This is a genomic window from Nitrobacter sp. Nb-311A (genome assembly GCF_000152905.1).
GTDB lineage: Bacteria > Pseudomonadota > Alphaproteobacteria > Rhizobiales > Xanthobacteraceae > Nitrobacter.
On sequence record NZ_AAMY01000005.1, the window covers coordinates 115,343 to 160,264 of the forward strand.

At 60.5% G+C, this 44,922-nt stretch carries 48 protein-coding genes and 1 tRNA gene (1 of these 49 running past the window's edge); 28 read left to right on the forward strand and 21 right to left on the reverse strand.

What is annotated here, in order from left to right:
- The 3 genes from NB311A_RS03210 to NB311A_RS03220 all read right to left on the reverse strand — a co-directional run.
- Positions 1 to 175, reverse strand: the 5' end (the start) of a protein-coding gene (locus NB311A_RS03210) for a xanthine dehydrogenase family protein molybdopterin-binding subunit (RefSeq protein ID WP_040673862.1). The gene continues 2,033 nt to the left of window position 1, outside the view; the window shows 175 of its 2,208 coding nt (coding positions 1-175); its start codon is at positions 173 to 175; its stop codon lies off the left edge, out of view.
- A 160-nt stretch (positions 176 to 335) separates the two neighbouring features.
- The gene (locus NB311A_RS03215) at positions 336 to 1,352 is read right to left on the reverse strand and encodes a xanthine dehydrogenase family protein subunit M (protein ID WP_009797019.1); all 1,017 of its coding nucleotides are present in this window, start codon (positions 1,350 to 1,352) and stop codon (positions 336 to 338) included.
- The gene (locus tag NB311A_RS03220; RefSeq protein WP_009797020.1) at positions 1,349 to 1,855 is read right to left on the reverse strand and encodes a (2Fe-2S)-binding protein; all 507 of its coding nucleotides are present in this window, start codon (positions 1,853 to 1,855) and stop codon (positions 1,349 to 1,351) included. The genes NB311A_RS03215 and NB311A_RS03220 overlap by 4 nt, the downstream gene beginning before the upstream one ends.
- A gap of 1,705 nt (positions 1,856 to 3,560) precedes the next feature.
- On the opposite strand from NB311A_RS03220, the gene nirB reads away from it, so the two are divergent.
- The 3 genes from nirB to NB311A_RS03240 all read left to right on the forward strand — a co-directional run bounded on the left by nirB (position 3,561) and on the right by NB311A_RS03240 (position 7,123).
- Positions 3,561 to 6,023: a nitrite reductase large subunit NirB gene (gene nirB, locus NB311A_RS03230; protein ID WP_009797023.1), complete on the forward strand. Its 2,463-nt coding sequence runs from the start codon at positions 3,561 to 3,563 to the stop codon at positions 6,021 to 6,023.
- A complete protein-coding gene (gene nirD / locus NB311A_RS03235; protein WP_009797024.1) occupies positions 6,020 to 6,349 on the forward strand; it encodes a nitrite reductase small subunit NirD in 330 nt (109 codons plus the stop codon). Before nirB ends, nirD begins: the two co-directional genes overlap by 4 nt.
- A 300-nt stretch (positions 6,350 to 6,649) precedes the next feature.
- Complete coding sequence (locus tag NB311A_RS03240) at positions 6,650 to 7,123, forward strand: VOC family protein (RefSeq protein ID WP_086008672.1); 474 nt, start codon at positions 6,650 to 6,652, stop codon at positions 7,121 to 7,123.
- Positions 7,124 to 7,307: 184 nt separating this feature from the next.
- Here the strand turns inward: NB311A_RS03240 and NB311A_RS03245 are convergent, their stop codons facing one another.
- Together NB311A_RS03245 and NB311A_RS03250 are read right to left on the reverse strand one after the other, a co-directional pair.
- Positions 7,308 to 7,628: a hypothetical protein gene (locus NB311A_RS03245; RefSeq protein ID WP_116394706.1), complete on the reverse strand. Its 321-nt coding sequence runs from the start codon at positions 7,626 to 7,628 to the stop codon at positions 7,308 to 7,310.
- A 302-nt stretch (positions 7,629 to 7,930) separates the two neighbouring features.
- Entirely contained in the window at positions 7,931 to 8,164 is a 234-nt protein-coding gene (locus NB311A_RS03250) for a hypothetical protein (protein ID WP_009797028.1), read from the reverse strand.
- A 245-nt stretch (positions 8,165 to 8,409) separates the two neighbouring features.
- Here NB311A_RS03250 and NB311A_RS21760 point away from each other — a divergent pair, with 245 nt between their 5' ends.
- Positions 8,410 to 8,559, forward strand: a complete 150-nt coding sequence (locus NB311A_RS21760; RefSeq protein WP_009797029.1) for a hypothetical protein — start codon at positions 8,410 to 8,412, stop codon at positions 8,557 to 8,559.
- Positions 8,560 to 8,982: 423 nt separating this feature from the next.
- Here NB311A_RS21760 and NB311A_RS03255 read toward each other — a convergent pair.
- Positions 8,983 to 9,067 (reverse strand) — tRNA-Leu (locus NB311A_RS03255).
- Between the two features lie 329 nt (positions 9,068 to 9,396).
- On the opposite strand from NB311A_RS03255, the gene NB311A_RS03260 reads away from it, so the two are divergent.
- Positions 9,397 to 9,939, forward strand: a complete 543-nt coding sequence (locus NB311A_RS03260) for a disulfide bond formation protein B (RefSeq protein ID WP_009797031.1) — start codon at positions 9,397 to 9,399, stop codon at positions 9,937 to 9,939.
- Positions 9,940 to 10,139: 200 nt separating this feature from the next.
- Here the strand turns inward: NB311A_RS03260 and NB311A_RS03265 are convergent, their stop codons facing one another.
- Positions 10,140 to 10,394, reverse strand: a complete 255-nt coding sequence (locus NB311A_RS03265; RefSeq protein ID WP_009797032.1) for a PsiF family protein — start codon at positions 10,392 to 10,394, stop codon at positions 10,140 to 10,142.
- Between the two features lie 181 nt (positions 10,395 to 10,575).
- Between NB311A_RS03265 and NB311A_RS03270 the strand changes: the two genes are divergently transcribed.
- Complete coding sequence (locus NB311A_RS03270; protein ID WP_009797033.1) at positions 10,576 to 11,016, forward strand: hypothetical protein; 441 nt, start codon at positions 10,576 to 10,578, stop codon at positions 11,014 to 11,016.
- A 33-nt stretch (positions 11,017 to 11,049) separates the two neighbouring features.
- Positions 11,050 to 11,691 carry a DsbA family protein gene (locus NB311A_RS03275; protein ID WP_009797034.1) on the forward strand — a complete coding sequence of 214 codons (642 nt, stop codon included), beginning with the start codon at positions 11,050 to 11,052 and terminating at the stop codon, positions 11,689 to 11,691.
- A gap of 125 nt (positions 11,692 to 11,816) precedes the next feature.
- On the opposite strand, the gene NB311A_RS03280 is transcribed toward NB311A_RS03275, so the two are convergent.
- Positions 11,817 to 12,230: a group III truncated hemoglobin gene (locus NB311A_RS03280; protein ID WP_245256913.1), complete on the reverse strand. Its 414-nt coding sequence runs from the start codon at positions 12,228 to 12,230 to the stop codon at positions 11,817 to 11,819.
- A 291-nt stretch (positions 12,231 to 12,521) separates the two neighbouring features.
- On the opposite strand from NB311A_RS03280, the gene NB311A_RS03290 reads away from it, so the two are divergent.
- Positions 12,522 to 12,974 (forward strand): Rrf2 family transcriptional regulator, encoded by a 453-nt coding sequence (locus NB311A_RS03290; RefSeq protein WP_009797037.1) that lies wholly within the window; start codon positions 12,522 to 12,524, stop codon positions 12,972 to 12,974.
- A gap of 14 nt (positions 12,975 to 12,988) precedes the next feature.
- On the opposite strand, the gene NB311A_RS03295 is transcribed toward NB311A_RS03290, so the two are convergent.
- The 4 genes from NB311A_RS03295 to NB311A_RS03310 form a co-directional block, all read right to left on the reverse strand.
- Positions 12,989 to 13,960, reverse strand: coding sequence for a S1C family serine protease (locus NB311A_RS03295; RefSeq protein ID WP_009797038.1), 972 nt, complete (start codon positions 13,958 to 13,960; stop codon positions 12,989 to 12,991).
- A gap of 129 nt (positions 13,961 to 14,089) precedes the next feature.
- Entirely contained in the window at positions 14,090 to 14,647 is a 558-nt protein-coding gene (locus NB311A_RS03300) for an HNH endonuclease (protein ID WP_040673863.1), read from the reverse strand.
- A gap of 304 nt (positions 14,648 to 14,951) precedes the next feature.
- A complete protein-coding gene (locus NB311A_RS03305; RefSeq protein WP_040673864.1) occupies positions 14,952 to 16,466 on the reverse strand; it encodes an ATP-binding protein in 1,515 nt (504 codons plus the stop codon).
- 124 nt (positions 16,467 to 16,590) lie between these two features.
- Positions 16,591 to 17,244, reverse strand: coding sequence for a DNA-3-methyladenine glycosylase (locus NB311A_RS03310; RefSeq protein ID WP_009797041.1), 654 nt, complete (start codon positions 17,242 to 17,244; stop codon positions 16,591 to 16,593).
- A gap of 45 nt (positions 17,245 to 17,289) precedes the next feature.
- Here NB311A_RS03310 and gluQRS point away from each other — a divergent pair, with 45 nt between their 5' ends.
- Both gluQRS and NB311A_RS03320 read left to right on the forward strand, forming a co-directional pair.
- Positions 17,290 to 18,162 carry a tRNA glutamyl-Q(34) synthetase GluQRS gene (gluQRS, locus tag NB311A_RS03315; protein WP_009797042.1) on the forward strand — a complete coding sequence of 291 codons (873 nt, stop codon included), beginning with the start codon at positions 17,290 to 17,292 and terminating at the stop codon, positions 18,160 to 18,162.
- A 119-nt stretch (positions 18,163 to 18,281) separates the two neighbouring features.
- A complete protein-coding gene (locus NB311A_RS03320) occupies positions 18,282 to 19,538 on the forward strand; it encodes an ATP-binding protein (protein WP_040673865.1) in 1,257 nt (418 codons plus the stop codon).
- Here NB311A_RS03320 and NB311A_RS03325 read toward each other — a convergent pair.
- Positions 19,465 to 20,358, reverse strand: coding sequence for a YihY/virulence factor BrkB family protein (locus NB311A_RS03325; protein WP_040673835.1), 894 nt, complete (start codon positions 20,356 to 20,358; stop codon positions 19,465 to 19,467). The two genes, NB311A_RS03320 and NB311A_RS03325, sit on opposite strands and share 74 nt — an antisense overlap.
- A 144-nt stretch (positions 20,359 to 20,502) precedes the next feature.
- On the opposite strand from NB311A_RS03325, the gene NB311A_RS03330 reads away from it, so the two are divergent.
- From NB311A_RS03330 to NB311A_RS03355, 6 genes are all read left to right on the forward strand, one after another.
- Entirely contained in the window at positions 20,503 to 20,697 is a 195-nt protein-coding gene (locus NB311A_RS03330; protein WP_040673866.1) for a twin transmembrane helix small protein, read from the forward strand.
- A 29-nt stretch (positions 20,698 to 20,726) separates the two neighbouring features.
- Positions 20,727 to 21,299 carry a cob(I)yrinic acid a,c-diamide adenosyltransferase gene (locus NB311A_RS03335; RefSeq protein ID WP_009797046.1) on the forward strand — a complete coding sequence of 191 codons (573 nt, stop codon included), beginning with the start codon at positions 20,727 to 20,729 and terminating at the stop codon, positions 21,297 to 21,299.
- A gap of 153 nt (positions 21,300 to 21,452) precedes the next feature.
- Positions 21,453 to 22,202: an electron transfer flavoprotein subunit beta/FixA family protein gene (locus tag NB311A_RS03340; RefSeq protein WP_009797047.1), complete on the forward strand. Its 750-nt coding sequence runs from the start codon at positions 21,453 to 21,455 to the stop codon at positions 22,200 to 22,202.
- Complete coding sequence (locus NB311A_RS03345) at positions 22,202 to 23,146, forward strand: electron transfer flavoprotein subunit alpha/FixB family protein (protein WP_009797048.1); 945 nt, start codon at positions 22,202 to 22,204, stop codon at positions 23,144 to 23,146. Before NB311A_RS03340 ends, NB311A_RS03345 begins: the two co-directional genes overlap by 1 nt.
- Before the next feature lie 105 nt (positions 23,147 to 23,251).
- The gene (locus tag NB311A_RS03350) at positions 23,252 to 24,133 is read left to right on the forward strand and encodes a 3-hydroxybutyryl-CoA dehydrogenase (protein WP_009797049.1); all 882 of its coding nucleotides are present in this window, start codon (positions 23,252 to 23,254) and stop codon (positions 24,131 to 24,133) included.
- Positions 24,134 to 24,202: 69 nt separating this feature from the next.
- Positions 24,203 to 24,394, forward strand: coding sequence for a putative motility protein (locus NB311A_RS03355; RefSeq protein ID WP_009797050.1), 192 nt, complete (start codon positions 24,203 to 24,205; stop codon positions 24,392 to 24,394).
- Here the strand turns inward: NB311A_RS03355 and NB311A_RS03360 are convergent.
- The 3 genes from NB311A_RS03360 to NB311A_RS03370 all read right to left on the reverse strand — a co-directional run bounded on the left by NB311A_RS03360 (position 24,391) and on the right by NB311A_RS03370 (position 25,965).
- The gene (locus NB311A_RS03360; RefSeq protein WP_009797051.1) at positions 24,391 to 24,789 is read right to left on the reverse strand and encodes a VOC family protein; all 399 of its coding nucleotides are present in this window, start codon (positions 24,787 to 24,789) and stop codon (positions 24,391 to 24,393) included. The genes NB311A_RS03355 and NB311A_RS03360 overlap by 4 nt on opposite strands.
- Positions 24,790 to 24,831: 42 nt before the next feature.
- Positions 24,832 to 25,191 (reverse strand): DUF1428 domain-containing protein, encoded by a 360-nt coding sequence (locus tag NB311A_RS03365; protein WP_009797052.1) that lies wholly within the window; start codon positions 25,189 to 25,191, stop codon positions 24,832 to 24,834.
- 102 nt (positions 25,192 to 25,293) lie between these two features.
- The gene (locus NB311A_RS03370) at positions 25,294 to 25,965 is read right to left on the reverse strand and encodes a TlpA disulfide reductase family protein (RefSeq protein WP_040673867.1); all 672 of its coding nucleotides are present in this window, start codon (positions 25,963 to 25,965) and stop codon (positions 25,294 to 25,296) included.
- Positions 25,966 to 26,090: 125 nt separating this feature from the next.
- Here NB311A_RS03370 and argH point away from each other — a divergent pair, with 125 nt between their 5' ends.
- The 4 genes from argH (at position 26,091) to NB311A_RS03390 (ending at position 30,265) form a co-directional block, all read left to right on the forward strand.
- On the forward strand, positions 26,091 to 27,482 hold the full coding sequence (gene argH, locus NB311A_RS03375) for an argininosuccinate lyase (RefSeq protein WP_009797054.1): 1,392 nt from the start codon (positions 26,091 to 26,093) through the stop codon (positions 27,480 to 27,482).
- Between the two features lie 92 nt (positions 27,483 to 27,574).
- Entirely contained in the window at positions 27,575 to 27,853 is a 279-nt protein-coding gene (locus tag NB311A_RS03380; RefSeq protein ID WP_116394707.1) for a lipoprotein, read from the forward strand.
- A 266-nt stretch (positions 27,854 to 28,119) separates the two neighbouring features.
- Positions 28,120 to 29,385 (forward strand): diaminopimelate decarboxylase, encoded by a 1,266-nt coding sequence (lysA, locus tag NB311A_RS03385; RefSeq protein WP_009797056.1) that lies wholly within the window; start codon positions 28,120 to 28,122, stop codon positions 29,383 to 29,385.
- Positions 29,386 to 29,704: 319 nt separating this feature from the next.
- Positions 29,705 to 30,265, forward strand: coding sequence for a cytochrome c family protein (locus NB311A_RS03390; protein ID WP_050752055.1), 561 nt, complete (start codon positions 29,705 to 29,707; stop codon positions 30,263 to 30,265).
- 634 nt (positions 30,266 to 30,899) lie between these two features.
- Here NB311A_RS03390 and NB311A_RS03400 read toward each other — a convergent pair.
- A complete protein-coding gene (locus tag NB311A_RS03400; protein WP_009797059.1) occupies positions 30,900 to 31,307 on the reverse strand; it encodes a DUF59 domain-containing protein in 408 nt (135 codons plus the stop codon).
- A gap of 725 nt (positions 31,308 to 32,032) precedes the next feature.
- On the opposite strand from NB311A_RS03400, the gene NB311A_RS03405 reads away from it, so the two are divergent.
- The gene (locus NB311A_RS03405; protein ID WP_009797060.1) at positions 32,033 to 32,779 is read left to right on the forward strand and encodes a hypothetical protein; all 747 of its coding nucleotides are present in this window, start codon (positions 32,033 to 32,035) and stop codon (positions 32,777 to 32,779) included.
- A 1,747-nt stretch (positions 32,780 to 34,526) separates the two neighbouring features.
- Here NB311A_RS03405 and NB311A_RS03420 read toward each other — a convergent pair.
- From NB311A_RS03420 to NB311A_RS21765, 3 genes are all read right to left on the reverse strand, one after another.
- Entirely contained in the window at positions 34,527 to 35,570 is a 1,044-nt protein-coding gene (locus NB311A_RS03420; RefSeq protein ID WP_009797063.1) for a GTP-binding protein, read from the reverse strand.
- Between the two features lie 231 nt (positions 35,571 to 35,801).
- On the reverse strand, positions 35,802 to 36,074 hold the full coding sequence (locus tag NB311A_RS03425; RefSeq protein WP_009797064.1) for a hypothetical protein: 273 nt from the start codon (positions 36,072 to 36,074) through the stop codon (positions 35,802 to 35,804).
- 461 nt (positions 36,075 to 36,535) lie between these two features.
- Entirely contained in the window at positions 36,536 to 36,733 is a 198-nt protein-coding gene (locus tag NB311A_RS21765; RefSeq protein WP_165475218.1) for a hypothetical protein, read from the reverse strand.
- 285 nt (positions 36,734 to 37,018) lie between these two features.
- Between NB311A_RS21765 and NB311A_RS03435 the strand changes: the two genes are divergently transcribed.
- Positions 37,019 to 38,287, forward strand: coding sequence for a hypothetical protein (locus tag NB311A_RS03435; RefSeq protein ID WP_009797066.1), 1,269 nt, complete (start codon positions 37,019 to 37,021; stop codon positions 38,285 to 38,287).
- 69 nt (positions 38,288 to 38,356) lie between these two features.
- Here the strand turns inward: NB311A_RS03435 and tsaA are convergent, their stop codons facing one another.
- Positions 38,357 to 38,797, reverse strand: a complete 441-nt coding sequence (gene tsaA / locus NB311A_RS03440) for a tRNA (N6-threonylcarbamoyladenosine(37)-N6)-methyltransferase TrmO (protein ID WP_245256914.1) — start codon at positions 38,795 to 38,797, stop codon at positions 38,357 to 38,359.
- Between the two features lie 583 nt (positions 38,798 to 39,380).
- Here tsaA and coxB point away from each other — a divergent pair.
- The 6 genes from coxB to NB311A_RS03470 all read left to right on the forward strand — a co-directional run bounded on the left by coxB (position 39,381) and on the right by NB311A_RS03470 (position 44,759).
- Positions 39,381 to 40,235, forward strand: coding sequence for a cytochrome c oxidase subunit II (gene coxB / locus NB311A_RS03445; protein WP_009797068.1), 855 nt, complete (start codon positions 39,381 to 39,383; stop codon positions 40,233 to 40,235).
- 116 nt (positions 40,236 to 40,351) lie between these two features.
- Positions 40,352 to 41,968 (forward strand): cytochrome c oxidase subunit I, encoded by a 1,617-nt coding sequence (gene ctaD, locus NB311A_RS03450; protein ID WP_009796675.1) that lies wholly within the window; start codon positions 40,352 to 40,354, stop codon positions 41,966 to 41,968.
- A 60-nt stretch (positions 41,969 to 42,028) separates the two neighbouring features.
- Positions 42,029 to 42,967, forward strand: coding sequence for a heme o synthase (locus tag NB311A_RS03455; protein ID WP_040673752.1), 939 nt, complete (start codon positions 42,029 to 42,031; stop codon positions 42,965 to 42,967).
- Positions 42,968 to 42,982: 15 nt separating this feature from the next.
- Positions 42,983 to 43,153, forward strand: a complete 171-nt coding sequence (locus NB311A_RS03460) for a hypothetical protein (protein WP_009796677.1) — start codon at positions 42,983 to 42,985, stop codon at positions 43,151 to 43,153.
- 6 nt (positions 43,154 to 43,159) lie between these two features.
- The gene (locus NB311A_RS03465) at positions 43,160 to 43,810 is read left to right on the forward strand and encodes a cytochrome c oxidase assembly protein (RefSeq protein WP_009796678.1); all 651 of its coding nucleotides are present in this window, start codon (positions 43,160 to 43,162) and stop codon (positions 43,808 to 43,810) included.
- Between the two features lie 94 nt (positions 43,811 to 43,904).
- Positions 43,905 to 44,759, forward strand: coding sequence for a cytochrome c oxidase subunit 3 (locus NB311A_RS03470; protein ID WP_009796679.1), 855 nt, complete (start codon positions 43,905 to 43,907; stop codon positions 44,757 to 44,759).
- Positions 44,760 to 44,922 lie beyond the last annotated feature (163 nt).

The following is a 44,922-nucleotide window of genomic DNA, read 5'->3' on the forward strand; positions in this document are numbered from 1 at the left end:
CCTTCATGGCCTCGCCCGCATCAATCCGCCTGATGCGGCCTTTGGCGATGGTTGAATTGACCACGCTGCCATGCGCAAGGTCGGGTGCTCCATACTCGCCGGCGTAACGCGCGGCGCCGGTGACTTTGTCGCGCCCATCGACGCGGGACGTCGCTGTACCGATATAGGTCGTCATGGCTCTGCTCGGTTGACGGACGTGGGGCACAGGTGATGCCGCACCTTGGTGTGTCGCATATCGGATGGCGCCGATCGTGACGGCACCTTGCAGGACGCTCCGGCGGCTGATGCCAATGATGTCGTCATGACCGGATCGGGTGAAGCGCGCCACGGCCGGCTCATGCGATCTTCTTGCTGGACTGCGATTGCGGCGTACCGTTCATGGCCTGCGTCAACGCCCGGATGATGGTGCGACGCGCAAGGTCTATCTTGAAGGTATTGCGGCCGAAGCCCTTGGCCTCATGCAGCACGATATCGGCGGCGCGGGCGAAGGTGTCGGTGTTGGCGGCCTGTCCGTTCAGCGCTGCTTCGGCCTCCGGATTTCGCCACGGTTTGTGAGCAACGCCACCGAGCGCCAGCCGCGCGTCGCGAGTCGTGCCGTTATCCATCCTGAGCGCCGCCGCAACCGAAACGAGCGCGAAGGCGTAGGACAGACGATCCCGGATCTTGAGATAGGTGTAGTGCTTGCTGAAACCTTGCGGCGGGAGTTCGATGGCCGTGATGATTTCTTTCGGATCGAGATTGGTGTCACGCTGCGGCGTATCGCCGGGCAGGCGATGGAAATCCACCAGTGCAATGGTGCGCTCGCCATTGGGACCGGCGACATGCACCTCGGCATCAAGCGCCGCCAGCGCGACGCACATATCGGAGGGGTGTGTGGCGATGCAGGCATCGCTGGTGCCGAGGATGGCGTTGATCCGGTTGATTCCCTCTTTCGCCGGGCAGCCCGAACCGGGCTCGCGCTTGTTGCATGGTGTGGCGACATCATAGAAATAGAGGCATCTGGTCCGCTGCAACAGGTTGCCGCCGGTTGACGCCATGTTGCGCAGTTGGGCCGAGGCGCCGGCGAGGAGGGCGCTCGACAGCAAGGGATAACGTTCCGTCACCAGTGGATGCCAGGCGAGGTCGGAATTTGGCACCAGCGCACCGATACGCAGGCCGCCGGCGGTCGTTTCCTCGATTTTGGTGAGGGGAAGGTGAGAGATGTCGATCAGCCGGCTGGGATGCTCGACGTCGTATTTCATCAGATCGACGAGATTGGTGCCGCCGGCAATGAACTTTGCCGAGGCATCGGACGCAATCTGGCTCAGGGCGTCGGCAACATCCGTTGCCCGCGAGTACTGGAAATTATTCATGACGCATCCATGGCCTGCTGAATAGCGGCGACGATGTTCGGATAAGCCGCGCAGCGGCAGATGTTTCCGCTCATCAGTTCGCGAATGTCATCGGGTGTCTTCGCCTTGCCTTCGGCGATCAGGCCGATCGCCGAGCAAATCTGTCCCGGCGTGCAGTAACCGCACTGGAATGCGTCATGATCGATGAAGGCCTGCTGCACGGGATGAAGGACCCCATCGGTTGCAAGACCCTCGACGGTGATTACCTCGGCGCCGTCTTTCATCACCGCCAGCGTCAGGCAGGAATTGACTCGTCGGCCGTCAACCAGCACCGTACAGGCGCCGCATTGGCCATGGTCGCAGCCTTTCTTGGTGCCCATGAGGCCCATACGATCTCGCAATGCATCGAGCAACGTTGTCCAAGGAGCAATATCGAGCTTTACCTTGGCGCCGTTGACCGTCAGTTCAATGCTGATCAAGCCGGGAAATAAAGCGGCTGCCGGAGCGGTGTGTGACCGGGCCATGCCGATACTCCCCTCTATGGCGCTTTCGGGCGAAGTGGATGCCGGTTCGCGTGAAGAAAACGCGTCAAATCCGAACACCAGAATCGTTCACCGTTTCCGTGAACGGTGAAAGACTCTGGTTAAGAAGGCTGGGCGATAACGCGATCCCGGCGCGCATGTTCCATGCGGGGCACCCCCTTGCTCGGGATCCCTTTCGTGCCCCGGATTGGCAACTCCGGCACATGTCGCGATGCTGGCTGGTCGCCAACACGAACGAGCACGACGGGCGTGCTGATGTCGCTCGCGTCGTTATCGCAACGGCATCGGCGGCCGGGGAGCGCTGTCGTCGCCGGGCTGCGGCGGAAGCCGGGCGGGTGCGGGCGCTTGCGACGGAATGTAGGCGTCGCGTTGCGGGTGGATCTGCCTTTCGGTCGCCTGTGGCGGCGACCGGGACGGGAGAGGAGGATTGGAGGTTGCTGCTTGAGGCGAGGGTCGTTGCGGCCTCGGCGGAACAGGCTTCGCCCGGTGCTGCACAGGCTTGGGGTGAGCTTCGCGCTCTGCGGCCGTTGCGATCTCCCGGCGCAGTTGCTCTTGGCCGGTTTTCAAATCCTCGACAGTGCTTTTCAGCGCGGCGATCTCACTTGCCATTGCCTCAAGCGACTGTGCAATTTCGGCCGGAAGCGCAGCTTGAGTTGATGGAGCCTGCGTCGGCGTGACGGCATCCGTCGACGCTGTTGGCGGCTGGGATGTGGCCGCAGGCTCTTGCGCGGGTTCCGCTTCGGCAGCGGGTTGAGGTGCGGCCGCCTGGGTCGCCGTATCCTGCCCTTCAACTGCGTTTACATTTTGCGTGGAAGCGGGAGCCCAAATGGTAAGTTGCGGTATAAGATCGGAAAGCCTCTGTTTGGCCTCTTCACCATAGGAACGCCAGGCCGTGCTTGCGGCGACGCCGGCGCAGATGGCCAACACCACGGTTAAGATACCGCGACGAGATCGTGACCGGCGGCTTGGATCGCGGAGCGCAGCGGCGTTGTCGTTCGACGGCGCAGGGTGAAACAACGGTTCGCCTGTCGGCAGTAATGGTACCGTCGATGGGGACGTCTCTTCAACCTGTGACGGCTCATGATTGCCTTCGATCTGAGGCTCATGCTTGATTCTCGGCGCGAGGTCGCGAAGCTGCGCGACTATAGCGTCGTGCGGATCGGCTTGAGGACCAGCAGGCTGGGATCTGAATAGCATTTGATTTCCAGGTTACATGTTGCGCGGCCAGTTTCCCATGTGGACCGGCTGGTCCGTATGTCGAGAAGGAAGCCTTGCGTTTGACCTCAGCAAGGCGGCAAAATGAAAAGTGTAAGGCAGGGAAACCAGGAACGGACACGACCCGTTCCCGGATACGCCTTGGAGCGAGCGAATTTGTATAATAAGCGAAATCCGTTCATACCCGCTCATCTCCATGGATTTATTCGAAAATTCCTGTTTTCTGAAGACGCGGTTGAGGGTGGAAGATGCCGTTTCCTCCCATGCCAGGCCGCCGCCGCTGTTGCGCTGCACAAATTTTCAGCATCGTTTTGCCCCCATAACGAGCGATCCCGCTCCGTCGTCCTTACAAGCGGTCGATTCCGGTAGCGGTTTTGATAGCGGCGTGTTTGCATTTTCGGGATTGGCATGGGTCTTGCGTTATTGATCCGCGACGGCTCTCTCTATCTGAGGACGACGGAGCAAGATCGAAATGAACAAAAAAGAGAGGCTCGTCATCGTCGGCGCAGGCATGGCCTCCGGACGCATGCTCGAGCATCTGTTCGAAACTGACCCTGAACGTTTCGACATTACCCTTTTTGGAGCGGAGCCGCGCGGGAACTACAACCGCATCATGCTGTCGCCGGTGTTGGCAGGCGAGAAGTCGTTCGATCAGATCGTCACGCATGATGCGGCCTGGTATGATGCCCATCAGGTCGAATGCCGCTTCGGCGAGACGATTACGCGCATCGATCGCGCGGCGAAGATGGTGTGCTCGGCAAGCAGCGAAACTCCTTACGACAAGCTTGTGATCGCGACCGGATCCGCTCCCTTCATGATCCCCGTCGCCGGGCGGGACTTGCCGGGCGTCATGGCATTTCGCGACTATGACGACGTCCAGGCGATGGTGGCCGCAGCCAGAAAAAAGGGCGCCAAGGCTGTCGTCATCGGCGGCGGCCTGCTCGGACTGGAGGCTGCGGCGGCGCTCAGGCTGTATGGCATGGAGGTGGTGGTCCTGCATCTGATGGGCCACCTGATGGAGCGTCAGCTGGACGCGGCGGCGGGCTATCTCTTGCAGAAGGAACTGGAGAGCCGCGGCATCAAGGTTCATTGCAAGGCGCAGACCAGCGCGATCGTAGGACATGGGCGCACCGAAGCGGTGTTGCTGGATGACGGCACCCTTTATCCGGCCGATATCGTTGTGATGGCGGTCGGCATTCGTCCCGAAGCCCGGATCGCGACCGATGCGGGCCTCCATGTCGAGCGTGGCATCGTCGTGGACGACCGGATGCTGACATCCGATCCGGACATTCTCGCCATCGGCGAGTGCTGCGAGCATGGCGGCATCTGCTATGGCCTCGTCGCGCCGCTCTACGACATGGCCAAGGTCGCGGCGAAGACTTTGACAGGAGTTGAAGCGGCGTTCCGCAGCATCGAAACAGCGACTCAGTTGAAGGTGACCGGCGTGAGCCTTTATTCGGCAGGCGACTTCGCCGACGCGCCTGATCGGGAAGATATCGTGCTGCGGAATTCGGGCGCGGGAATCTACAAGCGGCTCGTGCTGAAGGACAATCGCATTGTCGGCGCGGTGCTTTACGGCGAAACCACGGACGGCGCCTGGTACTTCGATATGCTGCGCAAGGGGACGGATGTCTCGGAGGTGCGCGAGACGCTGATCTTCGGCCAATCCCGTCAGGGAGGCGCATCCCTCGACCCGATGGCGGCAGTCGCAGCCTTGCCGGATGATGCGGAGATTTGCGGCTGCAACGGCGTCTGCAAGGGCAAGATCGTATCGGCCATCATCGCCAAGGATCTGACGTCGCTCGACGACGTGCGCGCCCACACCAAAGCGTCCGCCTCCTGCGGCTCCTGCACCGGTCTCGTCGAGCAGCTCATGACACTGACGCTCGGGGATAAGTACAATCCCGGCGCCGTACAGCCGATATGCGGTTGCACCACGCTTGGCCATGGCGATGTCCGCCGGCTGATCAAGGCCAAGAGTCTGAAGACCATTCCCGCCGTGATGCAGGAACTGGAATGGAAGACCTCATGCGGCTGCGCGAAGTGCCGGCCGGCGCTCAACTACTATCTCGTCTGCGACTGGCCGGACGAATATGCCGATGACTACCAGTCGCGTTTCGTCAACGAGCGTGTTCATGCCAACATTCAGAAGGATGGCACCTATTCGGTTGTGCCGCGCATGTGGGGCGGCGTCACCAGCGCCAAGGAACTGCGCGCCATCGCTGACGTGGTCGATAAATTTCACATTCCCACCGTGAAGGTCACGGGCGGCCAGCGCATCGACATGTTGGGCGTCAGGAAGGAGGACCTGCCTGGGGTGTGGGCCGATCTCGGCAGAGCCGGCTTTATCTCGGGTCATGCCTATGCCAAGGGCCTGCGCACGGTCAAAACCTGCGTCGGGTCGGACTGGTGCCGCTTCGGCACGCAGGATTCGACCGGGCTTGGCATCCGCATCGAGAAATTCATGTGGGGCTCGTGGACTCCGGCCAAGGTCAAGATGGCCGTCTCAGGCTGTCCGCGTAACTGCGCCGAGGCAACGTGCAAGGACGTCGGCGTGATCTGCGTCGACTCCGGCTATGAGATCCATTTCGCCGGCGCGGCGGGTCTCGATATCAAGGGCACCGAGGTTCTGGGGGTCGTAAAGACCGAGGACGACGCGCTGGAGCATATCGTGGCGCTCGTCCAGATGTACCGCGAGCAGGCCCACTATCTGGAGCGCATCTATAAATGGGCGAAGCGCGTCGGCCTCGACGAGATCCGCCGCCAGATTCTGGAGGATCCCCAGAAGCGCAAGGCTTATTTCGATCGCTTCGCCTTCAGCCGGAAGTTCGCCCAGGTCGATCCGTGGTCTGAACGCGTATCCGGCAAGGACAAGCACGAATTCCGGCCGATGGCGGCGATCGGCTTTCCGGTTGTAGCAGAGGGAGCACTATGAGCTGGATTGCGATTGGCGTGACGGCGGATATCCCGCTTCGCGGCGCGCGCTGCGTCACGACGCCTCAAGGGCCGATTGCGGTGTTCCGCACTGTCGAGAATCGCTTCTTCGCTATCGAGGACCGCTGTCCACACAAGGGAGGACCGCTGAGCCAGGGTATCGTTCATGGCGCCCAGGTCACCTGTCCGCTGCACAACTGGGTGATCTCGCTTGAGACGGGGATGGCGCTGGGCGCCGATGAGGGTTCTGTCCGCACCTTCGCGCTGAAGGTGGAGGGCGAAAAGCTCCTGATATCGTCGGAAGCGCTCGCCAGAAGAACCGCATGACCGGAAGCGATTTGCCGATCAGCGTCAGATGCTCGGTTCGATCAGCAGTGCGTGCGCGACCTCTATCACGCTACTTATAGCGTTTTCGAGCGAAGTGAAGTCCCGGTTCGCGTGGAGAAAACCCGCCAAATCAAAAGCTGCGGTCATAATGGTCGAGGGCCGTTGTAGATTGCGGAGGAGGAACTTCCTGTGCCGGGAGTGTATTCTGCATCACCGTGTGCCGCTGAGGCTGACTGTGAATCGATCGCTGCGCCAATGAGCAGGAGTCGGTTTTCAAAAGCAGAGGGACAAGCAATGACAATCGCCAAGAACACGATCTGTCTATGGTACGACAAGGACGCCGAGGCCGCGGCCCGGTTCTATGCCGAAACTTTTCCTGACAGCTCGGTGAGCGCGGTTCACCGCGCTCCCAGCGATTACCCGTCCGGCAAGGCCGGCGATGTGCTGACAGTCGAATTCACAGTGGCGGGTATCCCCTGTCTCGGCCTCAATGGCGGGCCTGCGTTCAAGCATAACGAGGCCTTCTCATTCCAGATCGCCACGGAGGATCAGCAAGAGACCGACCGCTACTGGAACGCCATCGTCGGCAATGGCGGTCAGGAAAGCGCTTGCGGTTGGTGCAAGGACAAATGGGGCATCTCCTGGCAAATCACGCCGCGCGTGTTGACCGAGGCGCTCGCCGTCGGCGGCGATGAAGCAAAGCGCGCGTTTGAGGCGATGATGGATATGAAGAAAATCGATGTCGACGCGATCAAGGCGGCTCGGCGCGGTTGAGGGGGCCTGCCCGGACCCTGCGTCGGGTCTTTGATCGGCTGTCCGGATTGTCTCATTCCAGCCGCCATTCATTGGACGTGGCCATGTCCTCAATGAGGTGCCAGCGCCTGATCCGCTCCGGTGTCGGGGACGCATAGAACCGCTGCCACGCCGCCCTGAACGCGTCTTTTGCAGCAGCGTTGCGTCATATATCCCGCTCAAACTCCATGACGGCGTCGAGATTCTCTGGAGCGAGCTTTTCTTCCGCAACCCAGACATCTCCTTCGCGTTTAAGATCACCGGGGCAAACACGTCTGGCGTTGAGAGGTTCAAAGTCCGCCGGAAGTGTTCCTACACGGCGACCGCGGTGCATGACCGGGACACGTTCGATCCCCAGCCACTGGATGAGATTGCCAGCCCCAAATTGCGCCACGGCGTTTTCATCGAGCGTCACATAACGGCCGTCGTCTAACTGATACGTAACGGTCCCGCGCCTTTGGCCTTCTTTTCGTTCTATCTTTCTCATCTCTCCATCCTGCTTGGGGTGCATCAGGACTAAGCCGCAAAGACGGTGGAAAGTTCTCGACTTTATTAGCTTTTCACATCGGCCTCATTCCTTCTCGGACCCGTGTCGTCCATGAAGACAGAGATGAAAAAGGCGCCATGGATCTGATTTGAAAGGAGTTGATGAAAATCCCGGAACCCCGGGTTGGGCCATCCCGAGTCTGGCAGGAATCGAGGGGGGCTCGAGACGGTCCGGTTCGTTGACTCAACGTCGCCGCGGCGTGTCGGTGAGTTGACTGACGGCGTGGCCGTCCGCACTTCTCCCTATCTCGATCCGATCGCCTCAATCTCTTCGTCGACAAGTTTTTTAAGCAGGTAGAGCGCTGTTTCTTCGTACGATAAATCCGGCAGTTTCTTGATCGCGGGGACTGCAGCCGTGAAGTTTTCTGGAAACAGACGGACCAAATCGTCGCTCTTATCGGCTTCATAGTCCGCGGTGTATAGCCGTCTTCTTCCCCGGTATTTGATGAGGCCAGTGATCTGGTCTTCGTTGCTCATGGTCGTACCTTCCGTTCGGCTTGTCTCGGATCAATGATAACCTCCCTCGCTTGATGATCTCAATGGCGTTTGCTCAATTGACCATCACTGACGGTTCGATGCCGTGGAAATGTTGGCCGGGCCGACTCCGTGGAGACTCTACGCGCGCGCTCTTCTTCCCGATTTCTTCGCTTGCGCTATCCCGAACGGAATCGGTTCGCTCATACTCTGTTTCGGCATCAGCCAAGTAACCGAACGAGTACCGAATGGGTGACGAGCAACCGGCCGCGCGCTCCAATGCGCGCGACCAGCTGAGCGATGTCAATGACTCGCGCCTATCTCGTGTTTCTCTTCCTTCGCTGTTTCGAAAAATGATGGTTCATATGGTGGTCTTTGTAGGCATCCGTTCTCCCTGATCTGCTGACTCCCCTGGCGGTATTCGCCCCCTGCTCGCTGACAGTGGGCACGCCGCTATGCGGATGAGCACCACCGTCGACGTTGTCAGCGAATGAGGCGGAAGCCGAACCAAAAGCCAGCCCGACAGCAAGGGCGGCTACTGCAATTGCGTTTTTCATCGTTCTCTCCAATGTTGGTCTCGCAGGGCAATATATAACTCCGACGCGCAGCGTTCCAGATTAGGTGCAAGTTTAGGCTAACGGCAGGTAGGGTTAAGGCGCGTGGGCGCTGGAGCTGCCCGGATTGGCCGATACCGATGGGCTTGGGACAGAATTTGATCTGGTGGGGGAAGCTCCCGCAATCGTGGACTTGCAGCACGGCCATGCGGGACGTTTTCGTGTGCCTGTTGATCGGAGGTAGGGGGAGCGCAGCCGAGAAGTTTCTGGTGCCCCTGGCCGGAATCGAACCAGCACTCCTTGCGGAACTCGATTTTGAGTCGAGCGCGTCTACCAGTTCCGCCACAGGGGCATTCGCGAGTCCCATGCCGATGCGGCGGTGGTCTTGCGAAGCGGGGCGGACTATAGCTGCCGATCCCGGTCGGTCAACCCGGCGCGACAGGCGCACCGCTACAAGGGGGGCATTGGCCCTCGAAACACTCCTGTCAAAGGCCGCAGGTTAAGGGATGCAGGCTCGACAGCGGCGAGCCTCGCAGGCTATAGCCTCTTCGAGCGAAGCGTATCCTCGGGCTTGACCCAGGATTGACACCGGTTCGCATGAAGAAAACGTGTCAGAACAAAATCATAGTGCTTCGTTTCTGATTTTCTCAGGCGCGAAAAAGCGTTTCGCCGGAGGAAGCCGTGGCCCTTGATGCTGTCGTGAAATCCACCTCCGGACCCGGTAACCGAAAAATCGCCTTCGCGGCGGCGCTGGCCGTGGCCTTCATCGCTACGGCGACAATTGCAGGCGCATGGTTTTTTCAGCTCGTGCTGGAGATCCTGCCGTGTCCGCTCTGTCTGGAGCAGCGCTATGCCTATTATTTCGCGGTGCCATTTGGCCTGCTCGTGGCATTTGCCATCGCGAAGGGCGCGCCACGTTGTCTCATCATACCCCCACTCGCCGTTCTCGTGCTGGTGGCGCTGGGCAACGCGGGGCTCGGCGCCTATCATGCCGGGGTGGAATGGGGCTTCTGGCTGGGGCCGATCGAGTGCAGCGGAACGGTGCTCGATCTGGGCAAGGGAAGCCTGCTTGAGAATCTCGACAGGGTGAAGGTCGTGCGTTGCGACGAGGTGCAGTGGCGGTTCCTCGGCCTGTCGCTCGCTGGCTATAACGCGCTGATTTCGCTGCTGATGGCGGCAATCGCCGGATGGGGGATCGCGGCGTTGGCAGGCAAGGTCAGGTAAACTCTGGGCAGATGGTCTTGGCTGGCGGGATGAGGTTGTAGCGGCTTTTCGCCGGCATCCTCTCATCTCATCGCGCCTTAGCGGACCAGCCACCAGCATACGCCGCTTCGCCTGCGTTCGATCGTTCTATCAGGTCTCGGATGGCAAGCCCGATAGTGTCGCAGCTTGGTTGACCAGGCGACACTATCGGACGAGCGGGATCAGTTCGGCTTGGCCGCGTTCGCCTTGCACTCGGCGAGGAATTTCTTGCGTTCCTTGCCGTGCAGGCTCTTGGCGTTGGCCTCTTTCGAGCATTCCAGCGAAGCTGCGGTGCGCGGCTTCTGGGCCTTCTTGGCGGCGGGCGCCATCTTCGAAGCCGGCGCGGGCGTCTCTGGCGCGGGGGCTTGGGCGAAAGCCGTTCCGCCAAGGAGCAGTGATGCCGCGACGACCGCTATGACGCGGGGAAACATGGTCATGGGAATCCCTCAGGTTGATGACGGCCGCACCATCGCGGAGGCGAGCTGAACAATGGCTGAACGGCATCGGGCCGATCTGAACATGAGGCTTTTTTGAGTGCCGGTTCGGGCTCGGCGTTGAAACGGCTGGCGGCAACGCTAGGATGTCGGCCCATCCTTGATGTCCCGGAAAGACAGACACATGACATGTTATTTGAAATTGCTTGGCGCCGTGACGGCGGCCGGTCTGGTTGCGCTTTCGGCGCTGCCCGCCAAGGCGTTGACCGCGCAGGAGTGCAGCGCAAAGTATCAGGCCGCCAAATCAGCGGGCACGCTCGACGGTCAGAAATGGAACGACTTCCGCAAGGCTCATTGCGGAGCGGCGGCGCCGACGGCCCCGGAGGCAGCCGAAACGTCCGCGCCCAAGACCGCAAATCCTTCGGCCGCGTCAGCGGGCAACGCGGTTTTCCCCTCGCCGGTGTCGTCGAAATATGCCAGCGAACCTGCTGGCAAGGCGCGCAGGCACACCTGCCTCGATCAATACAGGGCCAACAAAACCAGCAACTCGAATGGCGGGTTGAAATGGATCATGAAGGGCGGCGGCTATTACAGCGAATGCAGCAAGCGGCTCAAGGGGGTCTGATCGATCGTGCCGCAATCGCACGAGAGGCCCAGCATGCCGACAAGACGCGGGTTGCTGCGAGTCTTCGGCGTAGGAGCGGTTTCGGCGGGTCTGACGTGCGCGCCGACGCTTGCCGAAGCTTCTGACGAAGTTCTGACTGAAGCTCAGGTGTTGCGCGATCAAGAGATTCCGGCGGCGGGCAACGCGCACGGCGACATCACGATCGTCGAGTATTTCGATTACAACTGTTCCTATTGCCGCAAGCTCGCGCCGGAGCTCGCGCAGGTGGTGCACGACGACGGCAAGGTCCGGCTGATTTTCAAGGATTGGCCGATCCTCGGTCCCGTCTCCGTCTATGCGTCGCGTCTGGCGCTGGCGTCCAAGTATCAGGGTAAGTTCATTGTCGCGCACCAGGCCCTGATCAGTACGGGTTCACGTTTGACCGAGTCGCGCGTTCGCCAACTGCTGGCGGATGCGAAGATCGACGTCGATCGCGCGCTCAAGGACATGACCGCCAATGCCGGCGCGATCGGCTCCATCCTGAAGCGTAACAACGATCAGGCGATTGCCTTCGGGTTCAACGGGACGCCTTCGTTTATTATCGGCAAATTCCGTGTGCCGGGCGTATTGACCAAGATGCAGTTCGGCCAGGCCATCGCGGATGCGCGCAAGGCGGCCGCCGCGAAGACAAGGTGAGGTGCACGCATTTTCCGGTGAAGTGGATACGGCTCGCCGGCCGGAAGCGCCGCGCCGGCATATCAAAACAGAGTTTGCTTCAACGCAGTTGAATCTGATTTGAGCGTGGCGTCAGGTCCGCCGGCTCATGTCACGTTCGTGGAAGCCTGCGGCGGCCACGGCCGGTCAGGTCGATAGAACACCGCAATTTTCAGGCTTTCAGCGATGCGTTCGGCCTTTTCCATGAAGGCGGCGCGGATCGGCTCACCGCACAGTTCGCGGCAGGTCTCGTCGAAGAGTGCAAGCCATTGGGTGAACAGCTCCGGCCTCATGCCTGGTATCACCATGTGTTTCATCATGGGATTGCCCTTGTAGCGGCCGGTGGTCAGCATCACCGATGACCAGAACGCGTACATCTTCTCAAGATGGTGGGGCCAATTATCCTTGATCTTGTTCTCGAAAACCGGCCCCAGCTCAGAATCGGCGCGCACCTTCGTATAAAAGGCGTCGACGAGCTGGCGGATGCCGGCCTCGGTTACGTGATCCATTTTGTCGGGCATGAGCGTCATGCGAGAAAGGCCATTAGAATGACCCCGGCCACTGTCCAAATCAATGAGTTTACCAACATGCGGACCAGGTGGGAATAATCCCCGGAGTTATTTCGGATTCCGAGCGCGTTGCAGACGACGGTCCCCGGTAGCAAAAAAGGCTTTGCGACGGTGTCGCTGATCGTGGCGTTCTCGCTCATAAAACGATCCTTTGCAGAAGTCCGCATCTCTATACATCCGCGGTTGCGTAAAAGCAATATATGAAATATAGCTTTTACGTGATCGCTTTCACGGGAAACATGCATGCGCCTCACCACCTATTCGGATTACGCGTTGCGGGTGCTGATGTATCTCGCACTCAAGTCCGATGGGCTGTCGACGATCGCAGAGATAGCCGGAAGCTATGACGTTTCCGAAGCTCACTTGATGAAGGTGGTTCACCAGCTGGGAGTAGCGGGATATATCGAAACCGTGCGCGGCCGCGGCGGCGGATTGCGCCTCGCCAAGCCCGCCGAGGCGATCAGACTGGCAGAGGTCATTCGTACGACTGAGCCGGATATGGCGATCGTGTCGTGCTTGAAGCCGCTTAACGCGCCCTGCATGATCAACCCTAGCTGTGTGCTCAAGCGCGCATTGGAGCGGGCGCAGCAAGCTTTCATGGAGGTTCTGGAAGGATATACGCTGGCCGATCTCACAGCTCCCCGTGCCCGTCTTTCCAGTCTGCTCGGCATCGCTTCAAACGCCTCAATGCGATAGACGTCACGTCGGGCTCAGTGAAGTCTGGGCTTCTTCAGCATCAGGGCGCGGTCTATGGATGTGACCACGACGTCGAAGGTATCCCCCTCGCGATGGAGCGTCAGCGGCACGTCGACGCCTGCGGAACCCAGCGCCCACAATTTTCGATAGAACTGGGCCGCGTCCGACACCTTTTCTCCTTTCACCGCGAGGATGGCGTCGCCTGCGCGCAGTTCGGCGCGGTCTGCCGGTCCTTTCGGCGCGATGCCAACGGCGACCACCCTGCCTTCAATCTCGGCGGTGTATATGCCGAGCCAGGGTCGGGCTGGCCTGTTGACCCGCCCAAACTTCCGGAGGTCGTCGAGAACGGGCTTCAGCAGATCGACCGGCACGTTCATGTTGAGATGCCGGTTGCGGCGGGCGTCCTCCCGTTCGAGCTGTAGTGAACCGATCCCGATCAGTTCGCCCGCTGCCGAGATCAGGCCGGTGCCGCCCCAATTGGGATGCGCCGGGCAAGTGAAGATGGCTTCGTCGATAAGGTATTCCCAGTAGCCGGCGAATTCCTCCTTTGAAATGATCTGGCCGGCGAGTGAACGAGACCGTCCGCCAACTCCGGCGACCACGACCGGGTCATTGACTCTGGCGGCGGCCGACGAGCCTAGCGGCAGCGGTTCAAGATCGAGATCACCGAGTGCCTGTACCAGGCCGAAGCCGCTTTCCCGATCGACGCCAACCGTGTCCGCCTGCATCACGCGGCCGTCCGCAAGGTGCAGCCATACGGTTTCCGCCTCGGTGATGACATAGCCAATCGTCAGAACGAGGCCATCGTCGATGACGACGCCGTTGCCGGCGCGCTCGATGCCGAGCGTGTCCGCGGTGAGGGCGTCGGGCGGAACAAAGGAATGCAGTCCGACGACGGCGGATAGCGCGCGGTCCAGATCGAAGAGGTAGTCTTCGGGGCGCGGCTGCGCGGAGCTTGGCACCTTCCATTCGGTCAATGAAGCCATGCGGATTCTCCGTGCGGTGCGTGCGGACGGCCGTTCACAGGCATCAGAAGACTGCAGCAATTAGCTTGCGCGAGCAATCAGCTTATGCGCCCGGCGTCCTCGCTGGAAGCAGCATGACGACGTTGTGACTTAAGGATCGAGTTCGGTATCCCAATAGAGATAGTCCAGCCAACTGTCGTGCAGATAGTTCGGCGGAAACAACCTGCCGTTCCGGTGCAGCTGATGCACGGTCGGTGCGAAGGGTGCCTGGCGCGGGAACATCCCGGCCTGTTGTGGCGTCAGGTTTCCCTTACGCAAATTGCAGGGTGAGCAGGCCGCGACGACGTTGTCCCAGGTGGTCTGACCGCCTTTGCTGCGCGGAATGATGTGGTCGAAGGTGAGATCCTCGACAGCCGTGCAGTACTGACACATGAACCTGTCGCGCAGGAAGACATTGAAGCGGGTGAAGGCGGGGTGGGTCGATGGCTTGACGAAGGACTTCAACGATACCACGCTCGGAAGCTGTATTTCGAACGAGGGACTGCGCACCGCCCGGTCGTAGCGTTCGACGATGTTGACGCGATCGAGGAACACCGCCTTGATCGCATCCTGCCACGACCAAAGAGACAGCGGATAGTAACTCAGCGGCCGGAAATCTGCGTTCAGGACCAGCACCGGCCAGCCGCCCTGTGAGACATGCGCGTTCAAATAGCGCCTCCAGAGCACTTTCCCGGCAAAGAGAACGCCGGTTGCCGCGGAAAATGCATCCAATATCTACGAGTGAGCGCACTCTGATCGCAAAACCGGCACTTTCGCGGAGCGCGCTCCAGTTCCATGTCTGGCCGCATCGGCCTTGAACGGCATACTACAGGCAGCGTGACGGGATTGTGAAGAGCGCAAGTCCTGCTTTCTGCCGGGCGACGCCTGTCGGCCGGTTGGGATATTCACCACCCCACGATGACGTTTGAGTGCGCGGGTGGTCCTCGGAGGACGGCGAGATGTTGCGGAATCGCTAAGCGGAGAGCTTGGCGAGCGCCTGGCTCAACTCGTGAATTTCGTAGGGTTTTCTGAGAATGTGAAAATCCAGCCGGCGTCCGGCTAGCGCTTCGCTGTAACCGGTGGCCAGCAGCACCGGTAAATGCGGATACATGGCGCGGAGCACCTTCGCCAGACCGAGGCCATCCATTTTCCCCGGCATGACGATGTCCGTGAAGACGAAATCGATTCCATTACGCTCGATCTCCAACAATGCGGCCTCTGCGCTGTTGGAGATTCGCACGCGATAGCCGAGCTGTTCAAGCAAGCCCGCGCTTACCTCCGCGACATCCGGATTGTCTTCGACGAGCAGGACGGTGCCGCCTCTCGTGTCGCGGCGGCTCGACCTGTTCTCCTCCGCACAAAGCGTTTCGGCGGGCGGAAGATAGAGCGTGATTGTGGTGCCACAGCCAAGCTCGCTCTCGATGGCGACATGCCCACCGGCTTGATGAGCGAAGCCGTGCACTTGCGATAATCCGAGTCCCGTTCCTTTTCCGACGGGTTTCGTTGTAAAGAACGGGTCGAACACCTTTGCAAGGATATCCTTCGGAATACCGTCTCCGTTATCCTCAACTGAAATGGCGACATAGCGTCCTTCGGTTTCGTTCGTTTTGGTTATGTTTCGCGCCTTCACGATGAGCTGTCCGCCGTCGTTCATGGCGTCGCGCGCGTTGATGGCTAGGTTAAGCAGCGCCGTCTCGAATTCGGTTGCATCGATCGTGACCGGCCACAAGTCGTCGGCGGTGTCGATATGCAGGGTGATCGCATTGCCGAGGCCGCTCTGAAGAACCTCGGCAATCGAGTGGATGCGTTTGGAGATATCGGTCGGCAAGGGATTGAGGCTTTGCCGCCGGGAGAACGTCAGCAGTTGCTTGGTAAGCGTGGTTCCGCGTTTCGTCGCTGTCTCGATGGCGTGAACCGCCCGTAGCGCTTTCGGGTCGTCCTCGACAATTTTTTTCAAGGTCTGGATATTGCCGCTGACGACCATCAGTAGATTATTGAAGTCGTGAGCGACGCCGCCCGTGAGCTGGCCGAGCGCATCCATCTTCTGCGATTCCGCAAGCTGCCGCTGCACGCGCTCGAGCTTCTGCTGGGCCTCGCGGCGTTCCGTGATGTCCCGCGTGACCTTGGCAAAACCGATGAGATTTCCAAAGTCGTCGCGAATGGCGTCAATCACGACGCTGGCCCAGAAAAAGGAACCGTCCTTGCGAACCCGCCAACCTTCTTCGTCGTATCGTCCCGTGGAACTGGCGATTTTCAGGGCGCGGGCAGGTCGCCCGGCAGCGCGGTCCGAGTCGGTATAAAAACGCGAGAAGTGCTGGCCGACGATTTCGTCGGGTTTGTATCCCTTGATGCGCTCCGCACCTGCGTTCCAGTTGATGATGGTCCCCGTGGGATCCAGCATGAAGATCGCGTAGTCGATAACCCCCTGAACGAGAACTCGATGTTCTCTGTCGAACAGGCTCTTGTTATTCTTATGGTTTTTTGACATTTCCCGGCGCTTGTTCCCCATAGCCAGCGATATAATCGTCGTACAATCAATAAGTTCCAGTCTTGGGGACCCCATGTCGGCACGGGCCACGCCGCTCCGGCGGCCCAAGCGTTCCCCCAGGGGGCTATTTCGTTTGGGGCGAAATACCTTCTCTGCGCTTAATGAGCTTGTAGTACGCCCACCACAAATGCGCCGCGGCGCCGCGCCGCGGTCGCCATGGCTCCGCCAGCGGCATCATCTGTTTCGGCGTCGGCCGCATCGTCAGCCCGAGCCCGACCTTGATCGCCTCCTGAAGCGCGACGTCGCCGGCAGGCCAGGCGTCGCCATGGCCAAGGCAGAACAGCAGATAAACGTCGGCGGTCCACGGTCCGATGCCGCGGTGCCGGACCAGCGTCGCATGAGCAGCGTCGGCATCCTCCTCGGCGAGCACGTCCAGGTTGAGCCGGCTCGCCGAAATCTCGCGCGAGAGCAGCTTCAGCGTGGCGATCTTCGCCGCCGACAATCCCAGCCCGGCGAGGTGGTCGGCGCGCGCGTCTCGAATTGCGTCCGGATGGAACGGCTTGAAGGCGGCGCTGAGCCTTTCCCAGATCGCGCCTGCGCTTGCGGTCGATAATTGCTGGCCGCAGACGATCGCGGCGAGGCCTTCGAAACCAGCCTCTCGCCGGCGCAGGACAGGAAGGCCGGCGCGCGCGAGGATCGGTTTCAGCCGCGAATCCTGCTTCACCAGCGCAGTGACCGCCTCGTCAAGATCGGATTGGGTTTCCAGGCGGACAGTCATTCGTTAGTACTTCAACGTCACGGCCGGTTATGCAAGCAAAGATCAATGCCGCCACCCGTTCTCCGTTTTGCGCCGTCGCCCAACGGTTTTTTGCATCTCGGACATGCCTTTTCGGCGTTATTGAATTTCCAATCCGCCCGGCAGAGGGAAGGGCGGCTTCTGCTGCGGATCGAGGACATCGACGCAACCCGGTGCCGCCCCGAGTTTGAAACGGCGATCTACCAAGATCTCGCCTGGCTTGGAGTTTCATGGGAAAGGCCGGTGCGGCGGCAATCTGAGCATCTCGCCGATTATCGCGCAGCGCTCGACCGGCTCGCTGCGCTGGGGGTGCTTTATCCGAGTTTCGAGAGCCGCGCCGAGATCGCGGCGCTGGTCAAGGCGCGCGAAGCAAACGGTGCCTGGCCGCGCGATCCCGACGGCGCGCCGCTTTACCCGGGCACGGCGAAACCGCTCCCGGCCATCGACCGCGACCGGCGGCTGCGGTCCGGCGCGCCCTTCGCGTTGCGTCTCGATATGGAGGCGGCGCGCCGGCTCGCAGGTGATCTCGCCTGGATCGAGCGAGGCTCCGGCCCGGACGGGGAGACCGGCGAAATTCTGGCGCGGCCGGAAATCTGGGGTGACGTCGTTCTCGCCCGCAAGGATATCCCCACCAGTTACCATTTGTCGGTCGTGATCGATGATGCGCTCCAGGGGGTGACCGAGGTGATGCGCGGGCTGGACCTGTTCAGGTCGACCGCCGTGCATCGGCTGTTGCAGAAAATCCTGGATTTGCCCCAGCCGGTTTACCACCACCACGATTTGATCCGCGATAGCGAGGGAAGGAAGCTGTCCAAGTCCTCGGAGGCGACCGGGCTGCGGGAGCTCCGTGCGCGCGGGATCACGCCTGCGCAGGTCCGCGGTCTTGTCGGCCTGCCTTGAAACCGCCGCAACGCGCCTGCGTTGGTTCGCCGTAAAGCATCTTTGCATGACAAACCATCCACGACGTGACTCGTGCATTCGGGCCGTGGCATGCTGGCGCAGGTGGGGAAAGCAAAATCATGGCGCCGACATCGCGCGGGTTGGGCAGGCCGCAGACGCCTAAAAGGCAAGCGGTGAAAAAGCGTGTTCTGAAGAAGTCTCCAAAGGCTGCAAAGACCAGACGGTCGTCTTCTCAATCGACGTCCGGCGTCGTCGAGGCTGCGCTCGCTGCGTTTGCGCATGAGGTGCGTACGCCGCTCACCGGGATTCTCGCCGTCAGCGATCTGCTCGCCACCTCCGATCTCGGCGAACGCGAGCGGCGTTGGGTTGAGACCATCAAGGCCGGCGCTGACCATCTCGCCAGTCTGGCGACGCTGTTCGTGGATGCGGCGCGAAGCCGCCGTTCGGCGCCGGGCGGCCGGCAGGATTTCTTCGATCTTCGAGCGCTGGCGCGCAACGCCGGCGACTCGCTGGCCGGCCGGGCAACGGCCAAGGGCCTGCGTTCCGCTGTCGAGATTTCAGACAGATTGCCGGTGTTCGTGACCGGCGATTCCGTCCGCCTGCGAGCGGCGCTGGAGAATCTTATCGACAATGCGGTCAAGTTCACCGAGCAGGGTGACGTCGTTCTTAGGGTCACGGCGCCCCGGCGGTCGGGGAAAAAAATAAGCGTGACCTTCGTGGTGTCCGATAGCGGGATCGGCTTGTCTCTCGCCGAGATCAGGCGGCTGTTCCGACCGTACTCGCAGGCCAATGTCTCGATCGCATCGCGCTTCGGAGGCGCCGGCCTCGGACTCTCCTCGGTGAAGCAACTGGCGCGCGCGATGGGCGGAGACGTCATGGCGACGCAGCGGCGCGGCGGGGGCACCACGTTCACGTTCACCGTTCTGCTGACGCCAGCTGAGGGGCCGGTATCGATCCCGTCCGGCAACGACCTCGGCAGCCCTTCGAATGTTTCGAACGGACTCCGGATTCTCAGCGTTGAGGATAATCCGTTCGGGCGCGTGGTGCTCAACACAATTCTTACCGAACTCGGCCATCAGGCTGAGTTCGTCGGACGAGGCGAGGATGCCGTCCATCGCATCGCGCAAGGAGGATTTGATGCGGTGCTGATGGATATGGTGCTGCCTGGAATCACCGGCGTTGAGGCGATCGGGCGTATCCGGGCGCTTGACGCGCCCGTGGGGCGCGTTGCCATCATTGGCATGTCCGGCAGAAGCGAGGATGAGGCGGCATCGCGCGCGGCCGGCGGCGACGTGTTTCTGCTCAAGCCTGTTTCTCCGAGGGCTTTAGCGACTGCGCTGCTTGAAGCGAAACACCGCGCGGCAACCTCGACTTGATGATCGCCGCGTTCAGTTCTCCGCCGAAAACGAAGATCGCGGCGATGAAATAGAGAAACACCAGCGCGATGACGACCGATGCGAGGCCCGCATACATGGTGACGTAATTATTGGCGAAGCGTGCAAGGTAAAGGCCGAAGCCGATGCCCGACATCAGTGAGGCCAGCATGGTGAAGACGATGCCGGGGATGATCTGCCGGAAGGATCGCCGGCCCGCCGGCAGCCACGCGTGCAGGATCAGCAGCGCCACAAACATCGCCAGGATGGTGATTCCGTAGCGGGCGATGTTGAGCAGGCTTTCATTCGATTCGACGATCAGCGGGATATGGCGTTTCGCGGCGGCGATGATCAACGGACCGAGCACGATCAGGAACGCCATCGCCAACGCCGTCACTGCGGCAACCAGCGTATATCCGATCGATTCCAGTCGCAGCCAGTACCAGCGACGCGACTCGATCACCGCATAGGCGCGGTTCAACGCGACCCGCAGGCTTTCGACGCCGTTCGACGCAAAGTAGACCGCTAGCACGAGGCCGATCGTCAACGCATCGCCGCGCGATGTCGTCAGCACGTCATGGATTTCGCTGGACAACGTATTGGCGACCTGCTCCGGCCAAATCTGCAGCATCAGCTGTGCCGCCTGATCGGCGAGCTCCTTGGATCCGAAGAAGCCCGCCAGGGACGTCAGGACGATCAGAAACGGGAAGAGCGCCATCAGCACCGATAGTGCGATATGGCTTGCGATCGCCCAGCCGTCATCGGCGAGAAACGTATAGAAGGCGTCCATTCCGACCAGACGGAGGTATCGGATTTGTCTCACGTTTCACCCTGAACAAGGTCGAACGACGCCTTCCCGGCACCGTTTATTGTCTGAGATCAATACACAAAAGGCCAGATCGTTGCGCGAAGCTGAATCTCCTTTCCGGCAATGGCGCCGCCGCGGTTCCGGTGTTATGTGTACGCCATGACAGTATTTCTGAGCATGGTTTTGGTTCCCGTCGCGGTGGCCTCGGTGGCTACGGTGCTGGTGATGGGTCTGGTCAACATGATGCGGGGGGGTAATCCCAACCTCTCGCAGAAGCTCATGCGAATGCGGGTTTTCCTGCAGTTCGTGGCGATCATCATCGTCATGGTGACGATCTGGATGCTGGGGCAGTGACGGATTGAGACCCCGGCGCCGGAGGACTGATGGTCGTTCTCAACCGAATCTATACGCGCACGGGCGATGACGGCACCACCGCGCTTGGCACCGGTGAGCGGCGCCCGAAATACGATCTCCGTGTCGGCGCCTACGGGACCGTTGATGAGACCAACGCCGCGATCGGCGTGGTCCGGTTGCATCTCGCCGGCGCGCCCGATCTCGATGGGATGTTGGGCCGCATCCAGAACGATCTGTTCGATCTCGGCGCTGACCTTGCGGTGCCTCAGCGCGAGGGCAAAGCCGAACGGCTTCGGGTGGTGTCCAGCCAGGTCGCGCGTCTGGAGAACGACATCGACAGCCTCAATGCGGGGCTTCCCGAGCTGACATCGTTCGTGCTGCCGGGAGGGGCGCCTGCCGCGGCTTACCTTCATCTGGCTCGAACCATTTGTCGCCGCGCGGAACGTATGATGGTGGAACTCGCTGCGCGGCCGGGCGAACCGGTCAGCGATGCCGCCGTGAGATACATGAACCGGTTGTCGGATTTTCTGTTTGTCGCCAGCCGTTTTATCAACGCCGGAAGCGGGGGCGATGTGCTCTGGACACCCGGTCAAAACAGATGATCGCGACCCGATCGCTTCTTGGCTGCGCCGGGATGGTCGGAGGCCGCGTTTTTTGGCCTTCCCGCGTTGACCACCGGAAACGGGACCTTTAGGTTCCGCGCCGAAGCTCACACTCGCGGTTGATCCAACCACGCTCGGTTCGAGAGAGGGTCTATGAAGATTCTGGTGCCGGTCAAGCGGGTTGTCGATTTCAACGTGAAAATCCGTCTCAAGGGTGACGGATCGGGCGTCGAGCTTGCTAACGTCAAGATGTCGATGAATCCTTTCGACGAAATCGCGGTCGAGGAGGCCTTGCGGCTTCAGGAAGCGGGCAAGGCCGCCGAAGTCGTGCTGGTGTCGATCGGTCCCGCTGAAGCCGCGGAAACGATCCGCACCGGTCTCTCCATGGGCGCAGACCGCGGTATCCTGATCAAGTCCGACTCACCCGTGGAGCCGCTGGCGGTTGCCAAGCTCCTCAAGGCTGTTGTCGAAGAGGAAGGGCCCGGACTGATCATTCTTGGCAAGCAGGCCATCGACGACGATTCAAACCAGACCGGTCAGATGCTGGCGGGCTTGCTCGGGTGGGCGCAGGCGACCTTTGCGTCCAAGCTCGAAGTCGACGGGGCCTATTTCAATGTGGTGCGCGAAGTGGATGGCGGGCTTCAGACGGTCAGGCTGAAAAAACCGGCGATCGTGACGACGGATCTGCGGCTCAACGAGCCGCGCTATGCCAGTCTTCCGAACATCATGAAGGCGAAGAAGAAGCCGATCGTGGTGAGGGCGGCCAACCAATATGGTATCGATCTCGCGCCGCGCCTCGAAATCCTCAAGACTACAGAACCTCCGGGCCGTAAGGCGGGCGTCAAGGTCAAGGACGTCGCCGAACTGGTGTCCAAGCTCAGGGACGAAGCTGGGGTAATCTGATGACCACCTTGTTGATCGCAGAACATGACAACGCGTCGCTGAAGGACGTCACGAGCAAGGCGCTGACCGCGGCCATTCAGCTCGGCTCGCCGGTCGAAGTGCTTGTCGCGGGTGAGAACGCCAAGGCCGCCGCCGAGAGCGCGGCGAAGCTGGAGGGCGTCGCGAAAGTTTTGCTCGCGGATGGCCCGGCCTATGGCCACGACCTCGCCGAGCCGCTCGCCGCGCTGATCCGCTCGCTGGCGGCCGGTTACGATGCATTGATCGCGCCGGCAACGTCTCGTTTCAAGAATGTGATGCCGCGCGTTGCGGCGTTGCTCGACGTGATGCAGATCTCCGAAATCATCAAGGTGGTCGCGCCCGACACTTTTGAACGGCCGATCTACGCCGGCAATGCGATCCAGACAGTCAGATCCAGGGATGCCAAGAGGGTCATCACGGTGCGTACCTCGACCTTTGCCGCGGCCGGGGAAGGCGGCAGCGCTCCGGTGGAGACCGTCGCCGCGGTGGCCGATCCGGGGTTGTCGAGTTTCGTCGGCGAGCGGGTTGCCAGGAATAATCGTCCGGAATTGGCTTCGGCGAGGATCATCGTTTCCGGAGGCCGCGGCATGCGAAGCAGCGCGAACTTCACCAAGTATATCGAGCCGCTGGCGGACAAGCTCGGCGCCGGCGTCGGTGCGTCGCGAGCCGCCGTGGACGCGGGTTTCGCGCCGAATGACTGGCAGGTCGGGCAGACGGGCAAGGTGGTGGCGCCGGACCTTTACATCGCCGTCGGCATTTCCGGCGCAATCCAGCATCTCGCCGGAATGAAGGATTCCAAGGTGATCGTGGCGATCAACAAGGACGCGGATGCGCCTATCTTCCAGGTCGCGGATTACGGCCTGGTGGCTGACCTGTATCAGGCGGTTCCTGAACTCACGGAAGAACTTGGAAAGCTGGACCGCTGACGATGATCCGGAGGAGTGCTATCGGCGCAACGGACTTCCGCCAGTGGTTGTGCAAGAATGGAGTGCGCCGCGGTCTGCGCGGCTCGGGACCGGTGAGATGGCGAGATGGCGGCAATGATTAGAAAAGTCGGCGTGATCGGCTCGGGCCAGATGGGCAACGGCATTGCGCATGTAGCCGCCCTCGCGGGGTTCGACGTCGTGCTCAATGATATTTCCGCCGATCAGCTCAACGCGGCGATGGCGACCATCAACGCAAACCTGTCCCGCCAGGTCGCGAAGAAGATCATTACCGAAGATGATCGCGGAAAAGCGCTTGCACGGATTTCGCAAACCGAAAGTCTCGACGTGTTGGCGGATTGCGATCTGGTGATCGAAACCGCCGTCGAGAAAGAGGATGTGAAGCGCAAGATTTTTCACAACCTGTGCGCGGTGCTCAAGCCTGAGGCCATCGTCGCTTCAAACACGTCATCGATCTCGATTACGCGGCTGGCCGCGTCGACCGATCGGCCGGAAAAGTTCATCGGCATTCATTTCATGAATCCGGTGCCGCTGATGGAACTGGTCGAACTCATCCGGGGTATCGCGACCGGCGATGCGACCTTCGATGCGGCCAAGGAATTCGTCGCCAGGCTCGGCAAGCAGATCGCCGTGTCCGAGGACTTCCCTGCTTTCATCGTCAACCGCATTCTGCTGCCGATGATCAACGAAGCCATCTACACCCTGTACGAAGGCGTGGGGAACGTCGAGGCGATCGATGCCGCCATGCGGCTCGGCGCGCATCACCCGATGGGGCCGCTTGAACTCGCCGATTTCATTGGGCTCGACACCTGCCTGTCGATCATGCAGGTGCTGCATGAAGGGCTGGCGGACTCCAAATACCGGCCCTGTCCGCTGTTGGTGAAATACGTCGAGGCCGGTTGGCTTGGGCGCAAGAGCCAGCGCGGTTTTTACGATTACCGCGGCGACAAGCCGGTCCCGACGCGCTAAATTCTTACATCCCCCAGAATTCGTTAACCACGGTCCGCTATATCGGGATCGTGCTGGGGAGTTGTGCGCATGGATGTCAGTTTAATTGCGGCGGCGGCCGGCATGATGGCGGCTAATACGCAATCGCAGATCGCGAACCGGGTAATGAAGATGAGCCTCGACGCCCAGGCGCAGGTGCTTCAGTTGCTCGTTCCGCCGCAGGCCAGTCCGGCACCGAACAACGCGCCGGGCATCGGCGGCAATCTTGACGTTTCGGTTTAGGTCGATTTTGAGATTGGACCCTGCGTCGGCGTGATCCAGCCGACACCGACGCCGCCCGGCTGCATCAGGATCGCCATCCGGCCGACGTTGGGAACTTCGAAAATCGGCTTCATCAATTGCGCGCCCGCCGCCACCGCCTTCGCGACGCGCGCATCGATGTCATCGACGGCGAGATACGGCATCCAGCAATCGGGAATGCCCTCCAGGCCGGGTCGGTTGGTGGGGAAGATTCCGCCGACCGGTTCGCCATTCGCTAACGCCACCCAGTAGCATTCGCCGTCCGGCTGGGTCTGTGCCTGATAGGTCCATCCAACCGTCTGGGCGTAGAAGGACTTGAATCCTTCCGGATCGCGGGTGACGAACTCATTCCAGCAAAAGTGACCATGTCCTGCCATTGGCTTCTTCCCTTGGGATTCTTCCCTCGCATTTCGCGTCGATCACGCGCTGACGAACACCTCGAAGCCGCCATAGATCATGCGCTTGGCATCGAACGGCATCGCCTTCGGATCCATCATTTTGGCGAGGCGGGGGTCCTTCATCACCTTGGTGTTGACCCTGTCGCGATGTTTGCGCGACTTGAAGGTGATCCAGGAGAACACCACAGTCTCGTTCGGCTTCAGCTTCACGCTGCGCGGAAATGATGTCCACTTGCCGACCTCGACGTCTTCCGCAACGCATTCGCGATAGTCCAGCGCCCCGTGTTCGCGCCATACCTTGCCGGCCTTGCGCGCCATGGTGCGGTAAGCGTCGAGGTTTTTCTTCGGTACTGGAACGATGAAACCGTCGACATACTGCATGGGTCATCCCTTACGGTTGTGCTCATGAGCGGGCAGGCGCCAGCATCTGGCTCGCACGAGCATCCCGTCGTGACGCCTGCCCAGTCAGGTCGTGGACCGGGCTTATGGCGCCAAGGATGCCTGAATCAGCTTGATTGCATCCGCGCTGTCCCATTCAGCCGGTCCGGCCATGTTGCCGATTTCGCAACCGTGACCGTCGATCAGCACCGACGTCGGCATGCCGACTGCCATGCCGACGCTTTTGAGATCCTGGAAAACGGACGCTTTCTCGTCATGAAAATTGCCGAGATGAGTCAGGTTGGCATCTTTCAAGAAAGCCTTCGGTTTGTCGGAGTCGCGGGTGTCGATGTTGATGGCGACCACGGCGAATTTATCGCTGCCGAGCTTGCCCTGAAGTCTGTCCAGGGCCGGCATTTCCGTCCTGCAAGGCACACACCAGGTCGCCCACAGATTCACGAGAACGGTTTTCCCTTTCCAGTCCGAAAGTTTTTTGGGCTGGCCTTCGCCGTCCATAAAGGCCAGGTCCGGCATTTGACGTGGCTTGGATGCCATGGTCAGGGAAGCTATTTCGCCCGTGGCCTGCGGAGCGAGCTTTTTGGACAGTTCCACCGCCGGGCCACAGGGCGCCAAGGCGTTGGCAGCGGACTTCGCGTGCCTCAGGTGCCCGATGCCCAAAAGCGTGGCCGTGACCCCTACGACGATAGCGACTGCGACCAACGGGCCTATGGGAAGCTCGCTTTTGGCGCGACGAGGCGGCGTGGGAGTGTCGGTCATATCGTTTGTCATCCTGTACAATATGCGGGTATGCAGGCGTCGGCTTCAGAGGCTACACCGACCGGGCGAGATAGATCGTCCGGCAAGCATGATGAAAATGAGCGGCGCGGCATGAGCAACAAGACATGAGCAACAAGATGTGGGGCGGCAGGTTCGGCGAAGGGCCCGATGCCATCATGGAGGAAATCAATGTCTCAATCGACGTGGATCGCCACCTCTACGCCCAAGACATCGCCGCGTCAAAGATCCATGCTGAGATGCTTGCCGCTCAAGGCATCATCACCGCGGATGATGCGAAAAAAATACGTAAGGGTCTAGACACGATTTTGTCAGAGATCCGCAACGATTCCTTCGACTTCAAGCGGGCGCTCGAGGACATTCACATGAATGTGGAGAGCCGCCTCGGGGAACTGATCGGGTCCGCTGCGGGACGGTTGCATACCGCGCGCTCCCGCAACGATCAGGTTGCAACCGATTTCCGTCTCTACGTCCGCGACGTTATCGACGAGACCGACGCCGCGCTCGAGGCTTTGCAGCACGCGCTGGCGTCGCGCGCGCTGGAGTTTGCGGGAACGGTGATGCCGGGGTTTACCCACTTGCAGACCGCCCAGCCGGTGACTTTCGGTCATCATCTGCTGGCCTATGTCGAAATGGCGGCCCGCGATCGCGGGCGCTTCGCCGATGCGCGCAGGCGTTTGAACGAGAGCCCGCTTGGTGCGGCCGCGCTGGCAGGCACATCCTTTCCGATCGATCGCTCCGCCACCGCCAGGGGACTTGGTTTCGATCGCCCGATGGCGAATTCGCTGGATGCGGTTTCCGACCGCGATTTCGTGCTGGAGACGCTATCAGCCGCGGCGATCGCATCGACACACCTGTCGCGCTTCGCGGAGGAGATGGTGATCTGGACCTCGCCGCTGGTCGGCCTCGTGCGACTTTCCGACAAGTTCACCACGGGTTCGTCGATCATGCCGCAGAAGCGCAATCCGGACGCCGCCGAACTGGTGCGCGCCAAAACCGGTCGCGTCGTCGGGGCGCTTACAGGGCTGCTGGTTGTGATGAAGGGATTGCCGCTCGCCTATCAAAAGGACATGCAGGAAGACAAGCAGGGTGCGATGGAGGCGTTCAGCGCGCTCTCGCTGGCGATCCGCGCCATGACCGGCATGGTCACGGATCTCGTGCCTGACGAGACCCGAATGAAGGCGGCCGCCGGTGACGGCTATGCGACCGCGACCGATCTCGCAGACTGGCTGGTCCGGACGCTGAAGATGCCGTTCCGTGACGCGCATCATGTCACCGGTCGTATCGTTGCCGCCGCATCGAAGCAGGGCGTCGCGCTGCATGAATTGCCGCTGTCTGCGATGCAGGCGGTGGAGCCGCGCATCACCCACGACGCGCTTATGGTGCTATCCGTGGAGGCATCGGTGAAAAGCCGCACGAGCTACGGCGGGACCGCGCCGAAAAATGTTCAGGCGCAGGCCAGGGCCTGGCTCAAGCGGCTGAATAAAGACCGAAAATAAAATACGTCCGAATTTTCGCTTGAATTTCCCTGTCTTCCGGTCTCGCCAGAACAGGGCATTCTTTGTATGGTGCCCCGATTGGGGAAATCGCCGTGAACAGAACTTCGAGATTCGTCTCAGCGGGATGGGGATTATTTTTTCTGACAGCCGCCGCGCTGGCGCTCGCCGGCTGCGGGCGCAAGGGCGGCCTCGATCGCCCGCCGCGCGCGTCGGAGCAGCCCCCTGCCGCCGCGGCGACGGATGACCATGAGCGCGCCGCCGCACCCAGGGGGAGCCTGTTCGATCCGTCCTACGGGATGAACGGTGATCCGGCGGCGGCCAGGGGCACGAAGAAATCCTTCATCCTCGACCCGCTGCTCGACAGCCATTGAGATGTGGGCGCGGTTCAGGCGTTCGCTTCATTAATCTCTGCACACATTCAAGCGGCTTTTGAGTCGGGATCACACCGGAAGTGCAACTGTTTGGTGTCCTTTCGAATCCGAAGGTCTAAAGTCCCTATCCGCTATGACGGAAGCGGGGCTCTATCATTCTGTTCTGACGCGTTTTCTTCACGCGAACCGGTGGCTACTTCGCTCGAAAACGCTATAGGGAAAGATGCTGCATGGTGAAGCGAACGTCGGATTCGGGATACTAGTTTATGCACCACTTCGATTATCGCGACGGCGTGCTTCACGCCGAGGGCGTCGATCTTTCAACCCTGGCCGAGGTCGTCGGCACGCCGTTCTATTGCTATTCGACGGCGACGCTGGAACGGCACTACCGTGTCTTTGCCGAGGCTTTCGCAGGGACCGACCATCTGGTCTGCTACGCCGTGAAGGCAAATTCCAATCAGTCGGTGCTGCGAACCATGGCGAAGCTCGGAGCGGGAGCGGACGTCGTCTCCGGCGGTGAACTCAAGCGTGCGCTGGCCGCGGAGATTCCGGCAAACAAGATTCTATTCTCGGGCGTCGGCAAGACCGAAGCCGAACTGCGCGCGGCGTTGGCCGCGGACGTTCTCTGCATCAACGTTGAATCGGAACCAGAACTCGACCTGCTGTCCCGGCTTGCGAGTGAAACGGGCCGCACCGCGCGCGTCTCGGTCCGCATCAATCCCGACGTTGATTCAGGTGCGCATGCCAAGATTTCAACGGGCAGACTGGAGAACAAATTCGGCATTCCGATCACGCAGGCTCGCGCGGTCTACGCCAGAGCGGCAAAGCTGCCCGGTATAAAGGTCACCGGCGTCGACATGCATATCGGCAGCCAGATCACCGATCTCGGTCCGATGGAAACAGCGTTCCGCCTGCTGGCGGATTTCGTCTCCACGCTGCGCGCCGACGGTCACGTCGTCAGCCATGTCGATTTTGGTGGCGGCCTCGGCATTCCCTATTACGAGGACCGATCGGCTCCGCCGGAGCCGCTTGCCTATGCCGATATGGTCAGGCGCGTGACCCGCAATCTCGACTGCACGCTGATGTTCGAACCGGGTCGCATGATCGTCGGCAACGCCGGCATTCTGGTGACGCGCGTCATTTACGTGAAGCACGGCAACGCCCGGAATTTCGTCATCATCGACGCGGCCATGAACGACCTCATTCGCCCCACGCTGTACGAAGCCTATCATCAGATCATGCCGGTGCGCGCAGCGCCCAAGGATGCCGCGGTAATGGTTGCCGACGTGGTCGGCCCGGTTTGCGAAACCGGGGATTATCTCGCGCTCGAGCGCAATCTGCCGGAGCCGCAAGCCGGCGACCTTCTCGCGATCATGACCGCGGGTGCTTACGGAGCAGTGCAGTCGGGGACCTATAATACCCGTGCGCTGATCCCTGAGGTGCTGGTCAAAGGCGACCAGTATGCGGTAGTCCGCCCGCGCATCGAGGTCGAGCAACTTATCGCGATGGACAAGCTCGCGCCTTGGCTTTGATCTTCGCCCTCGGGGGTCACCGTTGATCGCGCCGACCAAGCGGGAGGACAGCGCAGGAGCAAGGGTCTAATAGCGCCTGTCAAAAGCCGTATTCGCAGTGCAAAATCCGGCGCCGTTCAACGCCGGGCTGAACCGTTGCGCGACAAACATCTATTTGGTATGGGTGTGCCCGCCGCTCCCTTCAGGCACGCGAAGCGGGCTAGAGTGGGGCTGTTCCGAGATCGATGCGCCGGGGGTGCCGCAGCCATCGATTTTTTCATTTCGTCCGGGATGTCCCGGGTTTCTTTGGCTCCTTCATACCGTCGGGAGTACTTCAGTAATGAGCTCTGGGAGTGATACAGTGCATTCGAACCGGACCAACGCGATTCTCGGCGCACTGCTGGGAACATTGTTGTTTGTGCAAACGGTACGCATCATCGACGAGTCGTTCAGCGCGCCAGAGTCGTCGCACTCTGAGGCCGCTCATAAGGCTGATGCCAAGGACACCGCTAAATCGGAGCAGTCGTCGGCTGCTGAGGCGGAGTCTTTCAACAAGGCGCTTGCCAGCGCTTCCGTAGAGCGCGGTGCGGGCCTCGTCAAACAGTGCCAGATTTGCCACAATACCGAGGAAGGCGCGGGCAAGAAGATCGGTCCGGATCTTTACGGCGTCGTCAATCGGCCGATCGCTTCGGTGGAAGGCTTCAACTACTCGGCTGCCTTGAAGAGCAAGGCCGGCGGTAAGTGGACCTTTGCCGAACTGAACAAGTGGCTGAATGACCCGAAGGCTTACGCCAAGGGCACGTCCATGAGCTTCACCGGGTTGAAGAGTGAGACCAAGCGCGCTGACTTGGTTGCCTATCTCAATACGCTCTCCAAGAGCCCGGCGCCGCTACCGAAGTAAGTCGTGTATTTGCGAGCCTACAACTTGAACAACTCAAGGGCTTGCTTGACCCAGAATCGATGGCGCTCGCGAGCATTCCGCTCGCGGCTGCTGCCAGGGTGATTCAAACGCGACCCTCCGCCGGCTGCTGCCGGCGGTGGCGACTTCATCAAAGAGAATGCCGGGCGGATCATTTGCCATAGCGTTGATTTGCTCGATAGAGTTCGCGTGGCGAACGATTGCTTTGAGGGCAGGCGGCTAGCCGGAAGCGGAATACGCGGTGCCGAATAGGCGCTGATGACGGCCATTCGACGACTATCGCCATCGGCCCGATTTGCAGAGGCCCGATTTGCAGATCACGGGCCGGCAAGTCGACGGCCACTGGCTCCGTCTGCGAGGGCTGCGACTGCGGGCTTGCTGACGTGCGAACTTCCCTTGATCTTGCGCCGATACGCTGCTGACCGATCGCCTGCAAGCTCCTGGTCCGGAAATCTCTGACTGCTCGGCAGATCAGCGAGGCTGGGTGATCACCCTGGTGGCAGGGGAGCGCATGAAAGCTCCGGGGGCCGGATCCCGCTGGGACAGTTGCCACCGCCGGGGCGGTGTTCACGAAATCAACTTGATCCAGCCATCCACCACCGGATCTGGCGATCCATCACCACATATTGAGGACGGTTCGCGCCTCGTCCGACATCCGGCTCGGATCCCACGTCGGTTCCCAGACGATCGCTACCTTCGCGTCGTGCACACCAGAAACAGCTTTCACCGCGTTCCTTACCTGGCCAGGTAACTCCGCCGCGGATGGGCAATTTGGAGAGGTCAGCGTCATCTCGATACTGACCAGGCGATCATCATCGATTGCGATCTTGTAAATCAGACCAAGTTCGTAGAGATCAGCCGGAATTTCCGGATCGTAGACTGTTTTGAGCGCGGCGATGATTTCCTCGCCCATCCGCGCCATTTCATCAGGCGGGGTGTTCGAGGAGTGATCCGTCGCGTCCCCTGCGCGAGCCTCGACCAGGCAGGCGCTTTCGGTTCCAGCTGCATTCGCCTCGTCCATCATGTCAAAAACTCCTGCGCTTTGGCGAAAGCTCGCGCCAAGCTTTGACCCGGTTCTCCCTAGCCTGGTTCGCTAGGTTCGGAATCGCTGGGTTGGACTCGCTAGGTCCGGATGTATCTTCCGCCCACGTCTTTTGAAGCGGTTCGCCAGCCTGTCGACCTGGGAGCTTTTGATCCTACATAGCGCAGTTCCTCGCCTTCTCCAAGCGGCAAGCAGCGAGCGGACGCTGCCTTGCGGCAATCCCCGACGGTTTCGGCAGCTAGCCAGCCAGCTTTAAGGAAAGACGAGATTGTACCCGCCCGTCAGCGATCGCAAAAATGTGTATGGTTCGGTCACGAGGCTCGCTGCATCCCTCCTCGGAGGGGGTTGTTCTTGCCGACGCGATCGGAAGTATCCAAAGGATTGGGTCGAGAGGATTTCTGGAGCAATTCTAGCCGGGTTTCTGGCTTTTGCCTGTGGGTTGCGGTCGCGATTTGGTTCCGATCGTGGGCCGCACCCGCTGATTTCAAAGCGGAATTGTGGATTGGGGCGCCGACGCTCGTTGGGGAATTAAGTTGACGCGAACGTTGTTACCATGGTAGGTTTTGTACTGTACCAATTTAGCATGGTTGGATACTTGGACCTTAATGCGCAGCCGTCAATGGTCAGGAAAGTTGGCGGAACGAGTTCGCATCGTTGGTATTGTATCGATGTGGGGTAATGCGTAGTCCCAACCAGAGGAGCCCTTCATGTGCGACTACAGTCTGCATCACGTCTCTTCGCGGCCTGCCAAGGTCGCCGATAAGCTGGTCACTATGGAGCTTGCGAAATCGAACGTGCGCGGCTTTGCCGCTGTTGGCGAGCTCGGCCCCAAGCTTGTAATTCATGACAGCCCGCCTGAGTTGGCGGTCTGCTTGCTACCTGGAACGGAACTCGCATTTGATGAGAATGTTCGGTATGAGCAGCCCCGGAGTTTTCTAGGAATAAAATTCTCGGGTAAAGCCCGTGTTGATCACAAGGTCGCGAGCTTCCGAAAAGTCGACGTGGATAATCCCTACGTCCAGCACGACGCGCTGGAGTTTCCGAATGGGCAGGTTGTGAAGATTGCCCAGCTTGTCGCGGGCCAGACAGCTACGGTGTTGCAGCTGCCGGTCAACGCGCAGCAGGATGAGCACGAACATGAACATGCAGGACGTCGTCGTGCACGGGACTCACGCCTCGCCTTGAATCGCTCTTCCAAGCAGGGAATGTTTGTTCCCAGCCAGGGCGCAGTGATGTTGTGGGATTCGGTCTGTGGTAGGGCAGTTGACCTTTCAAGTGCCTTGACAGAGTCGTTCCAGCGTCTCACCGCTCCGAAGCAGCCTTCGATCCTTGAGGGTGAAATGGCAGGAGGCTTGGGTGCTGAGGTAAGCTTTGAGAATGGCGTGCCGACCGTCACATCGACGGCCGCTTCTCAGAAGCCCGAGAAGAAGATCAGTGCTGGTTCTGCTGTCTAGCCGGGCCTAAACTGCGATTGGTTGATGGCAAGAGGCTGAACGCCTTTTGCAAAAACGATAGCGCCCGCGAAGAAACGGGCGCTATCGTTTTTTTGCGATTGTAGGAACGCGGCCCCAGAATTTGGCGGCACGCGGTCGACGAAGGGAACAAAAGCCGAAAGACAGAGGATAGGCGATCGGACTCGTTGATCGCGAGATACGTATCGCGATCGGCTGCTGCGGTTGACGATCGCTGCGAATCTGGACTCGGCCTGAGTCTTTGCGAACTGAATCTACGGACGGTTAAGCCATGCCAACCCTGAACGGGGGTTGACGCTCACCATACCTGCCACGGGCGGATTTAGCTGAGCTTTCAGATGAACTAAGTCTTTTGCAGACACATGAGGGTCGTGGACCTTGGCGGAGCAGAGCGTCTCCCGTCGCGGCTGCGTATTCGTGAACGCTGAAGTCGGGATAAGCACCTGGTAAGCAGCGCGGGTTGATCCCGAGCGCATGGCATTTTCGAGCGAAGCATGTCCTCGTGTTTGACCTGAGGATGAAATCCTGCGCCGCGTTGGGGAAGAAGAATTCCCGATCGTAAATGCAGTTGAAGCGAAGGCCGAGGCCGCTTAGTATAACGTGTTTGCTTTTTGGTCTCATTCAACAATCCGGGATAACGCCTTAGAATGCACGCTCTATTGAGAATCGTCGGAGTTATCACCTTGGTCGCTGGACTTGGCTTTATGGGGCAGGGCTTTCGCTTTTACAGCTACCCTGCCGATAGCATCATGGCCAGGCATACCGAATGGGTCTATTACGGTGCGGCGATGGCTGTGGTCGGGTTTTTGCTCATCATCTTTTCGAGACCTTCCGAGGAGCCATAAACGCCATAGCGTGGCGACTGAAGGCAGCCGCCTTCGTCTTCTGGCGTGCTCAATCACGAGCTTTCGGAGACATTAGAGCCTTTCGCTTCTGATTGGATCAGAAGCGGGGCTTTATGATTTTAGGCGTTCTTACTCTATTCGCCTGGTTATCGCGCGGAAGCCTGGCTTCAGCGTTTTCGAAGGGCGAGCAGCGTTGCTAGGAATTCCGGTAGTCAACGCCTGTTATCGAGCGTTGCCCCATGCCCTGCATGGCAAGCGCGACGCCGGATCGCGTGCAGTCAGAGATTATCTCCGTATCGAGCGCGTACGGCCCGCGGGTACCTGGCTTATTGCGCGCCCGTTCCCGGCTTGGGCGATTTGCTGAATCCAAGGCTGCCCGCGCCAGAACCGGCCTCTTCAAGTCCTGTCAGCCGTTATCCTGATCTGCGACACGCGCAGGGGTTCGCGTGAAGTGGCGGACCAAGCCTCCGTCGGAGGATTCGCAGAAGCGGCTCCTCGGAATTTCCAATCCGTGCAGGCGACATCAAACTTGTTCGCGGCTTGCGGCTTGGAAAGGCTTTGCTCCAGGCAATCGCGATTGTTCCCGGCATCGAACCGCTGCGTCGCGGAGCGCGTTCGTCTTGGGCCCGCTAGGGACAGCCGCCTTGAAAATGGCGTGGCTCCAAGCGCGGGCGACCCGGCATGGCCAACCAGGGCCTCAAGACAAGACGAGGCGTTGTACGCCCGCAGCCGCGTCGGAACAGGGCGCACCTGCTTCTTCGTTTGCGGTCTGCGCCCCACGATGAATCGAGGCGATCGATCGTCTTCATGATCCTGAATCGGCGGACCCAGAATCATTACGACGACATCCGTGCGCGTTCTCTCATCGTGACAGCTGGCCTCCCTTAAGCGATGCAGCTCTCGAATCCTTCGGCGATCATCTGTTCCGGCAGATTACGGCCGATAAAAACGATGCGGCTTTGCCGCTTTTCGTCAGCCTTCCAGGGCCGTTGATGGTCGCCGTCGAGAATCATATGCACGCCCTGGAACACGAAGCGCCGATCCTCATCTTTGAAGGAAAGAATGCCCTTACTACGCAAGATATTCGGGCCTTCCTTCTGAACGAGATCCTCGACCCACGGGAAAAATTTGTCTGCGTCGAGCGGCTTGTCGGTTTTCAGCGAGATCGATTGCATCTCCTCGTCGTGGTAGTGCTTGAGCTTGCCATGATCGTCAGCGTGCTTGTGGTCATGGTCGTGATCATGATCATGATGATGATGGCCATGATCGTGATCATGGTCTTTGCCTTCGAGGAAGCTGGGCTCGATATCAAGAATGCGGTCGAGATCGAAGGCGTTGCGTTCCAGAATCTCGTTGAGCGCGATCTGCGCTCGCTGAGTCCTGTGCAACTTCGCGTAAGGATTGATACCGCGAATGCGCGCCTCGATTTCGCTGAGTTCGTCGGATGAGACCAGATCGGTCTTGTTGATCAGGATCACGTCGGCGAAGGCGATCTGGTTCTTGGCTTCCGGAGCGTCCTTCAGCCTGTCATTGAGCCACTTGGCATCGGTGACAGTGACGACCGCGTCGAGTTTGGTTTTCTTCCCGACATTCTCGTCAACGAAAAAGGTCTGCGCCACCGGCGCCGGATCGGCGAGTCCCGTGGTCTCGACGATAATGGCGTCGAATTTGCCATTTCGCTTCATGAGGTCGGCCAGGATGCGCATGAGGTCGCCGCGCACGGTGCAGCAGATGCAACCGTTGTTCATCTCGAACACTTCTTCGTCAGCGCCGACGACGAGGTCGTTATCGATGCCGATTTCTCCGAATTCGTTGACGATGACGGCGTATTTTCTTCCGTGCTCCTCCGAAAGGATCCGGTTGAGCAATGTGGTCTTGCCGGCGCCAAGATAGCCGGTCAGCACGGTGACCGGGATTTTTTCAGTCATTTTGTTCCTCCGCTGGTCCGCCTATATAGGCATCCAGCCTCTTTGCATCAATCATCACGAGGGGACCGCTTCCTCGGCGTCGATTTTGGCGGCCGTCGCCTATTTCGAGCGCCGACGTTGATCCTGCGCGGCTGCCGGATTTCACGCTCCTCCACCCATCAGGACGTCACAGTTTCCTGGTGGGATCCACCGGGCTGCTCCCTTCGCCCCGCGGATTTCGGCTCGTTGGCTCTATTTACGATCGGCCTCCTGCTTCGCCGCATTCGGCTGCGTATCGTCGGGTTCGCGCGTGAGTAGTCCGGCGCCTATCAGCCCGGCAATAAAGATATCCGGGCTAACCGTTGAAACGTGAATACCCTCCTGGAACATACGATCCGCCACCGCTTCCATGTATTGCCGGTCGCTGAGGTTTTGTTCGTTCCAACTCGACTCGCGCAGGCGGCGGATTGCATCGAACGACGTTTCGGCTTCGATCAGCAGCCCCTGATTGGTGCGGTATCGCATCGGCCATCCTCTCCTTAAGACGGGTGTTCTGTGGTTCCGACGTCAGCCTAAATCACAGGCGAGCACGGCTTGTCCATGAGGACGGCCGACGCGTTGGCGCGGACATGTCTCGAAATAGCGCCGGCTTTCCTTGCTGCCAAGTCGGGCGCGTTGACCTGCCGCGTACCGGAGATCGGCGTTGGGAGGCTATTTCTTCTCAGCTGTCGAGAAAAATCTGGGACATTGCGATGCCTTACGGAGCCTCATTCGGACCGGTCTCGCAATCCAACGACAATATCGTAAACGTCCGACATGCCCTTGTGTCCGCTTATGGCTGATCCAACCAAAAACGCCAAATCAGCTGTCAGGGCAAGAATAAATAAATGATCGCGAACTGCCCTGGCGCTGCATTTTCAGGCTTCTGCAATTCAGCTATCGCTTGCTCGCAAGGGATGGGAGGGCGCACGCTCTCCCGGATGGACTCAGTCGGCGAGCACAACCATCTCGCCGTCGATGACCTGATATTCAGCAATAAGTTCCGGCGTGGCTTCCGAATCGACCTTGACCTCTGCGTCAGGGAGGGTTTCCTTGACCGCGCGGACAGCCGCGTCCTTGTCGGCGATGGCTACGAGGATGAATTCTCGACGGAGTGCTCCGCTGGCGCCCCTGCCGGGCCTCACGGTGCTGATTTTCCAACCTTTGATCATAACTTAGTATGACATGGATTCGCGCCCGCGTACATATCCGGTCGGGCTCATTTCCGCGCGCCCTTATAGCCTGCAACTGCGATCTGGCGGATCATGGCGTCCCGGCTTGTTGCATCGGGCCCTCTCGTGGGAGGCGGCGGACGCGGGAGCGGGTCGGGCGGCATGGCGCGGTCAAGGTTGGTCCACGCCGGCGCGCTAGCCATTGAACCCGACGTTCTGCGATTGTAAACGTGCAGCCTTCATTCAAGAGGTCATCTGATGCCGGAAACCGCGCTGAGCGTATTCGTCGATGTATTGAACCGGCCCGTCCATTTCCCGAAGCTTGACCCGGCCGGCTCTCTCTTCATCGCCGAGCCGCCGGTCCCGTTCGTGCCGCCGAGATTCGAAACGGACGAGGGCGATCAGGTGGCCCTGGAGAAGGAGATCATCTTCATCGAGGCATCTGCGGCGGCCGGCAAGAGCACCTTGGCGAGGCAACTCTCGGCCACGCTCAGGATTCCGATCCTCGACTTGGCCAAGGTGCCTGTCTCCGCCGGATCGCTCCGTGCCCTGTTGGCCGATCTGGAGGCTGCCGACAAGAGCGATCCGATAGCGGCATTTCACGAGGCGCGGATTCCCGTCATTGTCGACGCGCTCGATGAGGGGAGACTACTGTCGAACGAGGCCGGGATCGAGCAGTTCCTCGGATCAAGTGTCGAACTATTGCAGAGCGACCGACGTGTTATCTCGAGGCCCAAACTGGTTCTGCTGGGACGGTTCGAGTCGATCGAACTGGCGCGGCAGCAACTTGAACGCGCCGCGCCTGGAATTAAGCACGTCACGGCCAACGTCGAGTTCTATGACAAGGAGGGCGCTCGGCAACTTATCCACGCTTACGCCAGGACGGCCGCCAGGCCAGGCTCGCACTATCTCAGCCACCCGGATCTTGCCGAGGATTTCATAACGACGTTCTTTGATGCCATCGAAGCTGCGCTCGGCTTGTCGGCGGGCGAACTGTGGCAGGACGGAAGAGGCAAGGTATTCGCGGGCTACGCACCACTGCTTGCGGCGGTGGGGTCCATCTTGGCTGTGATCGATGATTTCACGACCGTCGCCAGAAACCTCAAAGCAAACCGCGGGCGCGAAGCATGGGGAGTCGTCGAGGCGGTCCTGTACGAGGTGCTGTGCCGCGAACAGGACAAGTTGCGGGATCGGATGAGCGATCAATGCGACTCCGCGTTGCCGAATGCCGTTTATGATGTAGAGGAGCAACTGGCGCTTCTTGCGCAATATATCGAATCCAAGCCGCTCGAGGGCGCCGGCCGCGTCAGGCTTTCGCCCTCCGACATGGGACGATACAGAGCGATGGTCCAAACCTATCTGCCGCATCACCCCTTCTTGCGAAGGCACGAATTCGGAGATGCGGTGCTCGGTGCCAACGCGGTGTCGCGCGCTGTCTATCACGGAGGGACGATTTCCCGGGAGCGACTCATTAGCCTGTCGCGGCAATGGCGACAGTCGGCTCCAACACGAAGACAGTCGCGTTGATCGCGTGCGCCATGAGTACGAATCCGCCGGTCGCTGCCGTGCGGTGTTCTCATGACAAAGTTGGCGCGCTTACGGTGTTAATCGGCCCGTCGCGACCATCCACCATCGCGGCGCCCGGAGTTCGGTGACGGCGTCAAATGCGTCATAGGGTTTGATATCGAGCACGGGAGTGCCGTCGTAGGCGTCCAGAGCTTTGACGGTCAGAATGTTGTTGTCCCGCTTGAGTAACTCGACGACAGCCAGTCCGATCGGATTGGGTCGTTCCGGGCCGCGGGCGCAGAATACACCCACTTCCGGCAGGTCGGCGCGATGCCGCGGATGTGTGGTGAGTGGGACAGGCTTGCCGACGATCTGATCCATCCAGAACAGGACGATCAGGTGCGACCATTCCTCAAGACCGGTCAGGGCCGGCGCAAGGTCTTCACGTACGATGATTTCCGCGATGATGTCGCGGCGGGATATTCGCACCTCGTTTGTGAAACGGCTGCGCACGGTAGCTATGGATCGCATACAAATCGTCATGTGGGGCTACCAGGGAAAATGATCGAACCAAACTGTTATTCGGCGAGAGGTGTTGGCGGTTCAGGGCTTGATGGGCGGCGCCCTTACATTGCTTCAAGATCGAGCGTCACAACAAGAGACAAGAGCGGCAGGACAAGAGATGTCATGGAGCATCCGCATCCTCGCAGTTCGTCGAAGCTTGCGGAAGAGCGTTATGCTCTGATCAGGTTGCAAGAGAGGGCGCCGCGTTTGCGCTTCAATAAATGTTTCAGTAACGCCGCCGCCGCTTGCATCGTCGATGACCAGAATTCAGCACATGGTCAAGAAAGAGTAAGAGAATTACGGTCGCAAATCGTATGATCGAGACCGCGTATCGACGTAAAAACCTCGATGAGACGTTTGATCCTGCCGCAAAGATGCAATCAATTCTTACGATGGAACGCTTCCGTTGTTCCCGCATAGCAGCATGAACGGCGCTTGCATCTTAAAATATACTCCTTTAAGAAAACGGCCGGTACGTAACGCGCTTGTTGGGCCCGTATCAAAGGCCGTCAGGTGCTGGTGCGGGTTTATGACAAGGAGCGCGAGCGGCATGAAGATGTCGATGGGCCAGATTGGCCGCCGGTTTGGCCGCCGGTTTCTGGGATTGGCGTTTGGAGTGGCGGCGCTTGCCGCTGGAGGTACGGTTTCTGCGGAGGAGCTGGGTCAGCCGCATGCGTGGGCGCTTGGTCTTCAGGCGGGCGTGACGCCTGTGATGGAGAGCATTGCGAGCATGCATAGCGGACTTCTGGTTGTGATCACGCTGATCACGCTGTTTGTGACGGCGCTTTTGATTGTGGCGATGTTGCGGTTCAACGCGCGGTCCAATCCGGTTCCGTCGAAGACGACGCACAACACGATGATCGAGGTTGCGTGGACGATTATTCCGGTTTTGATCCTGGTTGGCATAGCGGTGCCTTCGTTCCGGCTTTTGTTTCAGCAGCTTGACCTTCCGAAGGCCGATCTGACGGTGAAGGCGGTCGGCAAGCAGTGGTACTGGAGCTACGCTTATCCGGACAACGGCAAGTTTGAGTATGACTCGCTGATGTCGCATGACAAGCAGCCGCGGATGCTTGCGGTGGACAACGAGCTGGTTGTTCCTGTGAACAAGGTGGTCCGGGTTCAGGTGACCGGGGCGGATGTCATTCATTCCTTTGGAGTTCCGGCGTTTGGCATCAAGGTGGACGCGATTCCGGGCCGTCTCAACGAGACCTGGTTCAAGGCCACGAAGACGGGGATGTTTTACGGTCAGTGCTCTGAGTTGTGCGGCCGGGATCACGCCTTCATGCCGATTGCGGTTCGGGTGGTGAGCGATCAGGATTTTGCGGCGTGGGTTGAAGCCGCGAAGAAGAAGTTTGCCTCGAACCCGGCGAACGCGGTGGCGTCGGCTGCCGACGTGATGCGCTAGGCGTCGCGTCGGGCGATTTCGGCGAGGGCGGCAACCATCGAAGGTCGTCGCCCGGGAGCCGCCCGCCCAGGTTCGTTCGCTCAAGGACTTCAAGGGACGAAAGACAGGATCAGACAATGGCAACAACCGCAGCACATGCTCACGACCACGACCATGACGACCATGCGCACCACCCGACAGGGTGGCGGCGCTTTGCGTATTCGACCAATCACAAGGACATCGGGACCATGTACCTGGTGTTCGCCATCGTTGCGGGGATCATCGGCGGCCTGATGTCGATGGGGATCCGGGCGGAGCTGATGTATCCCGGGGTGCAGGTTTTTGATCCTGCGCATACCTACAACGTCTTTGTGACCTCGCACGGCCTGATCATGATCTTCTTCATGGTGATGCCTGCGATGATCGGCGGCTTTGGCAACTGGTTCGTGCCGCTGATGATCGGCGCGCCGGACATGGCGTTTCCGCGCATGAACAACATCTCGTTCTGGCTGTTGCCGGCGGCGTTTGCGCTGCTGCTGACCTCCACGTTTGTGGAGGGCGAGCCGGGCGCGAGCGGTGCGGGCACGGGCTGGACGCTGTACGCGCCGCTGTCGACGAGCGGCCATCCCGGACCGTCGGTGGATTTCGTGATCCTCTCGGTGCATCTGGCCGGCGCGTCCTCGATTTTGGGCGCGATCAACTTCATCACCACGATCTTCAACATGCGCGCCCCCGGCATGACGATGCACAAGATGCCGCTGTTCGTGTGGTCGATCCTGGTCACGGTGTTCCTGCTGCTGCTGTCGCTGCCGGTTCTGGCGGGCGCGATCACGATGCTCCTGACCGACCGTAACTTCGGCACCACGTTCTTCGCCGCCGACGGCGGCGGCGATCCGGTGCTGTTCCAGCATCTGTTCTGGTTCTTCGGTCATCCCGAGGTGTACATCCTGATTCTGCCGGGCTTTGGCATGATCAGCCATGTGATCTCGACGTTTTCGAAGAAGCCGATCTTTGGCTATCTCGGCATGGCCTATGCGATGGTGGCGATCGGCGGCATCGGCTTTGTGGTGTGGGCGCATCACATGTACACGGTCGGCATGGTGTCGACGGCGCAGGCCTATTTCGTCGCCGCCACGATGGTGATCGCGGTGCCGACCGGCGTGAAGGTGTTCTCGTGGATCGCCACGATGTGGGGCGGCTCGATCGAGTTCAGGGCGCCGATGCTGTTTGCGATCGGCTTCATCTTCCTGTTCACGGTCGGCGGCGTGACCGGCGTGGTGCTGGCCAATGCGGGCGTCGATCGTGTGATGCAGGAGACCTACTACGTCATCGCGCACTTCCACTACGTGATGGGCATTGCCGCGGTGTTCTCGATCTTCGCGGGCTGGTACTACTGGTTCCCGAAGATGTCCGGCTACATGTACAACGAGACCATCGCCAAGCTGCACTTCTGGCTGATGTTCATCGGCGCCAACGTCCTGTTCTTCCCGCAGCACTTCCTGGGACTGCAGGGCATGATGCGGCGCTCGGTCGACTATCCGGATGCGTTTGCGGGCTGGAACGAGATCTCGTCCTACGGCGCCTTTATCGCGGGTTTCGGCGCGGTGGTCTTCATCTACGGCCTGATCGACGCCTTCGCGCGCAAGCAGCAGGCGGCCGACAATCCGTGGGGTGAAGGCGCGACCACGCTGGAATGGACGCTGTCGTCACCGCCGCCGTTCCACCAGTTCGCCACCCTTCCGAAGGTGCAGTAAGTCAATGTGAATGTGCGCGGCGCGCGTGACGCGCCGCGCACCCAACAAGCGGGTTGTGTCGTGTCGGTTGTCGATCAAAAAGCCGTTGAACTGCCGCCCCGGATCTCGGAGGCGAGTGTCGCCGATTACTTCGCGCTGCTGAAGCCACGGGTGATGTCGCTCGTGATCTTCACCGCGCTGGTCGGGCTGATGATCGCGCCGGGCCATGTTCACCCGGTGCTGGGATTCATCTCGATCCTCTGCATCGCGGTCGGAGCCGGCGCTTCCGGCGCGCTGAACATGGCGCTGGAAGGCGATATCGACGTGCTGATGTCGCGGACGGCCAACCGGCCGATCCCGCGCGGCCGCATCACCCGCGGCGAGGCGATGGGGTTCGGCCTCACGCTGTCGTTCTTCTCGGTGATGACGCTCGGCGCCCTGGTCAACTGGTATGCGGGAGGGCTGCTCGCCTTCACGATCTTCTTTTACGTTGTGATCTATACGATGGGACTGAAGCGGCGGACCGCGCAGAACATCGTGATCGGCGGCGCCGCCGGCGCGCTGCCGCCGGTGGTGGCGTGGGCGGCGGCGACGGGATCGCTGTCGATGGAGCCGCTGCTTCTGTTCTTGATCATCTTCTTCTGGACGCCGCCGCATTTTTGGGCGCTTGCGCTGTTCCGTTCCGACGATTACGCGCGCGCCGGGGTGCCGATGCTGCCGGTGGTCGCCGGTCCGGACGCGACGCGGCTGCAGATCCTGCTCTACACCATCGTGCTGGTGGCGATCGCCGCCGCGCCCTGGCCGTTGGGCTACTTCGATTGGGTTTATGGCGTCACCTCGCTGATCCTGGGCGCCGGCATGCTGGTGCTCGCGATCCAGGTCTATCGCCATCGCACCGGAAGCCAGGCGCTGCGCGCCACGCGGCGGCTGTTCGCCTTTTCGATCCTCTATCTGTTCGCGCTGTTTGCCGTTCTGCTGCTCGATGTGGTTGCGAAGGCCCTCGCGCCGTTGATCTGGTAGAGGGCGTATGGTCCGATGGACAGCGAAAACAAGCCGGACGGAGACGGAATCGTTCTCACCGAGGCCCAGAAGAAGCGGCGGCGCGAGCGGTCGATCGCGATCGCCTGGGCGCTTGGGGTCCTGGTCCTGCTGTTTTTCGCGGTCACCTTCATCAAGGGGCCGGGCGTTCTCGTCCGTCCGATGTGATTTGAGATGACGGACGCGCCGCACCATCCGCAGCAACCCGCCACCGCAGCCCCGGCGCCGCCGAAGGCTGCGCCGCGCGTCGGCCGCGACGTGAAGATCGGCGCCGCCTGCGGCCTGCTGGTCGCGCTGATGGTCGGCGCCGCCTATGCGGCGGTGCCGTTTTACAACTGGTTCTGCCGCGTCACCGGCTTCAACGGAACGACGCAGGTGGCGGCGACGGCGCCGCGGGCCGCGCCGCTGGCGCGAACGGTGGCGGTGCGCTTCGACTCCAACGTCTCCGGCGGGCTGCCCTGGAAGTTCGAGCCGGAACAGACCGAGATAAAGGTCCGGATCGGCGAGGTCACCACCGTGCATTACGCCATCACCAACGAGTCGGCGGCGACCACGATGGGACAGGCGGCCTATAACGTCACGCCGCTGACGGTCGGATCCTATTTCACCAAGATCAACTGCTTCTGTTTCACCGAGCAAACCCTGGCGCCCGGTGAGAAGCGGGAGATGGACGTCGTCTTCTATGTCGATCAGGCCTTCGCCGCCGACAGCGAGAACGACGGCGTCAACACCATCACCCTGTCCTACACCTTCTTTCCGGTGAAGAATGCCACGCCCAAGCCGGTGGCGGCAAACGAGCCGGACAGGTCAGGGGGAAGCATCTGACCTTCGAGGGCCGACGCGTTTCGTTACCGCGCGTCTTGTTTTGAGATCAATAGGTGCCCAATACCGCCGGCACCGCTAAGGGAGAGAGACCGCAATGGCTACGGCGCAAGTCAAGCACGATTACCACCTGGTCGACCCGAGTCCGTGGCCGATCGTAGGCGCGACCGCGGCTTTCATCATGGCCGTCGGCGCGATCCTGTGGATGCATCATATGACCGCGGCCGCGCCGATCATTTTCGGCATCGGCGTGGTCGGCGTGCTCTACACCATGGCGAGCTGGTGGGCGGATGTGATCCGCGAAGCCGAGCATAAGGGCGATCACACCCGCGTGGTGCAGATCAGCCACCGCTACGGCATGATCCTGTTCATCACCTCCGAGGTGATGTTCTTCGTCGCCTGGTTCTGGGCCTTCTTCAACTCCGCGCTGTTCCCGGGCGATCCCGTGCATGTGACGCGCGAGGCGCTGTTCGGCGGCGTCTGGCCGCCCAAGGGCATCCAGACCTTCGATCCCTGGCACCTGCCGCTGCTCAACACCCTGATCCTGCTGACCTCGGGCACCACCGTGACCTGGGCCCACCATGCCCTGCTCAATGGCGACCGCAAGGGGCTGAAGTGGGGGTTGATCCTGACCATCGCGCTCGGCGCCATCTTCACCTGCGTGCAGGCCTATGAGTATCATCACGCCGCCTTCAGCTTCGCCGGCAACGTCTACGGCGCCACCTTCTTCATGGCGACCGGATTCCACGGCTTCCACGTGCTGGTCGGCACCATCTTCCTGATCGTCTGCCTGTTCCGCGCCAATGCCGGACACTTCACGCCCTCCCAGCACCTCGGCTTCGAGTTCGCCGCCTGGTACTGGCATTTCGTCGACGTGGTGTGGCTGTTCCTGTTCGTCTGCATCTATGTCTGGGGCAACGGCGCCGCGGCCATGGCGCACGCCGCGCACTGACCGGGACCCGCACGATCAACACCATCACCAACAAGGGCGGCCGCCGGGCCGCCCTTTCTCTTTCGGACAACGTCTCTTTCGGACAACGTCTCTTTCGGAGAATACCAATGTCCAGCTTCCATGCCCGGCCAACACTCTCCCAGACAATCCTGCGCGGAATCGC

Excerpts from the sequence above, each read along its gene's own strand:
- argH (WP_009797054.1), top strand. The coding sequence starts at position 26,091 with ATGAGCAACAAGATGTGGGGCGGCAGGTTCGGCGAAGGGCCCGATGCC.
- NB311A_RS03310 (WP_009797041.1), bottom strand. The coding sequence starts at position 17,244 with ATGACTGTCCGCCTGGAAACCCAATCCGATCTTGACGAGGCGGTCACT.
- NB311A_RS03320 (WP_040673865.1), top strand. The coding sequence starts at position 18,282 with ATGGCGCCGACATCGCGCGGGTTGGGCAGGCCGCAGACGCCTAAAAGG.
- NB311A_RS03420 (WP_009797063.1), bottom strand. The coding sequence starts at position 35,570 with ATGACTGAAAAAATCCCGGTCACCGTGCTGACCGGCTATCTTGGCGCC.
- coxB (WP_009797068.1), top strand. The coding sequence starts at position 39,381 with ATGAAGATGTCGATGGGCCAGATTGGCCGCCGGTTTGGCCGCCGGTTT.
- NB311A_RS03340 (WP_009797047.1), top strand. The coding sequence starts at position 21,453 with ATGAAGATTCTGGTGCCGGTCAAGCGGGTTGTCGATTTCAACGTGAAA.
- NB311A_RS03425 (WP_009797064.1), bottom strand. The coding sequence starts at position 36,074 with ATGCGATACCGCACCAATCAGGGGCTGCTGATCGAAGCCGAAACGTCG.
- NB311A_RS03460 (WP_009796677.1), top strand. The coding sequence starts at position 42,983 with ATGGACAGCGAAAACAAGCCGGACGGAGACGGAATCGTTCTCACCGAG.
- NB311A_RS03215 (WP_009797019.1), bottom strand. The coding sequence starts at position 1,352 with ATGAATAATTTCCAGTACTCGCGGGCAACGGATGTTGCCGACGCCCTG.
- ctaD (WP_009796675.1), top strand. The coding sequence starts at position 40,352 with ATGGCAACAACCGCAGCACATGCTCACGACCACGACCATGACGACCAT.
- nirB (WP_009797023.1), top strand. The coding sequence starts at position 3,561 with ATGAACAAAAAAGAGAGGCTCGTCATCGTCGGCGCAGGCATGGCCTCC.
- NB311A_RS03220 (WP_009797020.1), bottom strand. The coding sequence starts at position 1,855 with ATGGCCCGGTCACACACCGCTCCGGCAGCCGCTTTATTTCCCGGCTTG.
- tsaA (WP_245256914.1), bottom strand. The coding sequence starts at position 38,797 with ATGCGATCCATAGCTACCGTGCGCAGCCGTTTCACAAACGAGGTGCGA.
- NB311A_RS03250 (WP_009797028.1), bottom strand. The coding sequence starts at position 8,164 with ATGAGCAACGAAGACCAGATCACTGGCCTCATCAAATACCGGGGAAGA.
- NB311A_RS03400 (WP_009797059.1), bottom strand. The coding sequence starts at position 31,307 with ATGATGGACGAGGCGAATGCAGCTGGAACCGAAAGCGCCTGCCTGGTC.
- NB311A_RS03345 (WP_009797048.1), top strand. The coding sequence starts at position 22,202 with ATGACCACCTTGTTGATCGCAGAACATGACAACGCGTCGCTGAAGGAC.
- NB311A_RS03350 (WP_009797049.1), top strand. The coding sequence starts at position 23,252 with ATGGCGGCAATGATTAGAAAAGTCGGCGTGATCGGCTCGGGCCAGATG.
- NB311A_RS03330 (WP_040673866.1), top strand. The coding sequence starts at position 20,503 with ATGACAGTATTTCTGAGCATGGTTTTGGTTCCCGTCGCGGTGGCCTCG.
- NB311A_RS03295 (WP_009797038.1), bottom strand. The coding sequence starts at position 13,960 with ATGGCTTCATTGACCGAATGGAAGGTGCCAAGCTCCGCGCAGCCGCGC.
- lysA (WP_009797056.1), top strand. The coding sequence starts at position 28,120 with ATGCACCACTTCGATTATCGCGACGGCGTGCTTCACGCCGAGGGCGTC.
- NB311A_RS03265 (WP_009797032.1), bottom strand. The coding sequence starts at position 10,394 with ATGACCATGTTTCCCCGCGTCATAGCGGTCGTCGCGGCATCACTGCTC.
- nirD (WP_009797024.1), top strand. The coding sequence starts at position 6,020 with ATGAGCTGGATTGCGATTGGCGTGACGGCGGATATCCCGCTTCGCGGC.
- NB311A_RS03275 (WP_009797034.1), top strand. The coding sequence starts at position 11,050 with ATGCCGACAAGACGCGGGTTGCTGCGAGTCTTCGGCGTAGGAGCGGTT.
- NB311A_RS03355 (WP_009797050.1), top strand. The coding sequence starts at position 24,203 with ATGGATGTCAGTTTAATTGCGGCGGCGGCCGGCATGATGGCGGCTAAT.
- NB311A_RS03370 (WP_040673867.1), bottom strand. The coding sequence starts at position 25,965 with ATGACCGACACTCCCACGCCGCCTCGTCGCGCCAAAAGCGAGCTTCCC.
- NB311A_RS21760 (WP_009797029.1), top strand. The coding sequence starts at position 8,410 with ATGGGTGACGAGCAACCGGCCGCGCGCTCCAATGCGCGCGACCAGCTG.
- NB311A_RS03270 (WP_009797033.1), top strand. The coding sequence starts at position 10,576 with ATGACATGTTATTTGAAATTGCTTGGCGCCGTGACGGCGGCCGGTCTG.
- gluQRS (WP_009797042.1), top strand. The coding sequence starts at position 17,290 with ATGCCGCCACCCGTTCTCCGTTTTGCGCCGTCGCCCAACGGTTTTTTG.
- NB311A_RS03360 (WP_009797051.1), bottom strand. The coding sequence starts at position 24,789 with ATGGCAGGACATGGTCACTTTTGCTGGAATGAGTTCGTCACCCGCGAT.
- NB311A_RS03465 (WP_009796678.1), top strand. The coding sequence starts at position 43,160 with ATGACGGACGCGCCGCACCATCCGCAGCAACCCGCCACCGCAGCCCCG.
- NB311A_RS03245 (WP_116394706.1), bottom strand. The coding sequence starts at position 7,628 with ATGAGAAAGATAGAACGAAAAGAAGGCCAAAGGCGCGGGACCGTTACG.
- NB311A_RS03335 (WP_009797046.1), top strand. The coding sequence starts at position 20,727 with ATGGTCGTTCTCAACCGAATCTATACGCGCACGGGCGATGACGGCACC.
- NB311A_RS03470 (WP_009796679.1), top strand. The coding sequence starts at position 43,905 with ATGGCTACGGCGCAAGTCAAGCACGATTACCACCTGGTCGACCCGAGT.
- NB311A_RS03435 (WP_009797066.1), top strand. The coding sequence starts at position 37,019 with ATGCCGGAAACCGCGCTGAGCGTATTCGTCGATGTATTGAACCGGCCC.
- NB311A_RS03390 (WP_050752055.1), top strand. The coding sequence starts at position 29,705 with ATGAGCTCTGGGAGTGATACAGTGCATTCGAACCGGACCAACGCGATT.
- NB311A_RS03290 (WP_009797037.1), top strand. The coding sequence starts at position 12,522 with ATGCGCCTCACCACCTATTCGGATTACGCGTTGCGGGTGCTGATGTAT.
- NB311A_RS03280 (WP_245256913.1), bottom strand. The coding sequence starts at position 12,230 with ATGCCCGACAAAATGGATCACGTAACCGAGGCCGGCATCCGCCAGCTC.
- NB311A_RS03365 (WP_009797052.1), bottom strand. The coding sequence starts at position 25,191 with ATGCAGTATGTCGACGGTTTCATCGTTCCAGTACCGAAGAAAAACCTC.
- NB311A_RS03305 (WP_040673864.1), bottom strand. The coding sequence starts at position 16,466 with ATGTCAAAAAACCATAAGAATAACAAGAGCCTGTTCGACAGAGAACAT.
- NB311A_RS03405 (WP_009797060.1), top strand. The coding sequence starts at position 32,033 with ATGTGCGACTACAGTCTGCATCACGTCTCTTCGCGGCCTGCCAAGGTC.